49 protein-coding genes and 1 pseudogene (2 of these 50 running past the window's edge) are annotated in these 56877 nt (G+C 67.5%); 32 read left to right on the top strand and 18 right to left on the bottom strand.

The window, feature by feature from the left end; genetic code table 11:
* Both WK25_RS29230 and WK25_RS29225 read left to right on the top strand, forming a co-directional pair.
* Positions 1-210, top strand: partial view of a hypothetical protein gene (locus tag WK25_RS29230; protein ID WP_069243429.1) — the end only. It extends 270 nt beyond the left edge of the window; the window shows 210 of its 480 coding nt (coding positions 271-480); the start codon falls outside the window, past its left edge; it ends in the stop codon at positions 208-210.
* A 179-nt stretch (positions 211-389) separates the two neighbouring features.
* Positions 390-650: a hypothetical protein gene (locus WK25_RS29225; protein ID WP_040138878.1), complete on the top strand. Its 261-nt coding sequence runs from the start codon at positions 390-392 to the stop codon at positions 648-650.
* Positions 651-809: 159 nt separating this feature from the next.
* Here the strand turns inward: WK25_RS29225 and hpnH are convergent, their stop codons facing one another.
* Positions 810-1970: an adenosyl-hopene transferase HpnH gene (gene hpnH, locus WK25_RS29220; RefSeq protein WP_040138877.1), complete on the bottom strand. Its 1161-nt coding sequence runs from the start codon at positions 1968-1970 to the stop codon at positions 810-812.
* Positions 1971-1982: 12 nt separating this feature from the next.
* Complete coding sequence (gene ispH, locus WK25_RS29215) at positions 1983-2924, bottom strand: 4-hydroxy-3-methylbut-2-enyl diphosphate reductase (RefSeq protein ID WP_040138876.1); 942 nt, start codon at positions 2922-2924, stop codon at positions 1983-1985.
* A 430-nt stretch (positions 2925-3354) separates the two neighbouring features.
* Between ispH and WK25_RS29210 the strand changes: the two genes are divergently transcribed.
* Positions 3355-4542, top strand: a complete 1188-nt coding sequence (locus tag WK25_RS29210; RefSeq protein ID WP_069243586.1) for a glycosyltransferase — start codon at positions 3355-3357, stop codon at positions 4540-4542.
* A 103-nt stretch (positions 4543-4645) separates the two neighbouring features.
* Here WK25_RS29210 and WK25_RS29205 read toward each other — a convergent pair whose 3' ends face one another.
* Together WK25_RS29205 and hpnA are read right to left on the bottom strand one after the other, a co-directional pair.
* Positions 4646-6073: a phage tail protein gene (locus tag WK25_RS29205; RefSeq protein ID WP_069243428.1), complete on the bottom strand. Its 1428-nt coding sequence runs from the start codon at positions 6071-6073 to the stop codon at positions 4646-4648.
* Between the two features lie 108 nt (positions 6074-6181).
* On the bottom strand, positions 6182-7189 hold the full coding sequence (hpnA, locus tag WK25_RS29200) for a hopanoid-associated sugar epimerase (protein WP_040138874.1): 1008 nt from the start codon (positions 7187-7189) through the stop codon (positions 6182-6184).
* A gap of 257 nt (positions 7190-7446) precedes the next feature.
* Between hpnA and WK25_RS29195 the strand changes: the two genes are divergently transcribed.
* The 3 genes from WK25_RS29195 (at position 7447) to WK25_RS29185 (ending at position 10177) form a co-directional block, all read left to right on the top strand.
* Positions 7447-7743, top strand: coding sequence for an acylphosphatase (locus WK25_RS29195; RefSeq protein ID WP_040140867.1), 297 nt, complete (start codon positions 7447-7449; stop codon positions 7741-7743).
* A 12-nt stretch (positions 7744-7755) separates the two neighbouring features.
* Positions 7756-8655, top strand: coding sequence for an EamA family transporter RarD (rarD, locus tag WK25_RS29190; protein WP_040138873.1), 900 nt, complete (start codon positions 7756-7758; stop codon positions 8653-8655).
* Between the two features lie 397 nt (positions 8656-9052).
* Positions 9053-10177, top strand: coding sequence for an OpgC domain-containing protein (locus WK25_RS29185; protein WP_040138872.1), 1125 nt, complete (start codon positions 9053-9055; stop codon positions 10175-10177).
* Between the two features lie 60 nt (positions 10178-10237).
* Here the strand turns inward: WK25_RS29185 and WK25_RS29180 are convergent, their stop codons facing one another.
* Both WK25_RS29180 and WK25_RS29175 read right to left on the bottom strand, forming a co-directional pair.
* Positions 10238-10444, bottom strand: coding sequence for a hypothetical protein (locus tag WK25_RS29180; protein ID WP_069243427.1), 207 nt, complete (start codon positions 10442-10444; stop codon positions 10238-10240).
* Between the two features lie 120 nt (positions 10445-10564).
* Positions 10565-12088 carry a peptide MFS transporter gene (locus tag WK25_RS29175; RefSeq protein WP_040138870.1) on the bottom strand — a complete coding sequence of 508 codons (1524 nt, stop codon included), beginning with the start codon at positions 12086-12088 and terminating at the stop codon, positions 10565-10567.
* A 498-nt stretch (positions 12089-12586) separates the two neighbouring features.
* Here WK25_RS29175 and WK25_RS29170 point away from each other — a divergent pair, with 498 nt between their 5' ends.
* From WK25_RS29170 to WK25_RS29140, 7 genes are all read left to right on the top strand, one after another.
* Positions 12587-13165, top strand: a complete 579-nt coding sequence (locus WK25_RS29170; protein ID WP_040138869.1) for a cupin domain-containing protein — start codon at positions 12587-12589, stop codon at positions 13163-13165.
* A 178-nt stretch (positions 13166-13343) separates the two neighbouring features.
* Entirely contained in the window at positions 13344-14957 is a 1614-nt protein-coding gene (locus WK25_RS29165) for a peptide ABC transporter substrate-binding protein (RefSeq protein WP_040138868.1), read from the top strand.
* A gap of 11 nt (positions 14958-14968) precedes the next feature.
* Complete coding sequence (locus WK25_RS29160) at positions 14969-15907, top strand: ABC transporter permease subunit (protein ID WP_040138867.1); 939 nt, start codon at positions 14969-14971, stop codon at positions 15905-15907.
* Positions 15908-15920: 13 nt separating this feature from the next.
* Entirely contained in the window at positions 15921-16823 is a 903-nt protein-coding gene (locus WK25_RS29155; protein WP_040138866.1) for an ABC transporter permease, read from the top strand.
* A gap of 250 nt (positions 16824-17073) precedes the next feature.
* Entirely contained in the window at positions 17074-18066 is a 993-nt protein-coding gene (locus WK25_RS29150; RefSeq protein ID WP_069243426.1) for an ABC transporter ATP-binding protein, read from the top strand.
* Positions 18063-19085, top strand: a complete 1023-nt coding sequence (locus WK25_RS29145; RefSeq protein ID WP_040138864.1) for an ABC transporter ATP-binding protein — start codon at positions 18063-18065, stop codon at positions 19083-19085. Before WK25_RS29150 ends, WK25_RS29145 begins: the two co-directional genes overlap by 4 nt.
* Before the next feature lie 161 nt (positions 19086-19246).
* The gene (locus tag WK25_RS29140) at positions 19247-20719 is read left to right on the top strand and encodes an OprD family porin (protein WP_040140865.1); all 1473 of its coding nucleotides are present in this window, start codon (positions 19247-19249) and stop codon (positions 20717-20719) included.
* 76 nt (positions 20720-20795) lie between these two features.
* Here WK25_RS29140 and WK25_RS29135 read toward each other — a convergent pair whose 3' ends face one another.
* From WK25_RS29135 to WK25_RS29125, 3 genes and pseudogenes are all read right to left on the bottom strand, one after another.
* A complete protein-coding gene (locus WK25_RS29135) occupies positions 20796-21788 on the bottom strand; it encodes a DedA family protein/thiosulfate sulfurtransferase GlpE (protein WP_069243425.1) in 993 nt (330 codons plus the stop codon).
* A 163-nt stretch (positions 21789-21951) separates the two neighbouring features.
* A complete protein-coding gene (locus WK25_RS29130) occupies positions 21952-22221 on the bottom strand; it encodes a hypothetical protein (RefSeq protein ID WP_040138862.1) in 270 nt (89 codons plus the stop codon).
* A 237-nt stretch (positions 22222-22458) separates the two neighbouring features.
* Positions 22459-23314 (bottom strand): annotated as a pseudogene (locus WK25_RS29125) (phospholipase domain-containing protein); the annotation flags it as partial.
* Positions 23315-23771: 457 nt separating this feature from the next.
* Here WK25_RS29125 and WK25_RS29120 point away from each other — a divergent pair.
* Together WK25_RS29120 and WK25_RS29115 are read left to right on the top strand one after the other, a co-directional pair.
* Positions 23772-24329 (top strand): hypothetical protein, encoded by a 558-nt coding sequence (locus WK25_RS29120; RefSeq protein ID WP_069243424.1) that lies wholly within the window; start codon positions 23772-23774, stop codon positions 24327-24329.
* On the top strand, positions 24326-25909 hold the full coding sequence (locus tag WK25_RS29115; protein WP_069243423.1) for a thioredoxin family protein: 1584 nt from the start codon (positions 24326-24328) through the stop codon (positions 25907-25909). The genes WK25_RS29120 and WK25_RS29115 overlap by 4 nt, the downstream gene beginning before the upstream one ends.
* Positions 25910-25958: 49 nt before the next feature.
* On the opposite strand, the gene WK25_RS29110 is transcribed toward WK25_RS29115, so the two are convergent.
* Both WK25_RS29110 and WK25_RS29105 read right to left on the bottom strand, forming a co-directional pair.
* Positions 25959-26210 (bottom strand): DUF4148 domain-containing protein, encoded by a 252-nt coding sequence (locus tag WK25_RS29110; RefSeq protein ID WP_069243422.1) that lies wholly within the window; start codon positions 26208-26210, stop codon positions 25959-25961.
* Between the two features lie 268 nt (positions 26211-26478).
* Positions 26479-27882: a GntP family permease gene (locus tag WK25_RS29105; protein ID WP_069243421.1), complete on the bottom strand. Its 1404-nt coding sequence runs from the start codon at positions 27880-27882 to the stop codon at positions 26479-26481.
* Positions 27883-28208: 326 nt separating this feature from the next.
* Here WK25_RS29105 and WK25_RS29100 point away from each other — a divergent pair, with 326 nt between their 5' ends.
* The 5 genes from WK25_RS29100 to WK25_RS29085 all read left to right on the top strand — a co-directional run bounded on the left by WK25_RS29100 (position 28209) and on the right by WK25_RS29085 (position 33978).
* The gene (locus WK25_RS29100) at positions 28209-29696 is read left to right on the top strand and encodes a sigma-54 interaction domain-containing protein (RefSeq protein ID WP_069243420.1); all 1488 of its coding nucleotides are present in this window, start codon (positions 28209-28211) and stop codon (positions 29694-29696) included.
* Between the two features lie 66 nt (positions 29697-29762).
* Positions 29763-30302, top strand: a complete 540-nt coding sequence (locus WK25_RS29095; RefSeq protein WP_069243419.1) for a hypothetical protein — start codon at positions 29763-29765, stop codon at positions 30300-30302.
* 61 nt (positions 30303-30363) lie between these two features.
* A complete protein-coding gene (locus WK25_RS32380) occupies positions 30364-30648 on the top strand; it encodes a hypothetical protein (RefSeq protein WP_319000765.1) in 285 nt (94 codons plus the stop codon).
* A 103-nt stretch (positions 30649-30751) separates the two neighbouring features.
* A complete protein-coding gene (locus WK25_RS29090) occupies positions 30752-31048 on the top strand; it encodes an H-NS histone family protein (RefSeq protein ID WP_040138855.1) in 297 nt (98 codons plus the stop codon).
* Between the two features lie 572 nt (positions 31049-31620).
* A complete protein-coding gene (locus WK25_RS29085) occupies positions 31621-33978 on the top strand; it encodes a GNAT family N-acetyltransferase (RefSeq protein WP_069243418.1) in 2358 nt (785 codons plus the stop codon).
* A gap of 656 nt (positions 33979-34634) precedes the next feature.
* Here WK25_RS29085 and WK25_RS29080 read toward each other — a convergent pair.
* Positions 34635-35186 carry a hypothetical protein gene (locus WK25_RS29080; protein ID WP_040138853.1) on the bottom strand — a complete coding sequence of 184 codons (552 nt, stop codon included), beginning with the start codon at positions 35184-35186 and terminating at the stop codon, positions 34635-34637.
* A 260-nt stretch (positions 35187-35446) separates the two neighbouring features.
* Positions 35447-36268: an IclR family transcriptional regulator gene (locus WK25_RS29075; RefSeq protein WP_226209053.1), complete on the bottom strand. Its 822-nt coding sequence runs from the start codon at positions 36266-36268 to the stop codon at positions 35447-35449.
* Between the two features lie 657 nt (positions 36269-36925).
* On the opposite strand from WK25_RS29075, the gene WK25_RS29065 reads away from it, so the two are divergent.
* Positions 36926-37774 carry an ureidoglycolate lyase gene (locus tag WK25_RS29065; protein ID WP_069243416.1) on the top strand — a complete coding sequence of 283 codons (849 nt, stop codon included), beginning with the start codon at positions 36926-36928 and terminating at the stop codon, positions 37772-37774.
* Between the two features lie 208 nt (positions 37775-37982).
* On the opposite strand, the gene WK25_RS29055 is transcribed toward WK25_RS29065, so the two are convergent.
* Positions 37983-38366, bottom strand: coding sequence for a VOC family protein (locus tag WK25_RS29055; protein ID WP_040138850.1), 384 nt, complete (start codon positions 38364-38366; stop codon positions 37983-37985).
* Positions 38367-38580: 214 nt separating this feature from the next.
* Between WK25_RS29055 and WK25_RS29050 the strand changes: the two genes are divergently transcribed.
* Entirely contained in the window at positions 38581-39237 is a 657-nt protein-coding gene (locus WK25_RS29050; RefSeq protein WP_069243414.1) for a CGNR zinc finger domain-containing protein, read from the top strand.
* Between the two features lie 62 nt (positions 39238-39299).
* Here the strand turns inward: WK25_RS29050 and prpR are convergent, their stop codons facing one another.
* Complete coding sequence (gene prpR / locus WK25_RS29045) at positions 39300-41291, bottom strand: propionate catabolism operon regulatory protein PrpR (RefSeq protein ID WP_069243413.1); 1992 nt, start codon at positions 41289-41291, stop codon at positions 39300-39302.
* A 170-nt stretch (positions 41292-41461) separates the two neighbouring features.
* Here prpR and prpB point away from each other — a divergent pair, with 170 nt between their 5' ends.
* The 5 genes from prpB to WK25_RS29020 all read left to right on the top strand — a co-directional run bounded on the left by prpB (position 41462) and on the right by WK25_RS29020 (position 48915).
* Entirely contained in the window at positions 41462-42355 is an 894-nt protein-coding gene (prpB, locus tag WK25_RS29040; RefSeq protein WP_069243412.1) for a methylisocitrate lyase, read from the top strand.
* A 107-nt stretch (positions 42356-42462) separates the two neighbouring features.
* The gene (gene prpC / locus WK25_RS29035) at positions 42463-43635 is read left to right on the top strand and encodes a bifunctional 2-methylcitrate synthase/citrate synthase (protein ID WP_040138846.1); all 1173 of its coding nucleotides are present in this window, start codon (positions 42463-42465) and stop codon (positions 43633-43635) included.
* Positions 43636-43717: 82 nt separating this feature from the next.
* Positions 43718-46312 (top strand): Fe/S-dependent 2-methylisocitrate dehydratase AcnD, encoded by a 2595-nt coding sequence (gene acnD / locus WK25_RS29030; RefSeq protein WP_069243411.1) that lies wholly within the window; start codon positions 43718-43720, stop codon positions 46310-46312.
* A gap of 27 nt (positions 46313-46339) precedes the next feature.
* The gene (gene prpF, locus WK25_RS29025) at positions 46340-47530 is read left to right on the top strand and encodes a 2-methylaconitate cis-trans isomerase PrpF (protein ID WP_069243410.1); all 1191 of its coding nucleotides are present in this window, start codon (positions 46340-46342) and stop codon (positions 47528-47530) included.
* Positions 47531-47862: 332 nt separating this feature from the next.
* On the top strand, positions 47863-48915 hold the full coding sequence (locus WK25_RS29020; protein WP_069243409.1) for a CaiB/BaiF CoA transferase family protein: 1053 nt from the start codon (positions 47863-47865) through the stop codon (positions 48913-48915).
* A gap of 95 nt (positions 48916-49010) precedes the next feature.
* On the opposite strand, the gene WK25_RS29015 is transcribed toward WK25_RS29020, so the two are convergent.
* Positions 49011-49454, bottom strand: a complete 444-nt coding sequence (locus tag WK25_RS29015; protein ID WP_040138842.1) for a PaaI family thioesterase — start codon at positions 49452-49454, stop codon at positions 49011-49013.
* Positions 49455-49754: 300 nt separating this feature from the next.
* Between WK25_RS29015 and WK25_RS29010 the strand changes: the two genes are divergently transcribed.
* On the top strand, positions 49755-51386 hold the full coding sequence (locus tag WK25_RS29010) for a methyl-accepting chemotaxis protein (RefSeq protein ID WP_040138841.1): 1632 nt from the start codon (positions 49755-49757) through the stop codon (positions 51384-51386).
* Here the strand turns inward: WK25_RS29010 and WK25_RS29005 are convergent.
* On the bottom strand, positions 51359-52468 hold the full coding sequence (locus WK25_RS29005; protein WP_069243408.1) for an AGE family epimerase/isomerase: 1110 nt from the start codon (positions 52466-52468) through the stop codon (positions 51359-51361). The genes WK25_RS29010 and WK25_RS29005 overlap by 28 nt on opposite strands.
* 113 nt (positions 52469-52581) lie before the next feature.
* Between WK25_RS29005 and WK25_RS29000 the strand changes: the two genes are divergently transcribed.
* The 4 genes from WK25_RS29000 (at position 52582) to WK25_RS28990 (ending at position 55749) form a co-directional block, all read left to right on the top strand.
* Positions 52582-53280, top strand: coding sequence for an MgtC/SapB family protein (locus WK25_RS29000; RefSeq protein ID WP_040138839.1), 699 nt, complete (start codon positions 52582-52584; stop codon positions 53278-53280).
* Positions 53281-53567: 287 nt separating this feature from the next.
* A complete protein-coding gene (locus tag WK25_RS28995) occupies positions 53568-54806 on the top strand; it encodes a flagellar hook-length control protein FliK (protein WP_319000764.1) in 1239 nt (412 codons plus the stop codon).
* Between the two features lie 175 nt (positions 54807-54981).
* Positions 54982-55137: a hypothetical protein gene (locus WK25_RS31905; protein WP_167432683.1), complete on the top strand. Its 156-nt coding sequence runs from the start codon at positions 54982-54984 to the stop codon at positions 55135-55137.
* A gap of 132 nt (positions 55138-55269) precedes the next feature.
* Complete coding sequence (locus WK25_RS28990; RefSeq protein WP_040138837.1) at positions 55270-55749, top strand: GNAT family N-acetyltransferase; 480 nt, start codon at positions 55270-55272, stop codon at positions 55747-55749.
* 346 nt (positions 55750-56095) lie between these two features.
* Here the strand turns inward: WK25_RS28990 and WK25_RS28985 are convergent, their stop codons facing one another.
* Positions 56096-56877, bottom strand: the 3' portion of a protein-coding gene (locus tag WK25_RS28985) for a heavy metal translocating P-type ATPase (RefSeq protein ID WP_083253105.1). It continues 2041 nt past the right edge of the window; the window shows 782 of its 2823 coding nt (coding positions 2042-2823); the start codon falls outside the window, past its right edge; its stop codon occupies positions 56096-56098.

Here is a 56877-nt window from a genome sequence, read left to right as displayed (position 1 = left end):
GCCGCCCAAAGCGGCGCATGGACGCTGCACGACGACGAGTGCGCGGCGCTAGAGCGTGTGCTCGCGGCGAACGACGCGTGCGTCGCGACGCTCACGCGGCACCGGCTCGCCGAGCTGTGGCGCCGTGTGAGCGCGTTCACGTCCAGCGAGCAACCCGGGCTGCTGGCGCAGGCGGCGGCACGGATGCGGGCTTCGGCCGTTCTGCATTGAGCGGTGGCAACGCGTGCGGCCCGCTGGCGCCGTTTCATGCGTGTTCCGTTCCCGGGGCTGATGCTCGCCGACCGATGTCACGACAGGAGCCGAACGGCTCGGTCGATGACGATCCATCCTCGCGTTCGCGACGATCGCACGGTTCGGTGCGAACGCATCGTTTCAGTCAGGAGGTGGCGATGGCGCTATACAGGATCGGTGGCTACTTCACGTGCGGAAGCGGCCGCGCATTCCGGGAGAGCCTGCCGCCAGGCAGCGAGGCAACGGTTGCGGGCATCTATCGATGCACCATATGCGGCGACGAGATCGGCATCGCGAAGGCGCAGGCGCTGCCGTCCGATGACGAACATCGTCACGATCTCGATCCGCCGCCCGACCCGCTGCTCGATCGCGGGCCGACCGCATGGCAGCTGATCGCGGCGGCCGAATCGAGGCACTAGGCGTACGGGCGTAGGGAGGTTCGCGTGCTCATGCTTGCGCGAATGCACGCGGACTTGCGACGACGCCCGACAAAACAAAAGCGCCACGGAGTTCGCTCCGTGGCGCTTCTTCGACGCCTGCCGACGCAGAGGCGCGAGCCTCTGCGCGGCGAAACCCGCTTAAGCCGCCGCTGCCGGCTTCGCCGGCTTCTGCAGCTTGCCCTTGCCGGCGCGCTGGATTTCTTCGAGCTTGATTTCGACGTGGCGCGAGAACACGTACTCGGCCGGGCGCTGGTTCGCGATCGAGATATCCGGTGCGAACGGGCCGTCGGTCTTGATGCCCTTCTTGCTCACGCGCAGCGCCTTCAGCGGATGCGCGATCGTGTCCATCACCGCGGTGGCTTCGAAGCCGCAGTGGACCATGCAGTCCGCGCACTTCTCGTAGTTGCCGACGCCGTAGTTGTCCCAGTTCGTGTCTTCCATCAGTTCCTTGAAGGTCTTCACGTAACCTTCGCCGACCAGATAGCACGGCTTCTGCCAGCCGAACACGGTGCGAGCCGGGTTGCCCCACGGCGTGCACTTGTACGTCTGGTTGCCGGCCAGGAAGTCGAGGAACAGCGACGACTGGCTGAACGACCAGCGCTTGCCGCCTTCGCCGCGCTTCAGGATCTCGCGGAACAGGTTCTTCGTCTTGTCGCGGTTCAGGAAGTGCTGCTGATCCGGCGCGCGCTCGTACGCATAGCCGGGCGACACCGTGATGCCGTCGACGCCGATCGGCTTCAGCGTATCGAAGAACTTCGCGACGCGCTCGGGGATCGCATCGTTGAACAGCGTGCAGTTGATGTTCACGCGGAAGCCGCGGCGCTTCGCTTCCTTGATCGCCGCGACCGCCTTGTCGTACACGCCTTCCTGCGACACCGAGTGGTCGTGCATCTCCTTGTCGCCGTCGAGGTGGACGGACCAAACGAAGTACGGATTCGGCTCGTAGTCGTCCATCTTCTTTTCCATCAGGAGCGCGTTCGTGCACAGGTACACGAATTTCTTGCGCTTCATGATGCCCTTGACGATCTCCGGCATCTCCTTGTGGAGCAGCGGCTCGCCGCCGGCGATCGACACGATCGGCGCGCCGCACTCGTCGACGGCTTCCAGGCATTCCTGGACGGACAGGCGCTGGTTCAGGATCGGGTCCGGATAGTCGATCTTGCCGCAGCCGTTACAGGCGAGGTTGCAGCGGAACAGCGGCTCGAGCATCAGCGCGAGCGGATAGCGTTTGTTGCCGGACAGGTGTTGGCGCATGATGTATGCGCCGACGCGGACTTGCTGGAGCAGCGGAATAGACAAGAGATGTCCTCCTTAAACTTCGCGGGCGACAGCTTGCGTAAGCTTCGCCGGCAACTTGAATTCGACTTTTTCTTCACGGCCCGCCATCGTCGTGACCTCGACGGGCCCCAGTGCGCGCAGCGCGCCGATCACATCCTCAACCATTTCCTCGGGTGCCGACGCGCCGGCGGTCAGGCCGACCGTCTGCACGCCCGCGAACCATTCGGCCTTCACTTCCGAGCCGTCGGCGACCAGATAGCTCGGCACGCCGCTTTCGGTGCCGATCTCGCGCAGGCGGTTCGAGTTCGAGCTGTTCGTCGCACCGACGACCAGCAGCACGTCGACCTGGCCGCTCAGTTCGCGCACGGCGGCCTGGCGGTTCTGCGTCGCGTAGCAGATGTCGCGCGTGTCCGGGCCGACGATGTCGGTGAACCGGCGCTGCAGCGCTTCGATGATGCCGCGCGTGTCGTCGACCGACAGTGTCGTCTGCGTGACGTATGCGACCGGCGTGTCGACCGGCAGCGTCAGCGTATCGACTTCCGCCTCGCTCTGCACGAGGATGACCTCGGCCGGGATCTGGCCGATCGTGCCCTCGACTTCCGGATGGCCCGCATGGCCGATCAGGATCAGCCGGCGGCCCGACGCGACGTACTGGCGGCCCTGCACGTGCACTTTCGTGACGAGCGGGCACGTGGCGTCCAGCACGTCGAGCCCGCGCGTCTCGGCGTCGCGCTCGACCGTCTGGGCGACCCCGTGCGCGCTGAAGATCGCGACAGCGCCATGCGGCACCTCGTCGAGCTCCTCAACGAATCGTGCCCCTTTATTACGCAGATTTTCGACGACATGCCGGTTATGCACGATCTCGTGACGCACATAGACCGGCGCGCCGTGCTGTTGCAGCGCGCGATCGACGATTTCGATCGCACGGACAACCCCCGCACAAAAGCCGCGGGGCTGGGCAAGGATGACTCGCATAAGTGAGCGAACTCCGACGACAGACGCCGGGGTTCGAGGAGCTGGCATCGCTCGCTCGCCCCGGCTTGATGTTATGAAGGCAGGAACGAACCGGCCAGGCCAGGCCCCGGAACCCCGAATTAATCGCGCATTTTAACCCTATCGCGCCGTCCGTGCTCTGGTGCCGTTTCGGCCGTGTTGCATTCGGCGCAGAGCCGTGTCGGCGCTCGTGTGCGCGGAACCCGGTAAACTGCGCGGTTTCGCGGGCAGCCGGTCCGGCCGCCTGCCGTCGCGCTTCATTTCAAGGCCACTCGATGACCGTCGATTTTTACGCGTATTGCCCTGCCGCGTATGCGGTTTTGGTTGTTTTAAATCCGACCCTTATTCAGACCGAACGCGTTGGCGCCCGATGCCGCGCGGCCCGCTGCGGGATCCGCCAGGAGGCCGGCCGATGATGCTTGCCATGACTTTTCTGGTGTCCGGCCTGTCGTTGCTGATCTGGATCGTGCTGCTCGTCGCGCGCGGCGGCTTCTGGCGCGCGCGGCCGGCGGGGGCGCTGCCGCCGCAGGCGCGCGGCGCCGCGGCCGAAGCCGGCTGGCCGGCCGTCGTCGCCGTCGTGCCGGCGCGCAACGAGGTCGACGTGATCGGCGCCGCGGCGACGTCGCTGCTCGAGCAGGACTATCCGGGCGAATTTCACCTGATCATCGTCGACGACCACAGCGACGACGGCACCGCCGACGCCGCGCGCGCGGCGGCGCTCGCGATCAACCGCGCGGACCGCCTCACGGTGCTGTCGGCGAAGCCGCTGCCGGCCGGCTGGTCGGGCAAGGTGTGGGCGCAGTCGCAGGGCATCGCGGCGGTGCGCACGCTCGGGCTGCCCGCCGATTATCTGCTGCTGACGGATGCCGACATCGGTCATCCGCCCGACGCCGTGACGCAGCTCGTCACGCGTGCGCAGGCCGAGCAGCGCGATCTCGTGTCGCTGATGGTGCGGCTGCGCTGCGATTCGTTCTGGGAAAAGGCGCTGATTCCCGCGTTCGTGTTCTTCTTCGCGAAGCTTTATCCGTTCTCGTGGATCAACAATCCGCGCAACCGGACGGCCGGCGCCGCCGGCGGCTGCATGCTGGTCAAGCGCAGCGCGCTCGAGGAGGCGGGCGGCATCGAGTCGATTCGCGGCGCGCTGATCGACGACTGCAGCCTCGCTGCGCAGATCAAGCATCGCGGCAGCGGCCGTCATCCGATCCGGCTCGACCTGGCCGAGCGCAGCGTGTCGCTGCGTCCGTACGACAGCTGGCGCGACATCTGGAACATGATCGCGCGCACCGCGTTCACGCAGCTGCACTATTCGCCGCTGCTGCTCGCGGGCACGCTGCTCGGGATGACGATCATCTATCTCGCGCCGCCCGTGGCCGCGCTCGCGTACGGCGCGCGCGCGTGGCCGGCGTGGCTCGCATGGGCGTCGATGTGCACCGCGTATGCGCCGATGCTGCGTTATTACCGCCGCTCGCCGCTGTGGGCGCCCGCGCTGCCGCTCGTCGCGCTGTTCTACGTTGGCGCGACCTTCGCGTCGGCGTGGCGCTATTGGCGCGGCAAGGGCGGTCAGTGGAAGGCGCGCGTGCAGGCGCCCGTCGAGCGCTGATTAACGCCGGCGGATGCCGGCCGCTTGCCCGGCTCCGCAAAGCAAAAAGCCCGATCGGTTGCAAGACCGATCGGGCTTTTGCTTTTTCTACGCTGCCGCGCGCTTACCGCTGCGTCAGCATCATGTACATCTGGATCACGACGTCCGGCGAGAACGTGAACGGCACCCAGCCGTAGCCGGTATGGCGCGCCACCAGCAGGCGATCGCCGTTCGACTGCTTCTGCACGGCCATCATCGGGTTTTTCGTCGTCACGAAGCGCCAGCCCGCCGGGATGCCCGGCGGCGGTTCCGGCTGCATCGACGCGCGCGCGTGCGCGAGTTCCTCGATCAGCTGGCCCAGTTGTTCCGGATGCAGCGTGATCGATTGCCCGTTGATGCTCAGCGTCAGTTCGTTCTGCGACGGGCGCGCGACCTGCAGCGTCGACTTTTCCGCGGGCGCGTCCGCTGCGTCGGCGGGCGCGGCGACTTCGCTCGCCGCGCCGGTGTCGGCGGCGCTCGTCGCGACGACGTCGGCGACCGCGTCGGCCGATGCAGCGGCGGCTTGTTCGGCTGGTGCAGGTTCAGGCAGGTGCGTCGCCGGATCCGCGGCCGTCTCGACAGCCGGTGCGACGACTTCGGCGGCGACTGCGGTTGTGGTCCCCGCACCTGCCACGCTTGCCGTGTGCGTTGCCGCGTCTTTCACAACCGCTTCGACCAGCGCTTCCGCGTCGGCGATCGCCTTCGCATGACGCTCGGCGGCCGCTTCGGCCTGCGCGATCGCATCGGTGTGACGTTGCTTGACGGCTTCGGCCTCCGCGGTCGCGTCCGCGTGGCGTTGCGCGGCCGCTTCGGCTTGCGCGATCGCTTCGGTGTGACGGCGCGCGATCGCTTCCGCTTCGGCGGTGGCTTCCGCGTGGCGCCGGGCGGCTGCCTCGGCGTCGGCGATCGCCTGCGTATGCCGCTGCGCGAGTGCCTCGGCTTCGGCGATCGCGGCTGCGTGGCGCTGCGTCGCGGCCTCGGCCTCGGCGGTGGCTTCCGCGTGGCGCTTCGCGGCGGCTTCCGCCGCCGCTGCGGCTGCCGCATGGCGCTGCGCGGCCGCGTCGGCCTCGACGGCGGCCGCGTGATGACGTTGCGCGGCGGCCTCGGCTTCGGCGATCGCGGCGGCATGGCGCTGCGACGCCGCTTCCGCATCGGCGTGACGCTGCGCGAGCGCTTCGGTCAGCGCGGTTGCTTCGGCGTGCCGCTGGACCGCGGCCTCGGCCTGCGCGGCGGCTTCGTTGTGGCGTTGGGCGGCGGCTTCGGCCGCGGCGGTGGCGTCCGCGTGGCGCTGCTGCGCGGCTTCGGCGTCGGCGGCTGCGGCCGTGTGGCGCTGCGCGGCGGCTTGTGCTTCGGCTTCGGCGGCCGCGTGACGCGCGGCTGCGGCCTGGGCTTCTGCGGCAGCGGCGCGCGCGAACGCTTCAGCGCTGCGTGCCGCCTGCTGCGCGGCGTGGTGATCGTGGAGGAGCTGATCGACGCCCGCGTTGAGCGAATCGATCTGATCGTTCAGGTTCATGCGTGTCTTCTCTGCGTAAGACCCGCGATTTTAACCGCTGCGCCGGTGGCGGTCCGTCAGCGACGTGTAACAAAGTGCGCAAAGCAGCGCGCCTCACGCCGCTTTGTGTTATTTCAGGTAGCCCGCCGAGCCGAACCAGTCGAGCGCGTCGCGCAACCCGTCGCGATACGGACGCGCGCGGTAGCCGAGTTCACGTTCGGCCTTCGCCGACGTGAAATACATCTTGTTCTTCGACATCCGCAGCCCGTCGACGGTCACGAACGGTTCCTTCTTCGTGAACTTCGCGACGGCCTCCGCGCCGAGCGCGAGCGGATAGAGCGGCCAGCGCGGCAGCGCGATCGTCGGCGCCTTGCGGCCCGTCATCTGCGCGATGTCGGCGAGCATCTGCTGCAGCGGCAAGTTCTCGCCGCCGAGGATGTAGCGCTCGCCGATCCGGCCGCGCTCGAGCGCGAGGAAGTGGCCGTGCGCGACGTCGTCGACGTGCACAAGGTTCAACCCCGTATCGACGAACGCCGGGATCTTGCCGAGCGCCGCTTCGACGATGATGCGGCCCGTCGGCGTCGGCTTCACGTCGCGCGGGCCGATCGGCGTCGACGGGTTGACGATTACGGCCGGCAGCCCTTCGTCGGCAATCATCCGCTCGACCGCGCGTTCGGCCAGCACCTTGCTGCGCTTGTAGACGCCGATTGCCTGCTCGGCGGTCAGCGGCCGGTTCTCGTCGGACGGGTCGCCCGCGCTCGTGACCTTCAGCGTCGCGACGCTGCTCGTGTAGACGATCCGCTCGACGCCTTCCGCGCGTGCGGCGCGCATGGTCGCGACCGCGCCCTCGAGGTTCGCACGCTCGATTTCGTCAGGATCCGGTGCCCACAGCCGGTAGTCGGCCGCCACGTGCAGCAGGTAGCGCACGCCGCGCAGCGCGGCGCGCATCGATTGCTCGTCGCGCATGTCGCCGGTGACGATCTCTGCGTCGAGATCCGCGACGTTCGTGCGTGGGCTGGTCGGGCGCACCAGCACGCGCACCGCATAGCCCTTTTGCTGCGCGATGCGTGCGACGGCCGAGCCGACGAAACCGGACGCGCCGGTGACGAGAACGAGATCGCGGGTGGTATCAGTCATGCGTTTCCTTCAGGGCCGCGCAGCGCGGCGGTTGTGCGTCGGCGAGATTGTACGTGGTCGGCGCGCGCGGCGACGCGAGCGGCTTGCTCCGCCACGCACGGGCCGGCAGGCAGCCGACCGATGCCGCGCACCGGCGCGACGGCCGCCTCGCGCAATGGCGCTTGCGCACGGCCGGGGGCCTGCCGGCCCGTGTGAGAAGCGGCCGACGCGACTACAATGCCGGGCTTGAATGGAATGCACGACGGGAGGGCGACGCGATGAGCCGCAATGAACTGGACGAACGGATCGAGACCTACTACGTGCGGGTGCGCGGTGTCGTGCAGGGCGTCGGTTTCCGTCACGCGACGGTGCGCGAGGCGCATGCGCTGAAGCTGCGCGGCTGGGTCGCGAATCTCGAGGACGGCAGCGTCGAGGCGATGATCCAGGGCCCCGGCGCGCAGATCGACCGGATGCTCGCGTGGCTGCGCCACGGGCCGCCGTCAGCGCGCGTGACCGAAGTCACGTTCGAGGAGCGCCAGATCGAAAAGCGCTTCGAGCGCTTCCAGCAGCAGTAAGGCCAAAAAAACATGACGGGGTATCCGGAGGCGGGGCGCGGGATCGCGCTGTCGGTGATCGCATCGACGCTGTTTGCACTGATGTCCGCATACGCGAAGCTGCTCGCGCCGCTCACCGGGCTCGACATTTTCGCGTGGCGCATCGTATGGACGGCGCCGGGCGCACTCGCGCTGATCGCGCTCCGCGGCCGCTGGCCGGCCCTCGTCGAACTCGTGCGGCGCAGTGCGCGCGACTGGCGCTTGCTGGCCGCGCTGCCCGCAAGCGCGGCACTGCTCGGCCTGCAGCTGTGGCTGTTCCTGTGGGCGCCGCTGCATGGGCGCATGCTCGAAGTGTCGCTCGGTTACTTCCTGCTGCCGCTGACGATGGTGCTCGTCGGCCGCTTCTACTATCACGAGCGCCTCGATCCGCTGCAGTGGATGGCCGTCGCCTGCGCGGCGCTCGGCGTCGCGCACGAAGTGTGGGCGACGCGCGCGTTCGCGTGGCCGACGCTCGTCGTCGCGCTCGGCTATCCGCCGTATTTCGTGCTTCGCCGCCGGATCAACGCGGATTCGCTGGCCGCCTTCGCGCTTGAAATCGCGCTGCTGTGCCCGGTTGCGCTGGCGATGGTGTCGGCGAGCCCGACGCCGGTCGCGGATCATCCGCTGCTGTGGGCCGCGCTGCTGCCGGGGCTCGGCGTGCTCAGCACGCTCGCGCTGGCGAGCTATCTGAAGGCGAGCCGAATGCTGCCGATGGCGCTGTTCGGCATTCTCGGCTACGTCGAGCCGGTGCTGCTCGTCGCGGTGTCGCTGCTGCTGCTCGGCGAGACGCTGAGCGTCGCGCAGCTCGCCACCTACGGTCCGATCTGGATCGCGGTCGCATTGACCGCGTGGCACAGCGCGATGCTGATGCGGCGTCTGCCCGCGCGCAGCTGAGTGCCGCCGCGCACGCCTCGAGCGCGGCAGCCATGCGGTGCGGAACCGGCCGCGCTTCGCGCATTTTCGCGCACACCGATCGCGACGCTGGCGCCGGCCTGGCATCGCGCTGACGCCGGTCTGGCTGTGCCGCCAATTCTGTTTCACCGACGTCACCGCCGTAATCGAACAGAAGATTCCGTTGCACTTTGTTACTTAGGGTATCCCCGAGCGGGCCGCTAGACTGATCTGACCGTCTTCTCTTCGTATGCAGCCTTTCCATGAACGGTCATCTCCGCGCCCGGCCGGCCGGGTTGGCGCGATACGGGCATACGCGTATCGCGACTGACCGCGCCCGCCTTCTCCGTTCCGGATTTTCCCGCGGTGCATGCCGCACCGACGTCGTGCAGGTGCGGCCATGTCGGTGAACGCATCGCCTGCCGTCCAGCCTCCGTCCGGACGTGGCGGCCGCCTGATCGAAGTCGATTTCTTTCGCGGCATTGTGCTGCTGATGATCGTCGTCGATCACATCGGCGCGAGCGTGCTGTCGCGCGTGACGCTGCACACCTTCGCGCTGTGCGACGCGGCCGAAGTATTCGTGTTTCTCGGCGGCTTCGCGACCGCGAGCGCGTACGGCGCGATCGCCGACCGTCACGGCGCGCGCGCCGCGCAGCGCCGCTTCGTGCGCCGTGCGATGCAGATCTATCGCGCGTTTCTCGCGACGTCGACGCTGATGCTCGTCGTTTCCGCCGTGCTCGACCATTACGGGATCGACGCGCCGAACCTCGCGCTCGACGACGTCAGCGTAATGCTTGCGTCGCCGCTCACGGGCGCGGCGGAACTGCTGACGTTCCAGCGCCAGCCGTACCTCGCGTCGGTGCTGCCGATGTACGTGCTGTTCGCGCTCGCGTCGCCGGTGATCGTGCCGTTCGCACGCCGCCATCCGTGGCTGCTCGTCGCATTCAGCGCGTCGTCGTGGCTCGCGGCCGGCTGGCTCGGCCCCGAGCTGCTGGACACCGATTCGTTCCGCTGGAGCTTCAATCCGTTCGCGTGGCAGCTGATGTTCGTCGCCGGCGTGCTCGCGCGCTGCCAGCCGTTCTACCGGCACGTCGCGCTCGGCCGCTGGGGCGCCGCGGCAACCGGCGTCGCATGTGCGATCGTGCTCGGCTGTGCGAGCTACAAGCTGTTCTCGGGCTTGCCGGTGCCGGAGGGCATGCTCAAGCGCGATCTTGCGCTGCCGCGCATCGTGAGCTTCGCCGCGGTCGCATGGCTGATGGCCGACTGCGTGCGTTACGGCTGGATCGCGCGCGTCGCGCGGGCCGTGCAGCCCGTGGTCGCGGTCGGCCGGCGTGGATTGATCTGCTTCGTCGCGGGCGCGGCGATTTCGCTCGTCATCGATTCGCTGCTGCACCCGGTCGCGAACGGCGCGCAGCTGCGGCACATCGGCGTGGGCCTTGCGGCCGACGCATGTGCGGTCGGGCTGATGATGGCCGTGGCCGGTTCGGGAACCTGGTTTGCGCGCTGGCGCGGCGCGCCCGCGTGAGCGGGGGGAACGGCGCAGCCGATGAGCGCACGCGGCGCGCGCCGCGCGGCGCCGCGGTGGTCAGTGAGGTGAGCCGATACGGGAGCGCGGAACGGTAGTCGCGTCGTCGGGTTCGGTGTCGTCGCGTTCGTCGGACTTCGGATCGTCCTGCTGCGCGAGCACCGCGTCGGCTTCGGCCGCGGCCCGGGCGGCGCGCATCGCGGTACAGCGCTGCGCGTGCCGGATGTCCGACAGAATCCTCAATAGCCGAGTCGTCTTGCTTTTCATGATCTTCTCCCGCCAGTGCGCATCGCGACGGAGCGGATGCGCCGTTGCAACCAGTGTAGGACGTGCTGGCCGCGCCGGCGGGAGAATGTGGCGTGCACGCCGCACGCCGAGGGATAGTACTTACTGCGCCGACGCGATTGCCTGCGCCTGCACCGCTTCTTCTTCGCGGCGTTCTTCCGCGCAGCGCTGATGCTGGCGCGACAGGCGGTTCATCATCGGCAGCAGCAGCAGCGCGAGCAGCATGCCGATCGCGGCGAGCCAGCCGAGCTTTTCGAACAGCGACAGGTAGAGCGGCAGCGACTCGGTGGCCGGCAGTTCGTGCGACGGCATCTGCGCGAAGTTCGCGACGACGCTGCCGAGATACTGCGACACACCCGTCGCGACGAAATACGCGCCCATCATGAAGCCGCTCATGCGCGCCGGCACGTAGCGGGCGATCATCGCGAGGCCGAGGCCGCTCACCAGCAGTTCGCCGAGCGAGTAGAGGCCGTAGCCCCACACCATGAACCACGACGACACGCGGCCGTCCACCGCGTAGCGGCCGCTGATCGTGAACACCAGGTAGCCCGCGGCGACCGCGCCGAAACCGAGCGCGTACTTCGCGGCGACCGGGAGGTCGCGGCCGCTCTTCGACACCGCGTTGTAGATCCACACGAGCACCGGGCTCAGCATCATGATCCAGATCGGGTTGAGCGCCTGGAACTGCGCGGCGCTCCACGTGAACAGCGTCGTGCCGAACAGGATGAAGCGCGGATCCACGTTGCGCAGCGCGAACAGCGTCAGCGACGTCGACATCTGCACGTAGAAGATGAAGAACAGGATCACCTGGCCGATCAGCACGAGCGCCGCGATCAGGCCCGCGCGCTCGGAACGTTCCGACTTCGCGATCATGTACGCGAAGATCGCCAGGATCGCGAACGCCGCCGTCCACACGCTCGCGACCGCGAGCTGCTTGTGCTGCAGCACGTACAGCGTGACCAGCGCGAGCGCGACACCGCCCGCCGCCACGGCGCCGAGGCGCTTCCAGCGGATCGGTTCGTCGTCCGGCTGCGAGCCGATGTGCGCGAGCGTGCGGTGCATCAGCATGAAGTTCAGGATCGCGAGCAGCATGCCGGCGCAGCAGACCGCGAACGCGGTGTGCCAGCCCCAGTGATCCTTGATCCACGGCGTCGCGAGCATCGACACGGTCGAGCCGATGTTGACCGCCATGTAGTAGATCGTGAACGCGCTGTCGATGCGCGCATCGTCGCCCTCGTAGATGCGGCGCACGAGGTTCGCCGCGTTGGCTTTGAACAGGCCGTTGCCGACGACGATCACGCCGAGCGATGCGTACATGTACGCAAGCGCGTCGTTCGGCACCGCCAGCATCAGGTAGCCGGCACACAGAACGGCCGCGCCGATAATCATCGTGCGACGGGCGCCGAGCACCTTGTCGCCGATCCAGCCGCCGATCGACGGCGACGCGTAGACGAGCGCAGTGAACGCGCCCCACGTCAGGTTCGCATGGCTGTCGGTGAAACCGAGCCGGTCGACCATGAACAGGACCAGAAGCGCGGCCATACCGTAGTAGCCGAAGCGCTCCCACATTTCGATGAGGAAGACCGTCGTAAACGATCGGGTTTGTGAAACAGGTGCGTGCATCATCAATCTCGTTTGAAACGGACGGCGCGGATCGCGCGTCGCCTGGGGGTCGAACTGGCGCCGGAGCACGGTGGCCGGGTAGGCTTGGCGTCGGCGATGGAGCTGTCGGGCGGGTTAGCCCGGGCCGGGGTCGGACTCCGCCTCGAAAGGCGGGGCGAGGCCCCGACCGGCGCGCGAGTGGTAACGTTTGCCGGTCCGGTGCGTCAGGTCCGCGCCACTCAGGGAAACTCCCGATATGGCAGCAGCTTTCAGGAACATTCGTCTCATCATTTACTTGTAAGCTTCGCGCCCGTTCTCCGCAAATTCCCGGAGAGCCGCTTGCAGCTTGCCTGTGAAGCCGGCGAGTCTGGCAAGATAGCGCGTCGTTTCGCTCGCTTCGGGCCCTGTTTAGTGCACCGGGCTCAATGCCGAAGACGTGCGCGAACCCGAAGATTAAGCCATCTCGAATTAACTTAGTTACTTTCCATCAAACATTTTTTGACGACCACTTTTCGGCCTGCTATGGTTCCCCCCACTGAAAACTCGCGAGCGGCAGACGCTGCCGCACTCGGAAGCAAGATTCGCGCGTTGCGCCAACGACTAAAGCGCACGCTCGACGACACCGCTACCGCCGCGGGGATTTCGAAGCCGTTTCTGTCTCAAGTCGAACGCGGGCTCGCGTCGCCGTCGCTGACGTCGCTGGCCGGTATCGCCCAGGCGCTCGGTGTGACGGTGCAGTATTTCGTGGATACGCCGAGCGAAGAACGCTCGGTCTGCAGAGGCGAGCAATTGCGCTTCTTCGGATTCGCCGATTCGGCGAACCTGTTCGCGAGACTGACGAACGTGTCCGAAGGGCGTCAGCTCGAGGCGATCCTCGTGCGGATGCCGCCGGGGCAGAAACGGTCGGAGGTAACGACACATGCCGGAGAGGAGTTCCTGTATGTGATTGAAGGGGAAGTGTCGCTGACGCTGGAAGGCAAGACGTTCGTCCTGCAGGCCGGCGACAGTTCGCACTATCAGTCGACGGTCCCGCACAGCTGGGTCAACACCGCGAAGATCGAATCGGTGGTGGTCTGGGTCGGCACGCCAAGGCTGTTCTAACGCACGGGTATTCCTTCGTTTCCGCGACGGAATATCTGTCGAAAGAAACGTAAGGAATACTAAGATGCAATACGAGAATCACGGGCCTCCTCAATCGCTGTACCCGTCAGCGTCTCACGCGTAAGTCGCGGCATTCGCCGCGCGACGCCCACCGAACAACTTTCTCAAGATCGCCACGATGAAATCCTTGCATGCCATGTCGGCCGTGCTGGCCGCGCTCGCCCTGACGACGCCCGCCGCACACGCCGTGACCGTTCCGTCGAACGTCGCGCTCGCTGCGCAACAGGACCTGACGCGCCAGGTTCCTGCCGAAGTCGAGTCGCTCGACCCCGCGCACATCGAGTCGTGGACGGGCAACACGATCGGCCTCGACCTGTTCGAAGGGCTCGCGCGCATCGACGCGGCCGGCCAGGTCGTGCCGGGTGTCGCGCTATCGTGGGAGCGCAAGACGCCGCAGACGTGGATTTTCAAGCTGCGCCACGATGCGAAGTGGAGCAACGGCCAGCCGGTGACGGCCGCCGATTTCGTCTATTCGTGGCAACGCCTCGTCGATCCGAAGACCGGCTCGAAGTACACGATCCTCGTCGAGTTCATCAAGAACTCGAAGGACATCATCGCCGGCAAGGCCGCGCCGACGACGCTCGGCGTGCGCGCGGTCGATCCGTACACGCTCGAAGTGACGACCGACGTGCCCGTCGCGTTCTTCCCCGAGCTGACCGCGATGGCGCCGCTCGCGCCGGTGAACAAGGACACCGTCGCGAAATTCGGCGACGCCTGGACGCGCCCCGGCAACATCGTCAGCAACGGCGCGTATCAGCTCGTCGACTGGCAGCCGAACAACCGCATCGTCGCGACGAAGGACGCGAAGTACTGGAATGCGTCGAAGGTCGTGATCAACAAGGTCACGTACCTGCCGATCGAAAGCGACGAAACCGCGATGCGCATGTACCAGGCCGGCCAGATCGACTACAGCTACTCGATTCCGTCGGGCATCTTCCAGCAGGTCAGCAAGCAGTTCGGCAGCGAACTGCGTCCGGGCCTGCAGCTCGCGACCTACTACTACTACCTGAACAACAGCGACGCCGCGCTGAAGGACAAGCGCGTGCGCCAGGCGCTGTCGATGGTCATCGATCGCGACGTGCTCACGTCGAAGCTCACGCAGGCCGGCGAGAAGCCGATGTACGGGCTGATGCCGAACGGCACGAAGGGCGTGCAGCCGTTCACGCCGGAATGGGCGTCGTGGCCGATGGCCAAGCGCGTCGCGACCGCCAAGGACCTGCTGAAGCAGGCCGGCTATTCGGACGCGAAACCGCTGTCGTTCACGCTCACGTACAACACCAACGACCTGCACAAGAAGGTCGCGCTGTTCGCCGCATCGGAATGGCGCACGAAGCTCGGCATCAACACGAAGCTCGAGAACGTCGAGTTCAAGGTGCTGATGAAGGAGCGCCATGACGGCAAGGTGCAGATCGCACGCGACGGCTGGTTCGCCGACTACAACGACGCGATGACTTTCTTCGACCTGATCCGCTGCGGCAGCTCGCAGAACACCGTCGGCTACTGCAACAAGCAGATGGACGCGCTCGTCGAGGAAGGCAACCAGAAGCTCGACGACAAGGCGCGCACGGCGCTGCTCACGCAGGCGCACGACATGGCGATGAACGACACGCCGATGGTGCCGCTGTTCCAGTACTCGGCCGACCGCCTCGTGAAGCCGTACGTCGGCGGCTACTCGCTGAAGAACGTGATCGACATGCGTGCTTCGCAGGACATGTACCTGATCAAGCACTGAGCGGAGCGATCATGCTGGCCTACGCATTGAGACGCACGTTGTGGGCGGTGCCGACGATTCTTGCCGTCATCACCGTCTGCTACCTGCTGCTGCACTTCACGCCCGGCGGTCCGTTCGATACGGAGAAGCAGCTGTCCGCGGCGACGCTCGCGAACCTGAACGCGAAATACCACCTCGACGAGCCGCTGTGGAAGCAGTACCTGCTGTATCTCGGTTCGCTGTTGCAAGGGGATCTCGGCCCGTCGTTCCGTTACGTCGACTGGTCGGTGAACGATCTCGTGAAGAAGGCGCTCCCCGTGAGTCTCGGCGTGGGCGGCGTGTCGATCCCGATCTCGATCGTGTTCGGCGTGCTGCTCGGCACCGTGGCGGCCGTGCGCCGCGACAGCGTGATCGACCGCTTCGTGATGCTGATCGGCAACTTCGGCAACGTCGTGCCGCCGTTCGTGCTCGGCCCGGTGATGGTGTGGATCTTCGCGATTCTGCTGAAGACGTCGCAAGGCAACGGCTGGCTGCCGGCCGGCGGCTGGGGTGACGGCGGCTGGCGGTACCGGCTGCTGCCGATCGCGCTGCTGACCCTCATCAACGTGTCGCTGCTCGCCCGCGTGATGCGCGGCTCGATGATCGAGACGCTGTCGAGCAACTACATCCGCACCGCCCGCGCGAAGGGGCTGCCCGGCTCGACGATCGTGCTGCGCCACGCGCTCAAGCCCGCGTTGATGCCGGTCGTGTCGCTGTTCGGCACGGTATGCATCACGTCGATCACCGCGGCCGTCGTCACCGAGTCGGTGTTCGCGCTGCCGGGGCTCGGGCAGCTCGTGGTCAACGGTGCGATCAACCGCGACTACACGCTGGTGCTCGGCCTCGTCGTGCTGACGACCGTTTGTGCGGTGCTGTTCAACCTGCTGGTCGACCTCGCGTATGCGTGGCTCGATCCGCGTATCCGTTATTGAGCGAGGCACTGCGATGACTCCGACTACTCCCGTCGTCAGTCTGCCCGTGCAGACCGACTCGCCGCCGCGTTCGCGCTCGCCGCTCGCGCTCGCGTTCGCGCGCTTCCTTCACAACCGCGCGGCAGTGTTCAGCCTCGTGCTGCTCGCGCTGATCACGCTCGCGTGCTTCGTCGGCCCGTGGCTGCTCGCCGCCGACCCTGCCGCGAGCGACTGGGCCGCGATCAGCCTGCCGCCGACGCTCGCGAACCAGCACTGGTTCGGCACCGACGAGCTCGGCCGCGACCTGCTCGTGCGCACGCTGATCGGCGGCCGCGTGTCGATCGAGGTCGGCCTGCTCGGCACGCTGGTGTCCGGCCTGTTCGGCGTCGCGTGGGGCGCGACCGCCGGCTTCGCGGGCGGCCGCGTCGACTCCGCGATGATGCGCGTGGTCGACATGATGTACGCGATCCCGTACCTGCTCATCGCGATCCTGATGATGACCCTGTTCGGCCGCTCGTTCATGCTGGTCGTGCTGACCATCAGCGCGTTCTCGTGGATCGACATGGCGCGCGTCGTGCGCGGCCAGACGCTGTCGCTGCGCAACCGCGAGTTCGTCGATGCGGCGCGCGCGATTGGCGTGTCGCCGGCGTCGATCGTGCTGCGCCACGTGGTGCCGAACCTGCTCGGCGTGGTCGTCGTGTACGCGACCGTATCCGTGCCGAACATCGTGCTGACCGAATCGGTGCTGTCGTTCCTCGGCCTCGGCGTGCAGGAGCCGATGACGAGCTGGGGCGTACTGATCCAGGACGGCGCGCAGAAACTCGAATCGATGCCGTGGCTGCTGCTGGCGCCGGCCGTCATGCTCTGCGTGACGCTCTACTGCGTGAACTTCGTTGGCGACGGCCTGCGTGACGCGCTCGACCCGAAGGACCGCTAAACATGAAACTACCCTCGCGCTCTCTACGCTCGCTGCCTCCGGGGGCAGTCAGCCTCCTTGGGGCGGCCCGGCGGAGGCTGACGATGAAACAACCCCCACGCTCTCTGCGTTCGCTGCCCCCCGAGGGGGCGGTCAGCCTCCTTGGGGCGGCCCGGCGGAGGCTGACGATGAAACAACCCCCACGCTCTCTGCGTTCGCTGCCCCCCGAGGGGGCAGTCAGCCTCCTTGGGGCGGCCCGGCGGAGGCTGACATGACTGCACTGCTCGAAGTTGAAAACCTCGGTGTGCGCTTCACGCGCAAGGACGCCGCGCCCATCGACGCCGTGAGCGGCGTGTCGTTCTCGCTCGAAGCGGGCAAGACGCTCGGCATCGTCGGCGAATCGGGATCGGGCAAGAGCCAGACCGTGATGGCGCTGCTCGGCCTGCTGGCCGGCAACGGCACGACGACGGGCGCCGCGCGCTATCGCGGCGAAAACCTGCTTGAGATGGATACGCGTGCGCTGAACGCGGTGCGCGGCGACCGGATCGCGATGATCTTTCAGGATCCGATGACGTCGCTCAATCCGTTCCTGACGATCGAGCGGCAGATGACCGAGACGCTGCAGCTGCATCGCAAGCTGTCGCGCAAGGACGCGACGAAGCGCGCGATCGAGGCGCTCGAGTCGGTGCGGATTCCCGATGCGGCGCGCCGCATCCGCATGTATCCGCACGAGTTCTCCGGCGGCATGCGCCAGCGCGTGATGATCGCGATGGCGTTGCTGTCCGAACCGGAAATCCTGATCGCCGACGAGCCGACCACCGCGCTCGACGTGACCGTGCAGGCGCAGATCATCGACCTGCTGCGCGAGCTGAATCGCGAGCGCGGCACCGCGATCGTGCTGATCACGCACGACATGGGGGTGGTCGCCGGCCTCGCGGACGACGTGATGGTCATGTATGCGGGCCGCACCGTCGAATACGCGCCGGCCGAATCGATCTTCGCGGCGCCGTCGCATCCGTACACGATTGGCCTGCTCAATGCGCTGCCGCGCCTGACCGATGCCGACGACGCACCGCTCGTCGCGATTCCCGGCAATCCGCCGATGCCCGGCACCGCGCCGGCCGGCTGTGCGTTCGCGAAACGCTGCACGTATGCGGAGGAGCGCTGCGGCTCGGCGCGCCCCGCGCTCGAAACCTATGGCGCGGCGGGGGCGGTGCGTGCGTGCCACCGGCCGCTGGCCGATCTGACGGGAGGCCTGCGATGAGCGTCGATGAACGCCGCCATGCCGGCGCGACGGACGACACGCTGCTGTCCGTCGACGATCTGAAGGTGCATTTTCGCGTGCCGCTCGGCGGCTATCCCTGGTCGCCGAAGGGCACGCTGCGCGCCGTCGACGGCGTGTCGTTCGACGTGAAGCGCGGCGAGACGGTCGGGCTCGTCGGCGAGTCGGGCTGCGGGAAGTCGACCCTCGCGCGCGCGCTGATCGGCCTCGTGCCGATGACGGCGGGCACGGTGCGCTGGCGCGGCGAAGCGGTCGCGCCCGATCACCTGCGCGGCACCGCGATGCGCCGCGAAGTGCAGATGATCTTCCAGGATCCGCTCGCGTCGCTCGATCCGCGCATGACGATCGAGCAGATCGTCGCGGAGCCGCTGGTCACGCACCACGCCGGCCTCGGCCGCGCCGAAGTGCGCCGCCGCGTGGTCACTATGCTCGAACGCGTCGGCCTGAACGCACATCACTTGCTGCGTTACCCGCACGAATTCTCGGGCGGACAATGCCAGCGTGTCGGCATCGCGCGCGCGCTGATCGGCGAGCCGAAACTCGTGATCTGCGACGAGCCCGTATCGGCACTCGACGTGTCGATCCAGGCGCAGATCGTGAACCTGCTGCGCGATCTGCAACGCGAACTGTCGTTGTCCTATCTGTTCGTCGCGCACGACCTGGCGGTGGTCAAGGCCATCAGCCAGCGCGTGCTCGTGATGTATCTCGGCCGCGTGATGGAGTTCGGCACGCGGCATGACGTGTACGGCGTGCCCCAGCACCCGTACACGAAGGCGCTGCTCGATGCGGCGCCGACGCCGGAGCCGGCGCGCGAGCGTGCTCGCCGTCCGATGCTGCTGGCGGGCGAGATGCCGTCGCCGCTCAACCCGCCGTCCGGCTGCGCGTTCCGCACGCGCTGCCCGGTCGCGATCGACGCGTGTGCGCAGGACGTGCCGCTGCCGGAAGTGCGGCACGGCTCGGCGGCGCGTGTCGCGTGCATCCGGGCGGGCGTGGCGGCGTGAAGTGACGCAGCAAACATAACCAGGCAGGTCAACAGGGGCAGGGTGCGGCGCGAACGACCTTCGCGCCGCGGGTAAAGGCGCGTCCGTAACCGGGCTCGCCGGGGGGCCGGAAGCGGATCGCAGACCGGCGTGGACGACATCAACACAAGATGAGAATGACGATGAAAAAGCAGAAAACGATCGGGACGGCATCGAAGATGCTGCTTGCATGGGGCCTGCCGGCACTCGCCGGCGTATCGCTGAGCGGCGTCGCGCACGCCGACGACGCGGCCCCCGCACCGCTGACGGTCGCGCAGGCCGCGCCTGCCGCCGGCACGGGCGCATCGGTTGCGCAGGCAACGACCCCGAACGCGATCATCAACGCGGAAGCGACCCAGGCGGTCACGCCGCCGGACGAGCCGTCGGCGCAGTCGAAGTCGAACGGCTTCATCGCCGATAGCCATCTGAACTTCCTGTTCCGCAACTATTCGGACACGCTCGACAACAAGGGCGGGCCGCATCGTCACGCGTGGGTCCAGGGCGCGATGGCGAACTTCGAGTCGGGCTATACGACCGGCCTGATCGGCATCGGGTTCGACGCGTCGCTGTATGCGGCGCTGAAGCTCGACGGCGGCGCCGGCGCCGGCAGCATGGTGCACATCGCGAAGGGCGGCGGCGGTTCGAACCAGCTCGCGTGGGCGTATCCGGGCATCTACGACGTAAAGGCGCGCATCTCGAACACGGTGGTCAAGTACGGTCTGCAGGCCGTCGACAACCCGTTCATGGAGCAGCACGACAACCGCGCGTTGCCGCCGACGTTCCTCGGCGCGACGATCGTCAGCAATGAATTCAAGAACGTGATGCTCGAGGCCGGCAGCTTCACGAAGACCGACGCGCGCGGCCATACCACGCTCACGAACCTGACGACGCAGTACGGCGGTACGCGCGTCAATCGCCTGACCTACGTCGGCGGCACGTGGGACTACTCGCCGAACGGCGAAGTCGCGCTGTACGCGAACCAGGCCGACGACGTGTGGCATCAGTACTACGCGTCGGTGAAGCACAGCATCGGCGATACGAAGTCGATCAAGTGGACCGGCTTCGGTAACGTTTACTCGACGCACGACACGGGCGACGCGCTGCAGGGCAAGATCAACAACAACGCGTACAGCCTGTCGCTCGCCGCGCAGCACGGCCCGCACGAGCTGCTGCTCGGTTATCAGCAGGTGCTGGGCGACCAGTTCTTCGACTACCTGAACGAAACGAACGGCATCTTCCTGACCAACTCGATGGACGTCGACTACAACGCGCCGCACGAGAAGTCGCTGCAGCTGCGTTACACGTTCTACGGCAAGGAAGCGGGCCTGCCTGGCTTCAAGGCGATGATCTGGGGCGTGACGGGCTGGGGCGCGGACGGCAGCGCCGGCGCCGCGAACGATCCGAGCAAGTCGAGCATCTACTGGAGCAACGGCGCGCCGGTGCAGGGCCGTCACCACGAATTCGGCTTCATCCCGTCGTACACGTTCCAGAGCGGCAAGCTGAAGGACACGAAGGTCACGTTCATCGCGATGTGGCACAACGGTTCCGCACACTACTCGGACGCGACCAACAAGGAGTACCGGCTGGTCGTGAACGTGCCGCTGCACGCGTTCTGATCGACGGGGGACGCCTCGTCCCCTGTCGGTTTGTCCGACGTTCCCGTCTTGTGCGGCCGGCCTGCAGCCCGTGTGCTCAGGCCGGCTTGTGCAGTCCCGCCACCGGATCGTTCGCGGCGGGCATTTCTTCCACCAGCGACGTGAGCTGGCGCCCGGTGTCGCGCCACGCATCGAGGCCGCCGCGCAGCGGCAGCGCATCGGTGAAGCCCGCGTCGAGCAGGCGCTTGGCCATCAGCGCGGCCGTCACTTCATTCGGACACGAGCAGTACACGACGAACTTCTGCGACAGCGGATAACGCGCGACGATGTCCGCGATGTTTCGCTCGTCCGCGAACTGCGCGCCCGGAATCGTGAACGGGTCGAGCTTGCGATGCTCGGGCGAACGCACGTCGAGCAGCACCGGCGCGGCCGGGTCGTTCATCAGCCGGTCGAGTTCGTCGACGCCAATGCGCGCGCTCGCGAGCTGGCGGATCAGCGCGCGGCGGCGCATCCAGCGCACGGCCGCATAGATCGCCAGCAGCGCGACGATCACCAGCAGCACCGCGCGGCCGAGCCGGCTCGCGCCGGCGAACAGCCAGTCGATCTGGCGGTAGAACACGACCCCCGCGACGAGCCCGACGATCGTCCACAGCGCGGCGCCGAGCGCATCGTAACCGGCGAACGTGCGATAGCGCGTGCCGAGCGCGCCGGCCATCGGCACCGATACCAGCGACAGCCCGGGAATGAACCGTGCTACCGCGAGCACGCGCACGCCGTAGCGGCCGAAGAAGCGTTCGGTCTTCTTCACGCAGGTATCGCGCGACAGCGACAGCCGGCAGATCGTTTTCAGCGTTGCGCCGCCGTAGCGCCGCCCGGCGACGTACCACACGGTGTCCCCGATCAGCGCGCCAAGCACCGACAGCGCGAGCACCGTCACGAGCTGCGAGCCGATCATCGCCGGATGCATCGCCGCCATCGCGCCGAACAGCACCAGCGTCGGCATCGCCGGCACCGGCAGACCGACGGCGGCTGCCAGCACGTTGGCGAACACGAGAAGCGGCCCGTATTGGGCGACGAGGTCACGGAGCATGGCGGCTGGCCCAAAAGAAAGCGCGTGAACGGGATGCGCAGATGGGCCGATTATCGGCCATTTTCAAGCCGACGGAGGGGAATGACGGAAAGCGCCTGGCGGCGTCAGGGAGATGCGGTGGGGAAGGTGAGCCGGTGCGCGACGCACGGCTCACCGGTCGACTTCAGGACGGGGTGCGTGCGAGCGACGCGGCGCCGTGGTTCTCGCCGGGCAGTTCGGCGCCGTGCGAGCGAATCGCCGCGATCAGCTCGGCCGGCGTGATCTCGTAGCGGACCTCGCGGTGAATGCCGGGCTTGCGTTCGTCGATCTCGATCAGCAGCACGCTCTTGCCGTCGCCGGTCGATTCGAGCCGGAGCGAGCGCAGTTCACGGCCGTCGGCCGGGTCGTGTTCGGTGAGCAGGGTCATTGCCCCGGATGAGCCGGTAGTGCGCATCGAACCTATCCTCGTTGTCGTGTTTGCCGGGTGGGCGAAGATGTCGTTGTTGAATGCAGCTTGATGAAGTTTAACGCGAACGGGCCGCGACACCGAGCATTTTCGTGGGCACGAAATGAGGGCTGCACCACCTATCCTTCTGATGTTTGAGCCGCGCCGGGCGGGCGTTTCAGCCCGATCCCGCCGCGCCGCGGCCGGTGGCCGGCCAGTGCCTCGGGCGCGCCGGTGCGACTGCGGTCAAAAGCGGTCACGGAGCCACGTTGCCGGATCGCTGACCGAGTGCCGGCCCGTTTCGACGCGCCCGGCGATGCGGCGCGAGAAGGTCGCACCGCTGTCGGCGGTCACGATGAAGTCTTACCAGTGGCCGGTCGAGTCGAGCTTCCAAGTGCAATTCCGACTGGTCGCCGGCGCGCACCGTGACGGTCCAGGTCGCGCCCGTGTCGTTGGCGTGCCCGCGATCGTCGTTTGCGCCGCGGACGGACAGCGGGCCGTACACCTGGTTCGACCTCACCGTGAAGCGGACGGCGCCACCGCCGTGGTTGCGCAGCCGCAAATGCAGGTTGCCGCTTGCGCCCGCGTAGCCGACGCGGCTTTCCGGATGCGGCGCACGTGCGCCGGCGAACCGGGCGAAGTCGCCGGTGAAGCGGCGGTGATAACCGTTCAGGCCGAGCACCCACAGGTCGTATTTGCCGCCTCGTCCGCGACTGCCGCTCAGCGCCTTGCCCGGCTCGGCGACGTAGCGGCGCGGCACGCGGTCGAGGTGCAGCTTGTCGTAGACGTGGGATTTTGCCGCCGCGGGGCCGGTGCTCGCGAACTTCAGCGTGACGATGCCGTTGCGTGCGTCCGCTTGCGCGCGCGCATGCAGCTCGTACGGCAGCGCGCACGACGGGCGCACGCCGACGGCCTGCGCGGGCAGTGACGGTGCGGCCGGCGGCGCGATCTTCGGGGCGACCTGCTGCGCGGCGCTGAGCGCGTCGACGTCGCTCTTCGTCGCGCGGCCCGCGAGCGCCGGCAGCGGCTCGTGGTTCGGCGCGCGGAAGTTGAACGCGCTCGCCAGGTCGCCGCACACCGCGCGGCGATACGCGCCGATCTGCGTCGTTGCCGTTGCGCGGTCGGCGATGCGTGTGCGTTCGAAGGCGTCTGCCGTTGTCGCGATCCTGGTCGCCGCGCGCTCGTGATGCGCGGAGCAGGATGTCGGCACATGCGGCCGGCGCGTGCCGGTCAGGGCGGCGGCCAGTCCAGGGCGCGCAGATGACGTCGACGTGATGTGGAAGTGACATCGTGTGCCTTCGGTCGACGTTGCGTGCACAACTAATTCATGGCGCGCGTGCGACGCACGAGGAATGGTAATGAATTACCGATTTGCGTCGATGCGGGCAGGAAGGAATTGCCGATTGCATGAAACTCGCGTGACGTCATATGGTTGCGCGGGCAACGGCATTGCGCCGTTCAGCGGCCATGTTTCATTCGGTTGAAATCGGATAAGCTCGATGCGTCGTTGTGTTGTTGCAGCAGCAGACGCAGCCCGATATTTCGATTTCCCCCTGGTCATGACCGACATCACGATCCGGCACGGCGACACGCACGCCGTCGACGCAATGCGGGTGTATCCGCGCGTACCGGCGCGTGTTCGCGAGGCGTGGCGTCGTGCGTTACCTGCCGGTCCGCGCACCGAATCGATCGGACGGATCGCCGGCAATGAAGCGTGCGTGCGGCGACGTGCATCGTCGCGCCGGCCGGATGTGCAGTCCGGGCTGCATTACCGCACGTCATATTCATTCGAGAATTCGTTCGTTTTCAATCGGCCGTGCGAATCGTATCGTCGAGCGATTTGCCGGCCGCTGCTGTCGTCGCGGCTCCCGCGATTGCGCGGTGCGTGGTATGCGCACAGCAGCCCGGTTATCCGTTTCGGCGTCGATGCTTGCGTGGCGCAAACGGCTGGTTTCAGCCTGTATCGCTCGCTTGTCGACGCCTTTGGTTGTTTCGCCGCTTCGACATGTTTTTGCTTCGCGGCTTCCGCGCGTCGATGGGCTGCTGACATGCAGCGCCCACTTGTCGCGCGACGCCGCTTCCCGCAACGTTTCTTTCAACGGAACCCGTCTCGATGAAAATCGTTCTCCGTCATCTGACAGCTGCCTGCCTGTTCGCCGCCACGGGTGCGGTGCTTGCCGCCAACCCGCCGCAACGCGCGGTCGTCTCGAACCCGTCGGCCGACGCCGCCCATCTGCCGCCCGGCATCGCGTGGCAGCACGGTGACGTCGATGCCGCGTTCGCGCTCGCGAAGCGCACCGGCAAGCCGCTGCTGCTGTACTGGGGCGCGGTGTGGTGCCCGTCGTGCAACCAGGTGAAGTCGACGATCTTCAGCCAGCAGGCGTTCAAGACGCGTTCGTCGTTCTTCGTGCCGGTGTATCTCGACGGCGACACCGAAAGCGCGCAGAAGCTCGGCGAGCGCTTCAAGGTGCACGGCTATCCGACGATGATCCTGTTCCGTCCGGATGGCACCGAGGTGACGCGGCTGCCGGGCGAAGCCGATCTCGACCGCTACATGCAGGCATTGTCGCTCGGGATGACGGCCACACACCCGGTACGGCAGACGCTCGCGGCTGCGCTGAACGGCGGCACGGCGCTTACGCCGGACGAGTGGCATCTGCTTGCCGACTATTCGTGGGATACCGACGGCGCGCTGCCGGTGCCGGCCGATCGTGTCGCGGTGACGCTGCAGACGCTGTCGCAACGTGCGCGCGCGGCTGGCTCGAAGGCGGATGCCGCGCGTTTCGCGCTGAAGTCGGCGGTGGTCGCGGCGTCGGACGATCCCGCGCAGGCCGGTGCGCTCGACAAGCCGGCGCTCGCCGATGCGCTGCGTGCGGTGCTGCGCGAGCCGGCGCTCGCGCGGGCCGACTCCGACGTGCTGGTTGCGGCGCCCGCGCGCGTGGTCGCGTACCTCGGCAACGACGGCGCGCTGCGCGCCGCATACGACACTGCGCTTGCGCGCCTGTCGACCGACACCACGCTATCGTCGATCGACCGGCTGATGGCATTGCACGGCCGCGTGCTGCTGGCGCGCGGCGACGCACGCGGCGGCCGCCCGCTCGAAGCGCCGGCGCTGGTCGCTACCGTCCGCAAGCGGATCGCCGCGTCGGTGCAGGGCGCCGCGAATGCGTACGAACGGCAGGCGCTCGTCAGCGAAGCGGCGGACACGCTGACCGACGCAGGGCTGTACGACGAATCGGACGTGCTGCTGAAGGCCGAGCTGCCGCGTTCGTCGACGCCGTACTACTTCATGTCGGGATTGGCGGCGAACGCGAAGGCGCGCGGCGACAATGCCGCGGCGCTCGACTGGTATCGGAAGGCATACGATTCGGCGAGCGGCCCGGCGACGAAGCTGCGCTGGGGCGCGACCTATTTCGCGAACGCGGTCGCGTTGGCGCCGGACGATTCGGCGCGGATCGAGGCGATTGCGACGAGTGTGCTCGCGCAGGCCGGCAAGACCCGCGACGCGTTTTACGGCGCGAACCTTCGCGCGCTGACCAAGGTCGTCACGCAACTGAACCGCTGGCGCGGCGCGGGCGCGCATGATGCGTCGGTCAGGTCGGTCGTGAAGCAGTTCGACGCGGTTTGCACCAAGCTGCCGGCGGGGGACCCGCAGGCAGCGGCATGCGAGAAACTGATTCAGCCGGTAAAGGCGTGACTGGGTGACGCGGCGCCGCGGGTGGCCGCCGCGGCGTTATTGCTATCGCTTACTGGCTCGATTCGGACGATGCGCCGCGATCGTTGCCGTATCCGCTGTTTTGCTGGCGGGCGATCTTTGCCTCGGCGGACACGATGCTGGCCGGATAGAACCAGTCGCTCGGCTGGAAGCCGGCTTGCTTGAGCGCCTTTACTTCGGCATGGACCTGCGCGCGCGTCAGCGGCGGCTTCGATTGCGCGTGCGCGGCGAGCGGCGCCGACACGGCCACGGCGATGGCAATTGCTGGGATCAGGCGCTTCATGATCGAGAACCTCCATGTGTCCGTCGGGGCGGCCGGCCTTCATTCGACTTGTTCGCGCGACGAAGCGGCAGCGGGTGAAACCAGTGTAGGCCCGGCCACGCGCGGGAAAAATGCGATCGCTCCCAACGCAGTGTTCTGCTGCCGGCAACAATGGGGGGAATGGGCGAACAGTCGGACGAACTGGGAAAGGCGGGAGGAACCGTGCGCCGGCCGCGTCGATGCGGCCGGCGCAGGGCGGGTTCGTCGGAACGCCGCCCGGTGCTGCGAATTAAACCAGGCCCGTCGTGTAGTACACGGCGATCACGAAGAAGACGGCGACCGTCTTGATCAGCGTGACCGCGAAAATGTCGCGGTACGACTCGCGGTGCGTGAGGCCGGTGACCGCGAGCAGCGTGATCACCGCGCCGTTGTGCGGCAGCGTGTCCATGCCGCCGCTGGCCATCGCGACGACGCGGTGCAGCACGTCCAGTGGAATGTTGGCCGCCTGCGCGCCCTTGATGAACAGGTCCGACATCGCCGCGAGCGCGATGCTCATGCCGCCTGACGCCGAACCCGTGATGCCCGCGAGCGAACTGACCGACACCGCCGCGTTCACGAGCGGGTTCGGAATGCTCTTCAGCGCATCGCTGACGACGAGAAAGCCCGGCAGCGCAGCGATCACGCCGCCGAAGCCGTATTCCGACGCGGTGTTCATCGCGGCGAGCAGCGCGCCGGCAACGGCGGCTTTCGAGCCCGCGGCGAAGCGGCCGCTGACGCGCTTGAACGCGGTCAGGATGACCAGCACGATCCCGAGCAGCAACGCGGCTTCGACCGACCAGATCGCGACGACCGTCTTGATCGACGTCGTGACGGGCGCATGCACGCCGGGCAGCACTTCCGGCGCGACCGTGTACGACGCGGCGCCGTACCACTGCGGGATCAGCTTCGTGAACGCGAAGTTCGACACGCCGACGAGGATCAGCGGCAGGATCGCCAGCGCCGGATGCGGCAGCGACTTCGCCTCGACGCGCTCCGGCTCGTTGACGAGCGACGTGCCGTAGCCTTCGCCCTTCGCCATCGCCGAACGGCGGCGCCATTCCAGATACGTAAGACCGACGACGATGATGAACAGCGAGCCGATCGTGCCCAGCACCGGCGCGGCCCACGCGGTCGTCTTGAAGAACGTGGTCGGGATGATGTTCTGGATCTGCGGCGTGCCCGGCAGCGAGTCCATCGTGAACGAGAACGCGCCCAGCGCGATCGCGCCCGGCATCAGCCGCTTCGGAATGTTGCTCTGGCGATAGAGCTCGGCCGCGAACGGATAGACGGCAAACACCACGACGAACAGCGATACGCCGCCATAGGTGAGCAGCGCGCACACCGCGACGATCACCGCATTCGCGCGCGAGCGGCCGATATATCGGATGGCCGCATGGACGATCGACTCGGAGAACCCGGACAGCTCGATCACCTTGCCGAACACGGCGCCGAGCATGAACACCGGGAAATAGAGTTTGACGAAGCCGACCATCTTCTCCATGAAGATGCCGGAGAAGACCGGGGCGACGGCGGCGGGTTCGGTCAGCAGGACGGCGCCTAGTGCGGCGATGGGCGCGAACAGGATCACGCTGTAGCCGCGATACGCGGCAAACATCAGGAACGCCAGCGCGGCGAGGACGATCACGAAAGACAAGGGAGTCTCCTAAAAGCTTGGAATGGCTTTGGTTGTTGTTCGATCGCGGAGCGCGCCGCGGACCGGTTCGGGGTCGTGCAGGTTTCGTGCCATCGGCCGGACTGCGCCGCCGGACGTGGTTCCGGCGCCGGCCGGGCGGCCCGCGCCGGCCAATGTCTGACGATTCTACATAAATCGTCTCCATCTGGAGACGAATTGGCCTTCAGGACGGCAGCCCGAAGCGAGCAGGGCTTTCCCCGACAAGGCGTTGCGGCATGTCTCCAAAGTGAGATACTTCGTCTCGTTCCAGAGACATTCGGCCAAGCATACGCGGAGACGACGACACGATGATGAACGACTGGGCCCGCCTGCCTGTGAATTACGGCGACGTGCTGCGGCGCGCGGCCGAATCGCTGTTTCGCACGTTCGAGGATTCGAGTGCGGGCACGGTGGTCGTCGATCGCGACGCGCGGGTCGTGTGGATGAACGAACGTTATGCGGCGCGCTTCGGCTTCGCCGATCCGCAGCAGGCGGTCGGGCTCGACTGCGAGGCGGTGATTCCGAACAGCCTGATGCGCGAGGTCGTATCGACCGGACAGCCGATCCTGCTCGACATCATGGAGACGGGCCGCGAGCCGCTCGTCGTCACGCGGCTGCCGCTGAAGAACGAGGCGGGCGAGACCGTCGGCGCGATTGGCTTCGCGCTGTTCGACCAGTTGAAGACGCTCACGCCGATCTTTTCCCGTTACGCGCAGCTTCAGCAGCAGCTGATCGCGACGCAGCGTTCGCTCGCGCAGGCGCGCCGCGCGAAATACACGTTCGCGAGCTTCGTCGGCACGAGCGCGGCAAGCCTTGAAACGAAGCGGCAGGCGCGCCGCGCCGCGCAGGTCGATTCGCCGGTTCTGCTGCTCGGCGAGACGGGCACCGGCAAGGAACTGCTCGCGCATGCGATCCACGCGGCATCGGCGCGCGCGCTCCAGCCGCTCGTGACGGTCAACGTCGCGGCGATACCCGACACGCTGCTTGAAACCGAATTCTTCGGCGCCGCGCCGGGCGCGTATACCGGCGCCGATCGCAAAGGGCGCGTGGGCAAGTTCGAGCTGGCCGATCGCGGCACGCTGTTTCTCGACGAGATCGGCGACATGCCGCTGCCGCTGCAGGGCAAGCTGCTCCGCGTGCTGCAGGACAAGGAGTTCGAACCGGTCGGCTCGAACCGGATCGTGCGTGCGGACGTGCGCATCATCGCGGCCACGTCCGCCGATCTGCCGGCGCTGGTCGAGGCCGGCCGCTTCCGCGCGGATCTGTACTACCGGCTCAATGTGCTGACGATTCACGCACCGCCGCTGCGCGAGCGTGCGTCGGACATCGCGGCGCTCGTCTACGCAACGCTCGAGGAGCTGGCGGCGCAGCACGGCCGCGCCGCGCACTGCGAGCTGACCGACGATGCGTTGCGGATGCTGTGCGCATACCCGTGGCCGGGGAATGTGCGCGAGTTGCGCAACACGCTCGAGCGCGCGCTGATGCTGTCGGATCGCGCGGTCATCGATGCGGATGCGCTCGCGCCATTCCTCGGCCCGGTGCGCATGGGGCCGGACAGCGTGCCTGCGGGCACGCGCGCTGCTGCGTCGCCGGTCGGCCGAGACACCGGCGGCACGCCGAATGCGGCGGGTACGCCGGTCGTGCCGTATGTCGACGCATTGGCTGCCTGGGAGCGCCGATTCCTGATCGACGCGCTGGCGGCCTGCGACGGAAAGGTGACCGAAGCCGCGGCTCGCATCGGCATTGGGCGCGCAACGCTGTACAAGAAAATGAGCGCACTGGGCATCGACCGATAGCGCGGTGCGACGGAGGAGGCCGGACGCGACGCACGCCGCCGGTGAAGTGCCTGACAGGAGACTACGATGACGCGACTCCGCATCGCCGGGTGGCTGGCCGTACTGATGACGACGTTCTCGTTCGCGCAGTCCGACCCTGCGGACGCGCCCGCGGCGCGGCGCAACTGGTACAACGATCCGTTTGTCGCGCTGTCGCAGGACTTCGCGGGATGCCCGTTGCCACTCGGCCCGTGGATGACGCGCGCCGAGATGGAAGACGACGCGCATTACCGCGTCGAGCGCGGCACTACGTGCTGGCTCGCCCATCGCTGCACGAAGCCGAATTCCTATATGTATGACGCGCCGATCGCCGCGGCCGCAAAAGCGCATTTCGCGGGCGCCGACCGCCTGCAGCGCACGAGCCTGTGGATCACCGTGCAGCGCCGCTTCATTTACGTCGAAGGGTGCGCGGATCCGGCGTTCGACCGGCAGGCGCTGGCGCGCGAACTCGGCGCGCTGCCGGATGTCGAGCAGGTGTTCGTTCGCATCACCGACGATCCGCATCGCACGTTGCCGTACAAGACGCGCGGCCGGCCGGAGCGCGCGCCCGACCGCCCGTCCGACTGAACGCGGGAGGACAGCGCATGGCATACTCGCGACATTAAAAAATTGGTTGACGGAAAGAACAATGAAACACATGCTTGCGTCGGTCTGTCGGTGGCCTCGAACGCATTGGCGTCGGGCCGGATTGTTGGCCCTGATTGCGGGGCTCGGCGGGTGCGGTGGCGGGGCCCCGCTGTTCACGTCGGACGGGCGCCCGACCACGCAGGTGCAGTGCACCGGTAGCGACTGGAGCGATTGCACGGACAACGCGCGAGCCATTTGCAACGGAGAATTCGAAGTCCTCCAGCAATCGACCGATGACGCCGTGCGAAATCTTCTCTTCGCATGCAAGAAGAAAAGCGGTTATTGATCCCGACATGACCGGGTGAGAAGACCATGATCGGGTGAAGCGCTTTTCTATTCGCTGGGAGTCGGCTATTTTTCATGAATAACACTCACGGAGTCCCATCCATATGGCGACCTACAGGCAACTGACAGCGCAGCTCGAAAGACTTCAGCAAAAGATCGACAAGGAACGCGAAAAGGCGATTGCCGATGCAATTGCCACCATTCGGGCGAAAATCGAGGAATTCGACATTACGGCCGAAGAGCTCGGTTTTCTCCCGGCGGGCAAGGCCGCTGCAGCCAAACCGAAGCGCCCGTTGCCGCCGAAATACCGCAACCCGAAGACGGGCGAAACGTGGAGCGGCCGCGGGCGGGCGCCGGCATGGCTCGGCAAGAATCGCGCGCGTTTCCTGATCAAGGACTGACTCCCGAAAATACTCACCTTTCGTGCGCTCACTGACGGTGCGAACGGCCATGCGGCCGTCGCACCGTTTTGTTTTTGGGCGGCCGCGGCACGATGCCGAATCGCGAATTGAATGACAACGGCGCGCGATTAACGGATACCGCTTCGCGAATTCGCTGCCATTCGCCCGCATATCGCCGCGAATTGCGGTAAACAGCCCGGCAATTGCGCGGGACGCGTGTATCGGCATTCGCCGTTTTCGCGGTGCGGGCGGATTGCCTGCCGCAATCACTTTTCGCGCATCGCACCCGTGTGCCGGGCGATTCCCGAAAACACTCACCATGGCTCCTGTAAATCCTCACCTTTGAACGGGCGACTGGAGCGTCGCATCGTGTCGCGTTCGCCTGCTGCAATGTGCGAGGGCGTGGATGACGAGCCCATGTTGACGGCGTTGATGCGCGTCGCACAGTCAGCCGTTCGGCATATAGGCAGCCGGATCCGGTTCGCCTATGCTTGGAGTTCGCGTCGCCCCGTGCACGCCTGACCCGGCCATGTGCGGGGCAGCCCGTCTTTCCGATACCGTAGGGAGCCGATGTGACCGTTCGACATCTCGATGCGTTGTTCCAGCCCAGGTCCGTTGCGATCGTCGGCGCGTCGTCGCGCGCGGGAAGTATCGGAGCGATGGTGTGGGCGCGCGTGCTCGACGGCGCGTTCGAAGGGCCGATATGGCCGGTCAATCCGAAGTATCGCGAGCTGAACGGGCACGCGGTCGTGCCCGACGTCGCCCGGCTTGCGGCGCCGCCGTCGGTCGCGGTGATCTGCACGCCGCCTGCCACGTGGGCCGGCATCGCGCGCAAGCTCGGCGAACTGGGCACGCGCGTCGCGGTGATCGTCGGCGAGGCGCGGACCGACGCCGATCGCGCCGCGCTCGGGCGCGCGCTCAAGGCCGCGAAGCCGTTCGTGCTCCGTATCGTCGGGCCCGGCAGTCTCGGCGTGATGTCGCCCGCGCGGCGTGCGCACTTCGGTGCGCCGGCCTATACGGTGCGATCGGGCGGCGTCGCATGGGTGTCGCAGTCGAACGCGCTGACGAACGCCGTGCTTGGCTGGGCCGATGCGCGCGGCCTCGGTTTTTCGCATGTCGTCGCGCTCGGCGGCGAAGCCGACGTCGACGCGGGCGACGTGCTCGACTACCTCGCCAGCGATCCCGGTACGCGCGCGATCCTGCTTGAACTCGACACCGTATGCGCCGCGCGCAAGTTCATGTCGGCGGCGCGCGCGGCGGCCCGGAACAAGCCGGTGCTCGCGTTGCGCACCGGGCGCGCGGATCCCGGCGACGCGCTTTATACCGCGGCGTTCCAGCGCGCGGGAATGGTACGCGTCGATGCGCTCGACGATCTGCTCGACGAGATCGAGACGCTCGGCGTGGGGCGTGTCGCCGCGCGCGGCGCGGCGACGCTCGTGACGAGCGACGCCGGCGTCGCGAAACTCGCGGTCGATGCGGTTGCGGAAGTGCGCGACGTGCTGGCCGACTGGCCGGCCGCCGCAACGTCGGCCGTAGCGGCCGCGCTGCCCCATCTCGCCGTGCCGGGCAATCCGCTGACGCTCGGCGATAACGCGCGTCCCGAGCATTTCGGCGCGGCCATCGAGGCGCTTGCGCCGTTCCCGCAAACGGGCACGCTATTCGTCGTGCATTCGACCTCCCACAGTGCGCCGGCGGATGCGGTCGCGCGCACGCTGATCGAATCGAAGCGGTATGCGTACCGCGGCATCCTTGCGTGTTTCTTCGGCGCCGTGGATGCGGCAACACGCGACGCACTGCACGCAAACGGCATTCCGGTGCATACGACGCCGCAGCGGCTCGCGCGCGCCTATGCACGGCTCGTCGACTACAACCTTGGCCGGCAGTTGCTGATGCAGACGCCTGAAGGTACGCCGCCGCAACCGGCCGAGTGCGTTGCATCCGCTCAGGCGGAGGCGCGCCGCATGGTCGACGCCGACGAGCACGAACTGGCCGGCGAAGCGGCGTTGCGCTGGCTCGCTCACTTCGGTCTATACGGCGAGCCGGCCGATGTGTCTGCGAGTGCGCGGGTCGTCGACGTCACGGTCGAGATGTTCGACGATTCGAACTTCGGTCCGGTGTTCCGTTATGTCGTGCCGCCGGCGGACGGCGTATCGGCGCCGTTCGTCGTATACGGGCTGCCGCCGCTGAATACGGTGCTCGCCCGCGCGGTGATGGAACGTTCGCCGTATGCGCGCCGCGCGCCGGTGGAACCCACGCTCGATGCGCTGACGGCATTGTCGCAAGTCATATGCGACGTTCGCGAGGTCGTCGCGATGTCGATCACGCTGCGCGTGCTGTCCGACCGGGCCTACGTCGTCGCGCCGCGCATCACGCTGGCCGCGGGACGCAGCCGCCTCGCGATCATGCCGTATCCGCGCCATCTCGAGCAGACGCTCGAATGGCGCGGCGAGACCGTGACGATCCGTCCGATCCGTCCGGAAGACGAGGAAGCGCACAACGAGCTGCTGGGCGCGATGACACCGGACGATCTGCGGATGCGTTTCTTCGGCGCGGTGCGCAGCTTCGACCATTCGCAAGTGGCGCGCATGACGCAGATCGACTACGACCGCGAGATGGCCTTCATCGTGTCGTTTACCGACGGCGCGGGCCGCGCGCACACGCTCGCAGTGGCGCGCGCGGTTGCCGACCCCGACAACGAGGTGGCGGAGTTCGCGATCGCGGTGCGGCCCGATCAGAAGGGCAAGGGGCTCGGGCGGCTGATGATGACCCGCATCATCGAATATGCGCGATCGCGCGGTACGGCATGGATGGTCGGCGAGGCGTTGCGTGAGAACACGGCGATGATCGCGTTGGCGAAGTCGTGCGGGTTCGCGGTGTCGGCGACCGACGAGCCCGGCGTCGTGGGGTTCAGGATGAAGTTGCAACCATAGCCGCATGCCCATGTATGCGCGCGTGCGGCGATATCGGACTCGCTCGACAAACTGCGCGCACCGCTGGCGACGCGCCATCGTGGCGCTTCGGTATGCAAATCAAGTTGCATGGGACGAGTACATGTAGCGCGAGAACGCGCTGAGGCCGGCGGCAGGCGATACGTGCCTGCAACGTCGCATACGCGACGAGGCGTGACGTACAGATGCACGGCTCCCCGTGTCGGCAGAACCAGCGCACGATTCGCCCGTGCAGACACACGAATTTCGAACCCGGGCACCGACGCGACACAAAGGTGAGGTATTTCGGGAGCCGCAGGTGAGTGCTTTCGGGAGCGCAGTGGTGAGCCGATACGGGACCGATCGGTGAGCCTTCCCGGGAACCGCGGGTGAGCCGTTACGGGAGGTGCTGGTGAGCCCTTGCGGGAACGCGCGGTGAGTGTCTGCGGGATGGGTAGGTGAGGACGTTCGGGAGGCTTCGGGGAGTGCCGCTTGACGCTTCAGGTGAGCTTTTTCGGGAGGTGCTGGTGAGCGCTTCCAGGACGCATCGGTGAGATTTTTCGGGAGCCTGGAGACGGCGTTCCCCGACAGGTGCGGCACACGCGTTTGCTGGCGTCCGCGCCAATTCGGGCACGCATGAAGCGCGCCCGTTGCAGGTTTTACGCCGCGAGTTTCGCCGCTGCGTCGTTTACCTGTTCGCGCGAAATCGCGAGTTCCTCCAGGTGTGCGTCCGCATAAACGCCGCCGGTTTCGCGCTCGAGTCGCGCGATCGTCAGCGCGCAACGTGCGGTGTCTTTCGGCATCGCAATGAAGCGCTTGACCGATTCGCCGGACGTGAACGCGTCGAACAGCGCGCCGCGGACCTCGTCCGGAAGCGTCTTGGTCCATTGGTACGGCTTGCCGTTGAACGTGATCGACGGCGGCAGCGTGCGCTCCTTCTTGGTAGCCGTGATGAGGCCGTAGGTGCGTGCGGCGTCGCCGATTTGTTCAGGCGAAAAGAGTTCGTCGGGTGTGATGTCGAACTGCTCGATGTAGTTCTCGATCGCGAGCATCGCCGCGGCACGATCGTCGCGCTTCTTCTGCGCGCGCGCGACGATGTCGCGCAGTTCGTCCGCTTCTTCGGGCGTGATCGTGAAGCTTGCCTGCTTCTGCTGAAGTTCGGAGAAACGCTGGAATTCTTGATCGTTCAGAAGTTTGGCCATGACATCCATCGGATACGACGGTCGCGACAGCCGGCCGCCGTAGTTTTTGAGAGGGCCGCTATTCTAGCGTAGCGCCGCAGCCGCGGCGATTGCGCACCCGCGAGCCGGCCGCCGAGCGAGACGTCACTCGCAGACGCGAGCACACGCGAGGCCGCGGCAACTCGCATACCGCGGCGGCACCCCCAGGCTTTGCGGACCGGCAGATTCTTGGCGGGCCGCATTCGCTACGGTGGCGGATCGCGCGGCGGCCGCGCAGCGCCGCACCGGGGTCAGCAGGTTTCCGCGCGGCACATCGACAACTGGCCTGCCGTATCGCGCAGCGCGGCGACGGCGACGTCGGCCGACGGCGCCATATGCGCATCGATCCGGCGCATGTACGGGCAGGTCAGCACCGCGATCGCGTGGCCGGCCGGGCCGAGGATCGGCGCGCTGAGATCGGTGACGCCGTACGCCTGCCGGCTGTCCTGGCGCAGGTAGCCCGACTGGCGGATCGACTGGCATGCGTGCGCGAGTTCCTGCTCGTTCATCGGCGTTTCGCCCTTGACCTTGCGATGCTCGGCCAGCATGTGCGCACGCTGCTCCGCGCTCTGGAACGACAGCATCACGCGGCCCGATGCGGTGTCGACAAGTGCGACGCGCGCGCCGAGCCGCACCGACACGCCCCACGGGCCCGGTCCGTCGACCTGCGCGATCACGAGCAAGTTGCCGCGATCGTAGACGCACAGATGGCACGACTGTTCGGCGGCATCGGCAAAGCGCTGCATCAGCGGCAGCGCTTCGGCGATCAGCCGGTTCATCGGCGGATGCCGGTGCGCAAGCGCGAACAGCTTCAGGCTGAGCGTGTAACGGTCGCCGCCGCTCGAGCGCATGACGTAGCGGCGCGCGACCAGCCGTTCGAGCATCCGGTAGATTTCGCTCGCATTGCGGCCGAGTTCCTTGGTGATTTCGGTGCGGGTGAGTCCTTCCTTCTGCTCCGACAGGAGTTCGAGGATATCGAGACCCTTGTCGAGCGCGGGCGCGCGATAGCGGTCGGCTGCGCTCAGCGGTTCCCGTGCGTCGCTGACGGGAACGGGGATATTGGTCGATTGCATCATGGGTATGAGGTTCGGGAAGGGCCGATCGGTGGCGACGCACGCTGACTTTCCTGCACGCTGGCCGGCGACGCCCACGCGCGAGGGGAACGATATCCGCGCGAGCCCGACAGCCAATGTTCAGTGTGCAATGCAGCGTCCTTTTGCCGATCATTACCGAGCAAGAACGGATCAGCTGGCATTTTCGATGACAGGGTCACAACGAATACTGTTTATTCACGTTCCGTGGTCGACGATCGACGCAATGCGGCATCGCGCGATTCGTGCGTGCCATCCCGGTGCTGCGATGCAACGCCCGCACGCGCACCAATAGTCGGTATCCGTGGCGTGCCAATTCACGGCGCGCCGGCAATGGTACAAAGAGCAGCGGGCCCACGACGGCGCGGCCGCGCACGCAGCCGGCTGGCAGAGGCCGGCACGTTGCGCAAACGCCGAACCGTCGTCGCCGATGCGCAGACCGGCGGCCGCCCGTTCGATGCGCGTCGCACGTCGGTGCGACGCCGCGATCGCTGCGCCTGCGCGTGCGTCGCGTGTCGAATGGCTGCCTGATACGGCGCCGACGCGCGTCATCGACGATCGGCATCCAATCCGGCGCGTGGCCGCAAGCGGCTGCATCGGCCGGTATCCAGTCACATTCGACAACAGAGGTTGAGCACGATGAAACTGCTTCGCTATGGCCCTTCCGGCCAGGAAAAGCCCGGCATTCTCGACGCGGACGGCCGGATTCGCGACCTGTCCGCGCACTTGGCGGATCTTGCCGGCGACGCGCTGTCGGACGCCGGTCTTGCGCGCGTGCGCGCGATCGATCCGGCCACGCTGCCGCTGGTGTCGGGCGAGCCGCGCATCGGCGCGTGCGTCGGTCGCGTCGGCAAATTCATCGGCATTGGTCTGAACTATGCGGACCATGCGGCCGAGGCCGGCATGCCGGTGCCGAAGGAGCCGGTGGTGTTCGGCAAATGGACGAGTTCGATCTGCGGCCCGAACGACGGCATCGAGATCCCGAAGGGCTCGGTCAAGACTGACTGGGAGGTCGAGCTTGGCGTCGTGATCGGCACGACCTGCAAGGACGTCGACGAAGCGCGCGCGCTCGATTGCGTCGCCGGCTACTGCGTCGTGAACGACGTGTCCGAGCGTGAATGGCAGATCGAGCGCGGCGGCCAGTGGGACAAAGGCAAGGGCTTCGACACGTTCGGGCCGATCGGCCCTTGGCTCGTGACGCGCGACGAAGTGCCCGACCCGCAGCGCCTCGACCTCTGGCTCGAGGTCGACGGGCGCCGTTATCAGAGCGGCAACACGCGCACGATGGTGTTCACCGTCGCGCAATTGATCGCGTATCTGTCGCGCTGGATGACGCTGCAACCGGGCGACGTGATCACGACCGGCACGCCCCCGGGCGTCGGAATGGGCATCAAGCCGGCGCCGGTGTTCCTGAAGGCCGGCCAGACGGTGCGGCTCGGCATAGAGGGCCTTGGCGAGCAACTGCAGAGCACGCGCGACGCGCAGTAAGGGCCTGCGCGTTCAAGCCGGGAGCGGCACGTGAAACCGGCGGCGATCCGGCTGCCCGCCGCGCCGCCGCACGAGCGCCGCGATCGCGCCGGACGAGTCGCGGTGGCGACCGTCGCGCTCTGACCAGCTGTCCACCAAAAAACAAAAGCCCGCTTCCGCGCGACGCGGAATCGGGCTCTCGTTATCGATCCGCATTCGCCCGTCGCGATCAGACCACGTTGTCCAGCTCGCAATGGGCTTCGAGCCGATACCCGTCGGGATCGACGACGAACGCCGCGTAATAGCCCGGCCCGTATTGCTCGCGTTTGCCCGGCCCGCCATTGTCCTGTCCGCCATGCTGCAGCGCGGCCCGGTAGAACGCGTCGACTTCCACCGGCGACGCCGCGCGGAACGACACGTGCAGCCCCGACTCGGGATCGGCGACGACCGGGCGCTTCGCGTGCTGCAACCAAAGCACCGGTTCGCTGGTGCCGTAGCCAAGCGATCCGTCGTCGCTGTGCAGCCGCTTGTAGCCGAGCGCACCGAGCGTGTTGTCGTAGAACGTGCGGCTCCGATCGATGTGGGCAACGCCGAAGGAGAGGTGATCGATCATCTGGGGCTCCTTGAACTGAAAGGGTGAGTGAGCGCAAAACCTGTTCCAGCACGTTTCGTGCGTCATGCCGAGCGTGCCGCGACGAGTGTGGACAACTCCGCACGAAAACCGCTTGTATTGCTGTGCCGCCCGAAAGCGGAAGCGTGTCGGTAGCAGAATTTCATAACCACCATGCTGGTTATGTTAGGAATCGCCTCGGCGCTTGTCAACCGGCATGGTGGTTAGATACGATCGGGGAATGACCAAAACGCAACCTTCCGTCACGCCGGCTTACGTCATTCCGGCACCGTCCGAAACGTTGAGCATCGATTTCGCGAACACGCTGTACTGGCGGGGCACCGACGCGCCGACGGAAACGTTCGGCACGCTCCACGATCTGTTCGGGTGGTGCCGCGACCAGGCTGGCGTGCCGACGCGCGTGGCCGACGCGTGCGTCGTATATGAAAAGGGCATGGGCGCTGGCCGGGATGAGCCCGCGATACTGGCGCGTGCGCTCGAATTGCGGGAAGCGCTGTATCGGCTCTTTCACGCGCAGGCCGAGCGGCGCGAGCCGGCGACTGACGATCTCGTGCTGCTCGGCGGTTTTCTCGCGGAAGCGGCGCCGCGCGTCGCGCTCGCGCGGATCGACGGCGCGTATGCATGGCGAGTCCCGCAGGGGGAGGTAGCGCTGCCGCGGCTGTTGAGCCCGGTGCTGTGGTCGGCGACGGATCTGTTGGGCGGCGCGCGGCTTGCGAAGGTGAAGCGCTGCGCGAACGACGCATGTCAGTGGCTGTTCATCGACGACAGCAAGAACGGGAGCCGGCGCTGGTGCTCGATGTCGTCGTGCGGGAATCGCGCGAAGGCTTACCGCCATTACCACAAGGACGGCTGACCGCAACGCGCGTGCGGCGCGTCACATCCTCGTCATCCGAATCGCGCGCGCCGAATCCGCATCTATTTCGCCGAGAGTTTGCGCCACAGCGTCGTTTTGCTGATGCCGAGCATCGCGCATGCACGATCGCGGTCGCCGCCGCACGCGTCGAGCACCGCGCGGATCTCGTCGGCTTCCGCGCGGCGGCGCCGCGCATGGAGCGTGTGCGCATCGGCGGCTTCGGCCGTGTCGCGCCCGCCAGCCGCTCCTGCGAACAGTTCGGGCGCGATCGCCTGCAGCGCATCGGCCGCGAGCACGGGGCACGCGGCGTGCGGGTCGCCGTCGTCGACTTCCTCGGCCAGTTCCACGGCGATTCTCTCGACGACGTTCTGCAGTTCCCGCACGTTGCCCGGCCAGCGATACCGCGCGAGCGTCGCACGCGCCGCGTCGAGCACGCGCATCGCATCGCCGACCTCGCGCACGCGCTCGGCGAGCCGTGGCTCGCGCCGTGCCGCCTGCACGAGCAGCGTGGCCGCGAGCGCGGGAATGTCGGCGGCACGCTCGCGCAGCGGCGGCAGGCCGATGTTCAGGATGTTGAGCCGGTAATACAGGTCCGCACGGAACGTACCGGCCTCGACGGCCGCGAGCAGCGGCCGGTGTGTCGCGGCGATCACGCGCACGTCGATGCGGATCGGCTCGGTGGATCCGAGGCGGATCACCTCGCGCTCCTGCAGCACGCGCAGCAGCCGGCTTTGCAGCGACGGCGGCATTTCGCCGATTTCGTCGAGAAAGAGCGTGCCGCGGTGCGCGGCCTCGAACAGCCCGGTCTTGCCGCCGCGCCGCGCGCCGGTAAACGCGCCTTCCTCGTAGCCGAACAATTCGCTCTCGAGCAGCGCTTCGGGAAACGCGCCGCAGTTGACGGCTACGAACGGATAGCTCCTTCGCGCGGACAGCGCATGCAGGCTCTGCGCGATCATTTCCTTGCCGGTGCCGCTTTCGCCGAGCACGAGCACGGTTGCATCGGACTTCGCGTACCGGCGCACCAGATCGCGCACGCGCGCCATCGGCGCGGACGCGCCGACCACGTCGTCGAGCGCGTAGCGCGCCGCGAACTGCTGCGTGTTCGGCTGCGAGCGCAGCGCGCGATCGAGCCGTTCGACCGCGCGCGACTCCTGGAACGTCAGCACGCTGCCCGATGTCACGCCGCGATCGACGAGCGGCCCGCGATGCACGACGTAGCGCACGCCGCGCACGGTCGCGAGCGCGTCGCCGTCCTCGCCGCGCAGCGTGCGCAATTCGGGCCGCAGGTCGACGAGCGCGCGCCCGACGGCCGCCGCCGGTTCGACCCCGAGCGCCGACGCGAGCCGCTCGTTGATCGCTTCGACGCGGCCGCGCGCATCGAGCGCGACCACACCGTCGCGCAGATGCTGCAGCAGGTTGTCGAGCCGCTGGCGGCGAAACGCCTCGGCGTGCGTCGCATACGCGACTTCGAGCGCCGTCTCGACCGCCTGGCGCACCGACGCATGCGAATACAGGAACACCGCGCCCATGCCGGCGCTCGCCGCGAGATCGGTGACAAGGCCCGGGCCGACGATCGTCTCGATGCCGCGATCGTGCAGGTCGTGCACGCAGGCTTCCGCTTCCTGCGCGGACTGATATGACGCAAACTGCACGTCGAGGCCGTACGCGGCGACGAAGCGGCGCACTTCCGGCGGCGTCTCGCCGGCGCTGACGAGCGCGATTCGCGATGCGTCGCGCCGCGCGCGCGCGAGCGCCTGCATCACGTCGAAGCCGGTCGGCGATACGACCACGACCGGCACCGGCGCCCGCGTTTTCAGGAAGCCGCCGTTCGAGCCGGCCGCCACGATCACGTCGGGCCGCGCGGTGCCGGCCTCGGCGATCGCACTCAGCGCGTCTTCGTACGCGCGCGTGACGATGCGCACGTCGGCGCGCTCGTCGAATTCGCCGGCGATCTCGCGAAACAGGTCGCGCAGGCGGCTGATGCCCATTGCCCAGATGCGCGGGCGCACCGTGCGGTCGGCCGCGCCGACGGGCTTGGTCGAGGAAAGGTCCATGGCGACCGATTATGCGCGCGGGATTTCATTTTTGAAACATGAAATTGCCGAATTGAAATCACCGGACGAAACCACTCGCGCGCCGGTTGCTTAAGAATCAGTGGGTTAGCGGCGTTTGATGCGCTGGCCCGGTCCTTGCTGTTGATGGTCGTTCCTTCAGGAGGCCGTTCATGAGCAACACGCATCTTCAAAGCGCCGGCGCGAAGTTTCGCGCGGCAGTCGCGGCCGAGCAGCCGCTGCAGGTGGTCGGCGCGATCACCGCGTATGCGGCCAAGATGGCGCAGGCCGTCGGCTTCAAGGCCGTCTACCTGTCGGGCGGCGGCGTCGCCGCGAATTCGCTCGGGATCCCCGATCTCGGCATCAGCACGATGGAAGACGTGCTGATCGACGCGAACCGGATCACCAACGCGACCGACCTGCCGCTGCTCGTCGACATCGATACGGGCTGGGGCGGCGCGTTCAACATCGCGCGCACGATCCGCTCGTTCATCAACGCGGGCGTCGCGGCCGTCCACATCGAGGACCAGGTCGGCCAGAAGCGCTGCGGCCACCGCCCCGGCAAGGAAGTCGTGCCGACCGAGGAAATGGTCGATCGCGTGAAGGCCGCGGTCGATGCGCGCACCGACGACCAGTTCGTGATCATGGCCCGCACCGATGCGGCCGCCGCCGAAGGGATCGACGCGGCGATCGAGCGCGCGATCGCATATGTGGAAGCCGGTGCGGACATGATCTTCCCGGAAGCGATGAAGACGCTCGACGACTACCGCCGATTCAAGGCCGCGGTGAAGGTGCCGATTCTCGCGAACCTGACCGAGTTCGGCTCGACGCCGCTCTTTACGGTCGACGAACTGCGCGAGGCGAACGTCGATATCGCGCTGTATTGCTGCGGCGCTTATCGCGCGATGAACAAGGCCGCGCTGAATTTCTACGAGACGCTGCGCCGCGACGGCACGCAGAAGGCCGCGGTGCCGACGATGCAGACGCGCGCCGAGCTGTACGACTTCCTCGGCTATCACGCATACGAGCAAAAGCTCGACGAGCTGTTCGCGCAGGGCAAGAAGTAACGCGCCCGCGCGCCGGGACGCGGTTCCCGGAACGCATTGCATGAAGCCGGGGCGCGCGTTGCAGCGCCGGCCCCGGCGGAGATTGATCCCCATTGGAGAACGGAAACATGAGCGAGACGAAAGACGCAGCAGCACCGGCCGCCGCAGGCGCATTCAAGCCGAAGAAGTCGGTGGCGCTGTCGGGCGTGACGGCCGGCAACACGGCGCTGTGCACGGTCGGCAAGACCGGCAACGACCTGCACTACCGCGGCTACGACATTCTCGACGTCGCCGAATCGTGCGAGTTCGAGGAAATCGCGCACCTGCTGGTGCACGGCACGCTGCCGAACCTGACCGAACTCGCTGCGTACAAGACCAAGCTGCGCGCGCTGCGCGGCCTGCCGAGCGCGCTGAAGGCTGCGCTCGAGCAGATCCCGGCTTCCGCTCATCCGATGGACGTGATGCGCACGGGCGTGTCGGTGCTCGGCACCGTGCTGCCGGAGAAGGACGATCACAACCTGCCGGGCGCGCGCGATATCGCCGACCGCCTGATGGCGTCGCTCGGGTCGATGCTGCTGTACTGGTACCACTTCTCGCACAACGGCAAGCGCATCGAGACCGAAACCGACGACGATTCGATCGGCGGCCACTTCCTGCACCTGCTGCACGGCAAGACGCCGTCGAAGTCGTGGGTCGACGCGATGCACACGTCGCTGATCCTGTACGCGGAGCATGAATTCAACGCATCGACGTTCACGGGCCGCGTGATCGCGGGCACGGGCTCGGACATCTACTCGGCGATCACCGGCGCGATCGGCGCGCTGCGCGGGCCGAAGCATGGCGGCGCGAACGAAGTCGCGTATGAGATCCAGAGCCGCTACAGTTCGCCGGACGATGCCGAAGCCGACATCCGCCGCCGCGTCGAGAACAAGGAAGTCGTGATCGGCTTCGGTCATCCGGTCTACACGATTTCCGATCCGCGCAACAAGGTGATCAAGGGCGTCGCGCACAAGCTGTCGAAGGAAGCAGGCGACCTGAAGCTGTACAGCATCGCCGAGCGCCTGGAATCGGTGATGTGGGACGCGAAAAAGATGTTCCCGAACCTCGACTGGTTCAGCGCCGTGTCGTATCACATGATGGGCGTGCCGACCGCGATGTTCACGCCGCTGTTCGTGATCTCGCGCACGTCCGGCTGGAGCGCGCACATCATCGAGCAGCGCATCGACAACAAGATCATTCGCCCGAGCGCGAACTACACCGGCCCTGAAGACCTGCAGTTCGTGCCGATCGAAAAGCGCTGAAACGCCCGCCGCGCGCGCCGGCGCCCGTGACGCGGGCGGCCGGTGCGCGCGGCATGTCTCACCCCGAATTCCGCCCCACATCATGAATACCGCCTACCGCAAACCCCTGCCCGGCACGTCGCTGGACTACTTCGACGCGCGCGCCGCGGTCGAAGCGATCGCACCCGGCGCGTACGACACGCTGCCGTACACGTCGCGCGTGCTCGCCGAAAATATCGTGCGGCGCTGCGATCCGGCGATCCTCGCCGATTCGCTGAAGCAGATCATCGAGCGCAAGCGCGAACGCGACTTCCCGTGGTTTCCGGCGCGCGTGGTGTGCCACGACATCCTCGGCCAGACGGCGCTCGTCGATCTCGCGGGCCTGCGCGACGCGATCGCCGAGCGCGGTGGCGACCCGGCGAAGGTCAACCCGGTCGTGCCCGTGCAGCTGATCGTCGATCACTCGCTCGCCGTCGAATGCGGCGGCTTCGATCCGGACGCGTTCGCGAAGAACCGCGCGATCGAAGATCGCCGCAACGAGGATCGTTTTCATTTCATCGAATGGACGAAGCAGTCGTTCGAGAACGTCGACGTGATCCCGCCGGGCAACGGCATCATGCACCAGATCAATCTGGAGAAGATGTCGCCGGTGATCCAGGCGCAGGACGGCGTCGCGTATCCGGATACCTGCGTCGGCACCGACAGTCACACGCCGCACGTCGATGCGCTCGGCGTGATCGCGATCGGCGTCGGCGGGCTCGAGGCGGAGAACGTGATGCTCGGGCGCGCGTCGTGGATGCGGCTGCCCGACATCGTCGGCGTCGAGCTGACCGGCAAGCGCCAGCCCGGCATCACCGCGACCGACATCGTGCTGGCGCTGACGGAGTTCCTGCGCAAGGAGAAGGTTGTCGGCGCGTATCTTGAATTCCGCGGCGAAGGGGCCGCGAGCCTGACGCTCGGCGACCGCGCGACGATTTCGAACATGGCGCCCGAGTATGGCGCGACGGCCGCGATGTTCTTCATCGACGGCCAGACGATCGACTACCTGCGTCTCACCGGCCGCAGCGACGAGCAGCTGAAGCTGGTCGAAGCGTATGCGAAGACGGCTGGCCTGTGGGCCGACACGCTGACGCACGCGCAGTACGAACGCACGCTGACGTTCGATCTGTCGAGCGTGGTGCGGAACATGGCGGGCCCGTCGAACCCGCACAAGCGGCTGCCGACGTCCGATCTCGCGGCACGCGGGATCGCCGGCCAGTGGGAGGAGAAGCCGGGCGAGATGCCCGATGGCGCGGTGATCATCGCCGCGATCACGAGCTGCACGAATACCAGCAACCCGCGCAACGTGATCGCGGCTGCATTGCTTGCGCGCAACGCGAACGCGAAGGGCCTCACGCGCAAGCCGTGGGTCAAGAGCTCGCTCGCGCCGGGCTCGAAGGCGGTCGAACTGTATCTGCGGGAAGCGAACCTGCTGCCGGAGCTGGAGAAGCTCGGCTTCGGCATCGTCGCGTTCGCGTGCACGACCTGCAACGGAATGTCGGGCGCGCTCGATCCGAAGATCCAGCAGGAGATCGTCGAGCGCGATCTGTACGCGACCGCCGTGCTGTCGGGCAACCGCAACTTCGACGGCCGCATCCATCCGTATGCGAAGCAGGCGTTCCTCGCGTCGCCGCCGCTCGTCGTCGCGTATGCGATCGCCGGCACGATCCGCTTCGACATCGAGAAGGACGTCCTCGGCCACGACCAGGACGGCACGCCCGTCACGCTGAAGGACATCTGGCCGACCGACGAGGAGATCGACGCGATCGTCGCGTCGAGCGTGAAGCCGGAACAGTTCCGCAAGGTCTACGAACCGATGTTCGCGCGCCCGGCCGGTGCGCTCGAGCGCGCGGCGCCGCTGTATGACTGGCGCCCGCAGAGCACGTACATCCGCCGTCCGCCGTACTGGGAAGGCGCGTTGGCCGGCGCGCGCACGCTGAAGGGCATGCGCCCGCTCGCGGTGCTCGGCGACAACATCACGACCGACCATCTGTCGCCGTCGAACGCGATTCTCGCGAGCAGCGCGGCCGGCGAGTACCTCGCGAAAATGGGGCTGCCTGAGGAAGACTTCAACTCGTACGCGACGCACCGGGGCGACCACCTGACCGCGCAGCGCGCGACCTTCGCGAACCCGACGCTCGTGAACGAGATGGCCGTCGTCGACGGCGCGGTGAAGAAGGGCTCGCTCGCTCGCGTCGAGCCGGACGGCAAGGTCATGCGGATGTGGGAAGCGATCGAGACGTACATGAATCGCAAGCAGCCGCTGATCGTGATCGCCGGCGCGGACTACGGTCAGGGCTCGTCGCGCGACTGGGCCGCGAAGGGCGTGCGGCTCGCGGGCGTCGAGGCGATCGTCGCCGAAGGGTTCGAGCGGATCCATCGGACGAACCTGATCGGTATGGGGGTGCTGCCGCTCGAGTTCAAGCCGGGCACGAACCGGACGACGCTCGGCATCGACGGTACCGAGACCTTCGACGTGATCGGCGAGCGTACGCCGCGCGCCGATCTCACGCTCGTGATTCATCGCAAGAACGGCGAACGCGTGGAAGTGCCGGTGACGTGCCGGCTCGATACGGCCGAGGAAGTGTCGATTTACGAAGCGGGCGGCGTGCTGCAGCGTTTCGCGCAGGACTTCCTCGAATCGTCGCAGGCGGCTTGACCCGGTCATACAGGGACAACACAAAACATGGCTCACATTCCTCAAATCAGGATTCCCGCGACGTACATGCGCGGCGGCACCAGCAAGGGCGTGTTTTTCCGGCTGCAGGATCTGCCGGATGCCGCGCAGACAGCGGGCGCCGCGCGCGACGCGCTGCTGCTGCGCGTGATCGGCAGCCCCGATCCGTACGGCAAGCAGATCGACGGGATGGGCGGCGCGACGTCGTCGACCAGCAAGACCGTGATCGTGTCGAAGAGCACGCGGCCCGGCCACGACGTCGATTACCTGTTCGGGCAGGTCGCGATCGACAAGGCGTTCGTCGACTGGACCGGCAATTGCGGGAACCTGTCGGCGGCAGTCGGCCCGTTCGCAATCGCCGGCGGTCTCGTCGACGCGTCGCGCGTGCCGCGCGACGGTATCGCGACCGTGCGGATCTGGCAGGCGAACATCGGCAAGACGATCATCGCGCATGTGCCGATCGTGAACGGCGCGGTGCAGGAGACGGGCGACTTCGAGCTCGACGGCGTCACGTTCCCGGCCGCCGAAGTGCAGCTCGAGTTCATGGACCCGGCCGCGGAAGAAGAAGGCGCGGGCGGCTCGATGTTTCCGACCGGCAATCTCGTCGACGATCTCGCGGTGCCCGGCATCGGCACGTTGAAGGCGACGATGATCAACGCGGGGATTCCGACCATCTTCGTCGAAGCCGAAGCGATCGGCTACACCGGCACGGAATTGCAGGATGCGATCAACGGCGATCCGAAGGCGCTCGAGAAATTCGAGACGATCCGCGCGCACGGTGCGCTGCGCATGGGGCTGATCGACACGCTCGACGAGATCGCGACGCGTCAGCACACGCCGAAGGTCGCGTTCGTCGCGAAGCCGGCCGACTATGTCGCGTCGAGCGGCAAGCGCGTGAACGCGGGCGACGTCGATTTGCTGGTGCGGGCGATGTCGATGGGCAAGCTCCACCACGCGATGATGGGCACGGCGGCGGTCGCGATCGGCACGGCCGCAGCGATCCCCGGCACGCTTGTCAACCTCGCGGCGGGCGGCGGCGAACGCAACGCGGTGCGCTTCGGCCATCCGTCGGGCACGCTGCGCGTCGGCGCGCAAGCGCGGTTCGAGAACGGCGAATGGACGGTGACGAAGGCGATCATGAGCCGCAGCGCGCGCGTGCTGATGGAAGGCTGGGTGCGGGTGCCGGGGGATGCGTTCTGACGCGCATCGGGCGCCCCCGCGACGCAGCGGCGGCGACCGGTAATCGATCCCTGCACGGCGAACCGCGCTGTGCAGGGATTTTTTGTTGATGCAGGCGGCGGGGCTGGCGCGCTAGCGCAGGCCGACTGTGAAGCATGGGGCCTACGTAAGCGCCAAAGCGCTAGCGTAGGCCGACCGCGAAGCATGGGCGTACGTAAGCGCCAAAGCGCTAGCGCAGGCCGACCGCGAAGGATGCGTCCTACGTAAGCGCCAAAGCGCTAACGTAGGCCGACCGCGAAGCATGGGGCCTACGTAAGCGCTAAAGCGCTAACGTAGGCCGACAGGAGAATCGTATGTCGCTTGGGGTTCCGCTCTCCGGCGTCCATATCGTCGAATTCGAAGGCCTCGGCCCCGGCCCGCTCGCCGCATGGATGCTGGCCGGAATGGGCGCCCGCATCACGCTGATCGCGCGACCGGCCGGCCGCACCAGCGCGCCCGCCGCGCTGCACGGACGCGACGGCGACCTGCTCCGCGAAGGCAAGACCGTCGTCGAACTCGATCTGAAAACCGCGGCCGGCCACGCCGCGGCGCTCGCGCTGATCGCGCAGGCCGACGCGCTGATCGAAGGCCTGCGGCCCGGCGTCATGGAGCGCCTCGGCCTCGGTCCCGACGATTGCGCACGCGCGAATCCGAAGCTCGTGTACGGACGGATGACCGGCTGGGGCCAGCACGGCCCGCTCGCATCGTCTGCCGGACACGACCTCAACTACGTGGCGCTGACAGGGCTGCTTTCGTTGTCCGCGCCGCGCGACGGACGACCCGGCGTGCCGCCGACCGTCGTCGGCGACGCGGGCGGCGCGCTCGGGCTTGCGTTCGGAATCGTCTGCGCGTTGTTCGACGTGCGCGGCGGCGGACCGGGGCGTGTGGTCGACGGCGCGATCGTCGACATCGTGTCGATGCTCGGCTCGCTCGCATTGTGGGCTCGCGCGAACGGGCAGCTCGACGGCGCGCAGCCCAGTCTCTTCCACGATGCGCCGTTCTACGACGTGTATCGCTGCGCCGACGGCGAATACGTGACGATCGGCGCGCTCGAGCCGCCGTTCTATGCACTGCTGATCGAGCGGCTCAGGTTGACCGACGTCGATCCGGCGTCGCAGTACGACCGCGCGCGCTGGCCGGCGCTGAAGGCGCGATTCGCCGAAGTGTTCGCGCAGCTGCCGTCCGCGCACTGGCGCGCGCTGCTCGAAGGGACGGACGCATGCTTCGCACCGGTGCTGAGCGTGGCCGAGGCGGTGACGCATCCGCACAATGCGGCGCGCGGGATCTATCGTACCGATGCGGCCGGCAACGTCCGGGCGCGCGTGGCGCCGCGATTTATGCCGTTGAAGGCGGATGGAACGGTATAGGCCCGTGTCGGCATGAAGCGACCGGGCCGGCCGGTGCGACATCGCGTTGCCTGTGGCCCGTCACGTGATCACCGGCGCGGCGGCCCGACACCACGTCAAGCCTTTTCCTCCGGCGCATCCGGCATCTTCCCGTCGCCGACACGATTGATCGTGCCTTGCGCGATCGCGACGAGCCGCTCGTGATCGCCGTCGATGACGAACACATGACACTGGCAGGTCGCCTGGTGCCGCCCCACGTACACGACCTTCGCGCGCGCGACCAGCGTGCCGTTCACGGCCGGCCGCAGATAGTTGATCTTGTATTCGGCGGTGATCACGCGCGGGCCGAGCACGAGCGCGCCGGCGAACGTCAGCGCGTTGTCGGCGAGATAGCCGATCACACCGCCGTGCACGAAGCCGTGCTGCTGCCGCAGTTCGTCCCGCACAGGCAGGCACAGCGACACCTCGTTGTCGCCGATATGCATCAGCTTCGTGCCCAGCAACATGCTGAACGGTTGCGCGCGCAATGCGCCGCGCGCGTGGTCCGTGATATCCGTCATCGAGTTGCCTCGCAATGCGTGTCCGCTTGCGCTGAACTCTAGGAAGGGGGCTGCGGATAAGCAAGGAAATTCATCCGCTTTTCGTGCAATTGCGGACGCGATGCGCGTCGATTATTGCGTCGAACAGCAGAGTTGCGTGCGTTTGACGGCGATTCGACCTGAATGACGGCGCGTCGGCACGGATACCTGCGCCCCTTTTCGCAGCCGTTGCCCGCGCACACCTAAAGTCCGACGAAGAAATGCCGCTAATGCCGGGGCATGCGTCATTGCTCCATCGTCGGCTCTCCAGGAAATCTCCCCATGTTCGGAAAAATCAAGCTCGCGTCGGGTCTGCTCGGCGTGTTGACCGTGTTTTGCCTGTTTCTGTTCGCGATCGAGGCGCTCGGCTTCTGGGCACTCGCGTCGACGCGCAGCGGCGTCGACGATCTGTCGAACGTCGCGATCGCGCAGGTCGACGCGGCGAGCCAGGCCACCGAGCGCCTGCTCGACGCGCGCGTGAACCTGTCGCGCGCCGGCACGCGCATGGTGCGCGGCGGCCCGAAGCCCGACGACATCATCCGCCACGCCAGCGCATCGCTCGCCGAAGCGGACAAGGCGTTCGCTTCGCTGACGGCCGCGCACGCCGTCGACGAAACCAACCGCGCGCGCGTCGCCGCGCTCACCGAGCGCTATCGCGCACTGCGCGGCGCGCTCGGCGAACTCGTGCAGTTCCTCGACGCCGGCAACATCCAGGCATTCCTCGACCAGCCGACGCAGGGTTTCCAGGACGCGTACATCGCCGAACTGCACCGTTTTGCCGACTACGGCGGCGCATCGAGCCGCGCCGCGCTCGACACGATCGACGGCGGGATCCAGTGGTTCAAGTGGGTCGGCATCGTGCTGCTGGTGGCGATGCTCGCGGCGAGCGCGGCCATTTACGCGGCCGCGCGGCGCGCGGTGGTCGCGCCGCTCGACGAAGCCGGCCGCCACTTCGAGCGGATCGCGCAAGGTCGGCTCGACGAAGCCGTGCGAGCAGGCGGCGTGTTCGAAATCGACCGGATGCTGCGCGGCCTCGCCGCGATGCAGGCGAGCATCGCCGACACCGTGCGAACCGTGCGTCAGGCGTCCGACGCGATCCACCTCGGTGCGGGCGAGATCGCCGGCGGCAACGCGGACCTGTCCGCGCGTACCGGCACGCAGGCCGCGTCGCTCGAGGAAACGGCCGCGAGCATGGAAGAGCTGACGGCGACCGTCCGCCAGAACACCGACAGCGCGCGCGCAGCCAGCGCGCTGGCCGACGCGGCGCTCGACGCGACGCGTCACGGCGGCGGCGTGGTGGACAGCGTGATCGACCGGATGCGCGGGATCGCGCAGAGCTCCGGGCGAATCGCCGAGATCATCTCGGTGATCGACGGTATCGCGTTCCAGACCAACATCCTCGCGCTGAACGCAGCGGTGGAAGCTGCGCGGGCCGGCGAGCAAGGCCGCGGCTTCGCGGTGGTTGCCGGCGAAGTGCGCTCGCTCGCGCAGCGCAGCGCGCAGTCGGCGAAGGAAATCAAGGCCCTGATCGAGGAATCGGTCGCGCAGATCGACGGCGGCTCGGAACTCGTCGAGCGCGCCGGCGATGCGATGCGGACCGTATCGGAATCGATCACGCGCGTCGTGCAGACGATGTCGGAGATCACGGCGGCGTCGGTCGAGCAGAGCGTCGGCATCGAGCAGGTGAACCAGGCCGTTACGCAGATGGATCAGCTGACACAGCAGAACGCGGCGCTGGTGGAGGAAGTCGCGGCGGCGGCCGCGTCGCTGAACGAGCAGACCGCGCACCTGATGCAGGCGGTGTCGGTGTTCGAACTGGGCGACGCACGCACGGCGCGCGATGCGCGCGATGCGCGTGCGTCGTCGTTTGCCGACGCCGGCGCGGGTTACGAGGCGGCGGGCAGCGCGGCGTAGGCGGTCGCGAGGTGGTAGGGCGTGGTCGACGGCATGTCCGCGCGCGACACCTGTCCATCCGCCGCCTTGCACTCGAACCAGCCGCGCGGATGCAGGAAGCGCGCGGCGAATCGCTCGATCTGCCGCGCAAGCGGTGCGGACGCCGGCGTGCCGCCGTGCGTCGCGAGCGCGCGCAGGTATTCAGTCTGCGCCCAGATCCGCTGCGTGGTGTCGATGCACGCGCCTTGCGCGTCGAGCGCCGCGCACACGGCGCCCGTCTGCGAATCGATGCCGTGCCGTTCCGCGAACGCGAATGCGCGCGCCAATGCGTGTGGCAGCCCGGTTTGCGCGAGCCGCGCGCCGGCCGCATCGACCAGGTAGAACCATTCGAACTGATGGCCCGGCTCGAAGCGGTTGCCGGCCGCGCCCAGCGGCAACTCGGCGACGCAACCGGTCGCGGGATCGACGAACGTGTGCTCGACGGCCTGCGCGGTGCGCGCGAGCGCATCGTCGAAGGCCGCGTCGCCGAACGCGTCGGCGGCGGCGAGCCACGCTTCGGTCAGGTGCATCAGCGGATTTTGCAGCGCGCCGCTGCCCGACGACGAGAAATCGGCGTGACGCGCGGCGTCGAGCAGCGCATCGCCCCGCTGCGGCGCGAAGCGGTCCTGGATCAGTACGGCGGTGTCCTCGGCGACTGTCCGGGCGGCGGCGTCGCCCGACGCGGCATGCCATGCGGCGCACGCGAACACGACGAACGCGTGCGTGTAGAGGTCTTTCGTCGTGTCGAGCGGCGCGCCATGCGCGTCGACGCTGTAGAACCACCCGCCGTGGACCGGATCGCGGAAGCGGCTGCACAGCGAATCGAACAGCGTGGCCGCGTGCGCGGTGTGGCCGGCCTGCGCGAACACGAATAGTTGGCGCGCGCACGCCATCGCGCGATAACGACTGACGGGCAGCGGTGCGTGAGTGGCCGGATCGACCGCCTCGAACGGTAGCCGCAGCGTGTGGTCGAACCCTGAACCTTGCCAGATCGGCAAGATGACGTGCGCAAAATGGTCGCGCAACTGGGCGGCCTGGGCGGAAGCGGAGTCGGAAACGGACATGGCGGAGTTGTACGGTTGAATCGGAACGTGTCGGCGCGGCCCGGACAATAGGCGCGGCCGGGCCAAGGATAAAACATTCCGCGGCGCCGGCACCAAAAAAGGAGATAAATCCGATGCTCAGCAATCTGGAACTCGTGATGCGGCTGGTTCTCGCGGCTGCGCTTGGCAGCGTCATCGGCTTCGAGCGCGAGCGTCTGTCGTGGGCGGCCGGCCTGCGTACGCACATGCTCGTGTGCGTCGGCTCGACGCTGATCATGATCGTGTCGGCCTTCGGTTTCGCGGACGTGCTCGGCCGCAGCGATCACGTCGTGCTCGATCCGTCGCGGATTGCGGCGCAGGTGGTGTCGGGCATCGGCTTCCTGGGCGCGGGCTCGATCCTGCTGCGCGGCGAGATCGTGCGCGGGCTGACGACGGCTGCGAGCCTGTGGTCGGTCGCCGCGATCGGCCTCGCGGTAGGCGGCGGTCTCTATGTCGCGTCGATTTCCGCGACGGTGATCATTCTCATCATCCTCGCCGGCATCAAGCCGCTCGAGCGACGCTACTTCACGGTGCGCCAGCGCCGACAGTTCACGCTGACCGTGGTCGGCGGCGCGCTGACGTTCGATTCGCTGCACGCGGCGCTCGGCCCGGACAGCGCACGCGTGAAGCAGTTCATCGTGCAGCGCGCCGACGACACGGGCGAGCACGACGAGGTGCGCATCGCACTCGCGCGCGTATCGGACCTCGAATATCGCGCGATCTGCGACAAGCTGCGCGCGCTGCCATGCGTGACGCGCTTCGACGAAGGCAACGGCGTGCCGGGCGACGAATAGACGGCATCCGACCGGCCGAATCGGCGATCTGTCATGCGACAATGGCCGGTCACCGATTCCGTTCGACATCCGGTTCCGCGTGCGCGGGCCTGTAATCCGACTCCATGACCGAATCCGTTTCCCTGCCTCGCCCGCGTTCCCGTTCCCGCCATTCACCGGCCCGCTCGCGTTTGCGCTCGGCGGCGGCCGCCGCGGATAACGCCGCCAATGCATCGGCGCGGCCTCGCAATGCGCCTGCAGGCGACGCGTCGCGGGATGAACGCACGCTCGATCTGTTCGGCGATCCGGTGTTCGAGCCCGCTGCACGGGCGGCGGCCGTTGCGCGCGACGATACGTTGGCGGACGCGCAGCCGGCCGCGGCCACGCCGGATACCGAGGACGCCGGCCGGCAGGCGTCGCTCGACGGATTCGGTACGCCCGGCGCAACCGCGATGCGCGATGGCGACGTTGCCGTGCCGACGGGATCGGAATCGGCGCCGGCGGCGGGACATGGCGCTGCGCGTGAAGCGGTTGTCGTGCGCACGTTCGATGCGGATGCAACGAAGGTGACCGACCTGCAGCAGCCCACCGGTGCCGGTGCGATGGGCGAGCCGGCGTCCGGCGATGCGCAAGCGAAGGCTGGCGGGATGCCGGAAACTGTCGGCGATGCCGAAACGGCTGCCGGGTTGGCGACGGCGAGTGCGATTGCGGTTGCCGGTGCAGCCCGTGACGCTCGGCCCGCGAAACCCGGTAGCGACGCGGAAGCGGGCGGTGCGCCGGCCAAACAGGATCAAGCAGCGCGCACGCCATGCGAGGCCAGCAAGGCACGCCGCGCGGCGTCGGGCGGCAAGCGGCGCGTGGCGCACGGTGCTCGCGAAGCGGCGGCAAGCGGTGGCACGGCGCGAGTCGACGCGGTCGCCGCGAACGCCGAGCCGGCTTCGGTCTCGGCTTCAGCGACGACCGACTACGCTGCGCAATCCACTGAACGCGAGGCCTCGGTTGAGCCGGCTGCGCGGGTCGATCTCACCGCCGCCGCGATTACGACCACCGCAGGCCACCCCACGCACACCGCCGCGCCGACGCCGCCGACCGCGCAGCCGGTGACGTCCGCGGCGTCGTTCGTGACGAAGCCGTCGTCCGATCGCGCGCAACCGGCGGGGCCCGGTTCGGCGGCACTCGATCCCGACACCGATCTGCGTCCGCTGGCCGATCGGCTCGCGACGCTGCAGACGGACACGGCCGGCATCAAGCAGGCGGCCGATCGCGAGATGCGTCGCGTCAATCGGTTGCTGCTGGCGCTGGCGGTCGTCGTGTTCGCGGGGCTCGTCGCGCTGGTGCTGCAGACCCGGCAAATCGCGCAGCTGAAACAGGAACTGGATAGTCGGCAACTGCGAATCGATCGATTGGCAGCCGATCTGTCGACGCAGCAGGCGACCCTGATGACGCTTGCCGAACACCACGAGGCGCTGCTGTCGCAGGTCGACCGGCTTCAGCGCAATGCGAATCGCGAGGCGGCGGTTGCGAAGCGCGCGCGCCGCGCTCGCTAAACGATCCGGCCCTATCTCGCAGGCCCGTCAGGGAAGGGCGGACGGGTTGCGGCATCGTGAGATGCGCGGCGCCGGTGCGGCAAACTGATGCGGTGTGCTGGCAGACTTTAGGGAAAACCCTTAGAATGGAACCCATCTAAGGGAAAACCCTAGCGCCCTCTGTCAGGAGTCTCAGATGAGCTTCATTTTCGCCCTGCTGCAAAAGATCGACGACCTGTTCGTCTCCCCGCATCTCCCGCTCGATACGGACTATTCGTACGCCGCGCGTCACGCCGAGGTCGAGCGTATGCGCCGTGCAAACCTCGTGCCGATCGTCCTGTATCGTCGCTGATTCGCTGATTCGCTGATTCGCTGATTCGGCGCGGCGCGTGCCGCACCTGCCTGCCGTTTTCCGCCGCCGCATCGCGCGCCGGTGCGACCGTCCCGCTACACTGGAAGTCCGACTTCCCTCGACACCCGGGCCATGCTGCAGATGCGGCCGATGACGGCCAGCGAATTCCATGCATATCGCACGCGCGCCATCGACGGCTACGCGCGCGATCTCGTGTCATCCGGGCAGAACGCGATAGACGATGCGGCCGTTCGCGCCCGCGCATGCTTCGATACGCTGCTGCCCGACGGCCTGCTCAGCGCCGGCCAGACGCTCGTCGAACTGATCGACACCGCCACCGGCGATACGGTCGGTGACCTCTGGTACGCGATCGTGGCCGAAGGGCCGAACCGCACGCTGTTCATCTACGACCTCGACATCGCCCCGTCCCGGCGCCGCCAGGGCTGGGCCACCCGTGCGCTCGATGCGCTCGAGGCCGACGCGCGCCGTCGTGGCGTCACGGAGATCGGGCTGTCGGTGTTCAATCACAACACGGCTGCGCGCGCGCTCTATCGTGCGTGCGGGTTCGTCCCGATCACGACGACGCTGATCAAGCCCGTCGTTCACGGCTAGCGGCCAGGATCGGCGCTTCGGCAGCTTCGCGTCGGCAGATCCGATACCGACATGCGAACCGCCCATTGCGGATCATGACCGGTGTGGCGCTACCGATTTCCATCCTGCCCGTTCGGGCGTTCAACGCAATCGATCTCAACTGCGCATGCGGCGGTGGGCCGCCCTGCTGCGCGCGCGCCACCGACATGAACAAGTGGACGAACCCGCTTCCGTTGCCGGGTATCGTGGGCGGCGCGATGTCGGTCGCGACCGCCGCGTATTGTCGGTGGATTCGTCGAAGCCGTCGCGCCCCGCGCGGTGCGAAGCGGGCGGAGTGTCGTCCCTCCCGTTTCCGCATCGGGCCGCGTCATTGCGCGCGGCCTTTCCATCTCCTCAACAGCAACGCATTCGTCACGACGCTGACGCTGGAGAACGCCATCGCCGCCCCGGCGATGACCGGGTTCAGCAAGCCGAACGCCGCGAGCGGCACGCCTACCAGGTTGTACACGAACGCCCAGAACAGGTTCTGCTGGATCTTCCGGTAAGTCCGTTTCGAGATGTCGATCGCGTCTGCTACGAGCGCCGGATCGCCGCGCATCAGCGTGATGCCGGCCGTATGCATCGCGACGTCGGTGCCGGTCGCCATCGCGATACCGACATCGGCCGCGGCGAGCGCAGGCGCGTCGTTGATCCCGTCGCCGACCATCGCGACGATGCCGCCGTGCGTGCGCTTCAGTTCCGCCACGACGCGCGCCTTGTCGTCGGGCAGCACCTGCGCATGCACTTCGCCGATCCCGAGTGACGCCGCGACGGCCGCCGCGCTGCCGCGGTTGTCGCCGGTCACCAGCACGCTCGCGACGCCGCGCGCCGCTAGTGCCGCGATCGCGTCGCGCGCGCCGGATTTCACGGTGTCGCCGAACGCGATCAATGCGAGCGGCGCACGCGGCGCATCGGCACGCATCAGCCATGAGATCGTGTTGCCCGCGCGCTCGAGCTGCGCGGCGCGCGCGTCGAGTTCGGCCGGCACGGCGATTCCGAGTTCATCGCGCCAGCGCGTGCTGCCGAGCGCGAGAAGCTGTCCGTCGACGCGTGCCTCGACGCCGCGCCCGGCCACCGCGCGCGCATCCGCCGCGACGACTGCGCTGGCTG

It is taken from the genome of Burkholderia latens (genome assembly GCF_001718795.1).
GTDB classification, from domain to species: Bacteria; Pseudomonadota; Gammaproteobacteria; order Burkholderiales; family Burkholderiaceae; genus Burkholderia; species Burkholderia latens_A.
The sequence above is the reverse complement of the archived record's forward strand: the minus strand, read 5'-3'. Positions and strand labels throughout refer to the sequence as shown.

Bases quoted from the DNA above. Each gene is read 5' to 3' on its own strand.
- WK25_RS29225 (WP_040138878.1), top strand. From the start codon at position 390: ATGGCGCTATACAGGATCGGTGGCTACTTCACGTGCGGAAGCGGCCGC.
- ispH (WP_040138876.1), bottom strand. From the start codon at position 2,924: ATGCGAGTCATCCTTGCCCAGCCCCGCGGCTTTTGTGCGGGGGTTGTC.
- WK25_RS29210 (WP_069243586.1), top strand. From the start codon at position 3,355: ATGATGCTTGCCATGACTTTTCTGGTGTCCGGCCTGTCGTTGCTGATC.
- WK25_RS29205 (WP_069243428.1), bottom strand. From the start codon at position 6,073: ATGAACCTGAACGATCAGATCGATTCGCTCAACGCGGGCGTCGATCAG.
- hpnA (WP_040138874.1), bottom strand. From the start codon at position 7,189: ATGACTGATACCACCCGCGATCTCGTTCTCGTCACCGGCGCGTCCGGT.
- WK25_RS29195 (WP_040140867.1), top strand. From the start codon at position 7,447: ATGAGCCGCAATGAACTGGACGAACGGATCGAGACCTACTACGTGCGG.
- rarD (WP_040138873.1), top strand. From the start codon at position 7,756: ATGACGGGGTATCCGGAGGCGGGGCGCGGGATCGCGCTGTCGGTGATC.
- WK25_RS29185 (WP_040138872.1), top strand. From the start codon at position 9,053: ATGTCGGTGAACGCATCGCCTGCCGTCCAGCCTCCGTCCGGACGTGGC.
- WK25_RS29180 (WP_069243427.1), bottom strand. From the start codon at position 10,444: ATGAAAAGCAAGACGACTCGGCTATTGAGGATTCTGTCGGACATCCGG.
- WK25_RS29175 (WP_040138870.1), bottom strand. From the start codon at position 12,088: ATGATGCACGCACCTGTTTCACAAACCCGATCGTTTACGACGGTCTTC.
- WK25_RS29170 (WP_040138869.1), top strand. From the start codon at position 12,587: ATGGTTCCCCCCACTGAAAACTCGCGAGCGGCAGACGCTGCCGCACTC.
- WK25_RS29165 (WP_040138868.1), top strand. From the start codon at position 13,344: ATGAAATCCTTGCATGCCATGTCGGCCGTGCTGGCCGCGCTCGCCCTG.
- WK25_RS29160 (WP_040138867.1), top strand. From the start codon at position 14,969: ATGCTGGCCTACGCATTGAGACGCACGTTGTGGGCGGTGCCGACGATT.
- WK25_RS29155 (WP_040138866.1), top strand. From the start codon at position 15,921: ATGACTCCGACTACTCCCGTCGTCAGTCTGCCCGTGCAGACCGACTCG.
- WK25_RS29150 (WP_069243426.1), top strand. From the start codon at position 17,074: ATGACTGCACTGCTCGAAGTTGAAAACCTCGGTGTGCGCTTCACGCGC.
- WK25_RS29145 (WP_040138864.1), top strand. From the start codon at position 18,063: ATGAGCGTCGATGAACGCCGCCATGCCGGCGCGACGGACGACACGCTG.
- WK25_RS29140 (WP_040140865.1), top strand. From the start codon at position 19,247: ATGAAAAAGCAGAAAACGATCGGGACGGCATCGAAGATGCTGCTTGCA.
- WK25_RS29135 (WP_069243425.1), bottom strand. From the start codon at position 21,788: ATGCTCCGTGACCTCGTCGCCCAATACGGGCCGCTTCTCGTGTTCGCC.
- WK25_RS29130 (WP_040138862.1), bottom strand. From the start codon at position 22,221: ATGCGCACTACCGGCTCATCCGGGGCAATGACCCTGCTCACCGAACAC.
- WK25_RS29120 (WP_069243424.1), top strand. From the start codon at position 23,772: ATGACCGACATCACGATCCGGCACGGCGACACGCACGCCGTCGACGCA.
- WK25_RS29115 (WP_069243423.1), top strand. From the start codon at position 24,326: ATGAAAATCGTTCTCCGTCATCTGACAGCTGCCTGCCTGTTCGCCGCC.
- WK25_RS29110 (WP_069243422.1), bottom strand. From the start codon at position 26,210: ATGAAGCGCCTGATCCCAGCAATTGCCATCGCCGTGGCCGTGTCGGCG.
- WK25_RS29100 (WP_069243420.1), top strand. From the start codon at position 28,209: ATGATGAACGACTGGGCCCGCCTGCCTGTGAATTACGGCGACGTGCTG.
- WK25_RS29095 (WP_069243419.1), top strand. From the start codon at position 29,763: ATGACGCGACTCCGCATCGCCGGGTGGCTGGCCGTACTGATGACGACG.
- WK25_RS32380 (WP_319000765.1), top strand. From the start codon at position 30,364: ATGAAACACATGCTTGCGTCGGTCTGTCGGTGGCCTCGAACGCATTGG.
- WK25_RS29090 (WP_040138855.1), top strand. From the start codon at position 30,752: ATGGCGACCTACAGGCAACTGACAGCGCAGCTCGAAAGACTTCAGCAA.
- WK25_RS29080 (WP_040138853.1), bottom strand. From the start codon at position 35,186: ATGGATGTCATGGCCAAACTTCTGAACGATCAAGAATTCCAGCGTTTC.
- WK25_RS29075 (WP_226209053.1), bottom strand. From the start codon at position 36,268: ATGCAATCGACCAATATCCCCGTTCCCGTCAGCGACGCACGGGAACCG.
- WK25_RS29065 (WP_069243416.1), top strand. From the start codon at position 36,926: ATGAAACTGCTTCGCTATGGCCCTTCCGGCCAGGAAAAGCCCGGCATT.
- WK25_RS29055 (WP_040138850.1), bottom strand. From the start codon at position 38,366: ATGATCGATCACCTCTCCTTCGGCGTTGCCCACATCGATCGGAGCCGC.
- WK25_RS29050 (WP_069243414.1), top strand. From the start codon at position 38,581: ATGGTGGTTAGATACGATCGGGGAATGACCAAAACGCAACCTTCCGTC.
- prpR (WP_069243413.1), bottom strand. From the start codon at position 41,291: ATGGACCTTTCCTCGACCAAGCCCGTCGGCGCGGCCGACCGCACGGTG.
- prpB (WP_069243412.1), top strand. From the start codon at position 41,462: ATGAGCAACACGCATCTTCAAAGCGCCGGCGCGAAGTTTCGCGCGGCA.
- prpC (WP_040138846.1), top strand. From the start codon at position 42,463: ATGAGCGAGACGAAAGACGCAGCAGCACCGGCCGCCGCAGGCGCATTC.
- acnD (WP_069243411.1), top strand. From the start codon at position 43,718: ATGAATACCGCCTACCGCAAACCCCTGCCCGGCACGTCGCTGGACTAC.
- prpF (WP_069243410.1), top strand. From the start codon at position 46,340: ATGGCTCACATTCCTCAAATCAGGATTCCCGCGACGTACATGCGCGGC.
- WK25_RS29020 (WP_069243409.1), top strand. From the start codon at position 47,863: ATGTCGCTTGGGGTTCCGCTCTCCGGCGTCCATATCGTCGAATTCGAA.
- WK25_RS29015 (WP_040138842.1), bottom strand. From the start codon at position 49,454: ATGACGGATATCACGGACCACGCGCGCGGCGCATTGCGCGCGCAACCG.
- WK25_RS29010 (WP_040138841.1), top strand. From the start codon at position 49,755: ATGTTCGGAAAAATCAAGCTCGCGTCGGGTCTGCTCGGCGTGTTGACC.
- WK25_RS29005 (WP_069243408.1), bottom strand. From the start codon at position 52,468: ATGTCCGTTTCCGACTCCGCTTCCGCCCAGGCCGCCCAGTTGCGCGAC.
- WK25_RS29000 (WP_040138839.1), top strand. From the start codon at position 52,582: ATGCTCAGCAATCTGGAACTCGTGATGCGGCTGGTTCTCGCGGCTGCG.
- WK25_RS31905 (WP_167432683.1), top strand. From the start codon at position 54,982: ATGAGCTTCATTTTCGCCCTGCTGCAAAAGATCGACGACCTGTTCGTC.
- WK25_RS28990 (WP_040138837.1), top strand. From the start codon at position 55,270: ATGCTGCAGATGCGGCCGATGACGGCCAGCGAATTCCATGCATATCGC.